This is a genomic window from Rhizobium sp. PAMB 3174 (assembly GCF_052908375.1).
Window position 1 is genome coordinate 2,016,106 of record NZ_CM128608.1, and the last position, 54,512, is coordinate 2,070,617.

Consider the following 54,512-nt stretch of genomic DNA (forward strand, 5'->3'; position numbering starts at 1 on the left):
CGGCATCGATCGCGCCGTAGCGGATGTTGGAGAAGAGACCGCGCGGCTTGAACTCATCGCCCGAAAACTTGAAGTCCGTCCCCGGCAGATCGACGACAACCCGCACAGGATTGTCGAGATAATGGACCTTGAAGTCCGGCTTCTGGTTAAAATCGATCACGATGCGCGTGCGGGCGTCGTCGCCGGCAATGCGCGCATCATAGGCCGTCAAGGCGCTCTCCTTGGCGGATGCCGCAAGCATCGGCAGCATCAGTGCCGCCAAGGCGAGCAGAAACCGCAACAGGCGGAAAAGCCGCATCAAGTATCCCCGTCCAGTCCAGTCGACCAAAATGCAGGCAGAATGCGGATCGACGATCCGGTGTCCCGCCCGAAAACACAATACATGCCATCGACAGCCAAATACACCGGGCTTCGAAGGCAGAATCAACATGTCCGGCTAACACGCTGATTCCATCCATATTATGGCAAGCTCGGCTTTTTCCTTGCTATCCCGCGCGAGAAAACATAAAAGGCGATTTAGGTTAGAAGTACCGACGGGACAGAATCACAGGCAGGCTGCCAGCCGTTGTTCAAACGAAGACTGGCGCCGGAAGCGGTGAGACGTCCGCCGTCACAGGTAGATCTATCCGACTGTGAACACTTTTGATTTTCCGGAATGATCCGGAACCATTCCCGGCGAATTATCGCCACCCGCTCCCGAGGGAGCACACTCATCGGATCTTGAGAAAGGTCCATAGAACCGCAAAACTCGTTTTGGCATAGTTGATGGAATTGCAGCGGACAGTACAGAGATTTTCAGAGCAGCGGAGGATTTGTCATCCCGTTGCCGCGACACTGCTGCCCGCCCATACACGCCTAGCGAGGCATCTAAATTCCGGCGCCCGAACCGCAACCGACACCCCCGGCATTCCGAACACGAATGTGGGGTGTTTTTTTGTGCGTCCGCGCCGAGGAGCACAACTTAAATGGCAGACAAAATGCTTATCGACGCGTCTCACGAAGAAGAGACGCGCGTTGTCGTTGTACGTGGGAACCGCATAGAGGAATTCGATTTTGAATCGCAGCACAAGAAGCAGCTGCGCGGCAATATCTACCTTGCAAAAGTCACACGTGTAGAACCTTCGCTGCAGGCGGCCTTCGTCGATTACGGCGGCAACCGTCACGGCTTCCTCGCCTTCTCGGAAATCCATCCCGACTATTACCAGATCCCGCTGGCTGATCGTCAGGCGCTGCTGCGCGACGACGAAGCCGACGACGATCACGATGATGACGCCGGCCACGACAACGACACGGCGGAAACGCCCGCCGCAGTCGCCGCCGAAGCGGCAGCCTCCGAGGCGACGTCATCGGACGTAGCCGAGGCGGACGCATCGGAAGCTCCGGCGGAAGCCGAAGCTGCGGTCGCGACCGAGGAAGAGCCCAAGAAGGCCAAGAAGCCGCGCCGCAGCCGTGCGAAGCCGAAGAAGGCGAAAGCCGACGAGGACGCCGCAGTTGAAGCCTCGGGCGAAGCAGCCTCCACCGGCGATGACGTCGACGGCGAAGGCAATGGCGACGAAATGGCCGCCATGGTCGACACCGACACGATCTCGGAAGAGGTCGACACCGACGGTGACGACGATGATGATGACGACGATCATCCGCACGAGAAGGAAGAGATCGAAAGCATCGGCGCCGAAGACGCGATGGAAGAGCTGCCGGAACGCCGCAGCAGCCGCCGTCCGCGCAAGCAGTACCGCATCCAGGAAGTCATCAAGCGCCGGCAGATCCTGCTGGTGCAGGTGGCCAAGGAAGAACGCGGCAACAAGGGCGCGGCGCTGACCACCTATCTGTCGCTTGCCGGCCGTTACTCCGTTCTCATGCCGAACACCGGCCGTGGCGGCGGGATTTCCCGCAAGATCACCAATCCGGCCGACCGCAAGCGGCTGAAGGAAATCACCCGCGGCCTCGAAGTGCCGAAGGGCATGGGCGTTATTCTCCGCACCGCCGGCGCCAACCGCACCAAGGCCGAGGTCAAGCGCGATTTCGAATACCTGATGCGCCTGTGGGAAAACGTCCGCACGCTGACGCTGAACTCGACCGCCCCCTGCCTCGTCTATGAGGAAGGCTCGCTGATCAAGCGCTCGATCCGCGACCTCTACAACAAGGACATCAACGAGATCATCGTTGCCGGCGAGGAAGGCTACAAGGAAGCCAAGAGCTTCATGCGCATGCTGATGCCGAGCCACGCCAAGGTGGTTCAGCCCTACCGCGACCTGCATCCGATCTTCTCGCGCTCGGGCATCGAAGCCCAGCTCGACCGCATGCTGCAGCCGCAGGTCACACTGAAGTCCGGCGGCTACATCATCATCAACCAGACCGAAGCGCTGGTGGCGATCGACGTCAACTCCGGCCGGTCGACCCGCGAGCATTCGATCGAGGACACCGCGCTGCAGACGAACCTCGAGGCGGCGGAAGAAGTCGCCCGCCAGCTTCGCCTGCGCGACCTTGCCGGCCTGATCGTCGTCGACTTCATCGACATGGAAGAGAAGCGCAACAACCGGTCCGTCGAAAAGCGCCTGAAGGATTGCCTGAAGAACGACCGCGCCCGCATCCAGGTCGGCCGCATCTCGCATTTCGGGCTTCTCGAAATGTCGCGCCAGCGCATCCGCGCCTCCGTTCTGGAATCGACGACGCAGGTCTGCTCGCATTGCGGCGGCACCGGCCACGTCCGGTCGCAGTCCTCCATCGCGCTGCACGTGCTGCGCGGCATCGAGGAATACCTGCTGAAGAACACGACGCACAATATCACCGTGCACACCACGCCGGACATTGCGCTCTACCTTCTCAACCACAAGCGCCAGTCTATCATCGAGTATGAAGCACGCTTCGGCGTCGCGATCGCGATCGATGCGGACGACAGCGTCGGTGGCAACCACTTCAACGTCGAGCGCGGCGAGCCGGTCGAAAACCCGGTCAAGATCGAAAGCCTGATGGCCTTCAAGGTCGAGCCCGAGGAAGACGACGACATTCCGTTCATCGAGGACGAGGATGAAGCCGAAGACGACGTGAAGGCCGAGGCCGAGACCTCCGAAGCCCGCTCCGACGATCAGGGCAATGGCCGCAAGCGCAAGCGTCGCCGCCGGCGTCGTGGCCGCGGCAACCGCGAAGGCGGAGAAGCCAGCCAGGACGGCGATTCGTCGGATAACGGCGATGATGACGGCGACAGCGACGGAGACGACGACGACAGCAACGACACGCAGGCGTCCGCAGGCTCCGAGGCAAACGCTGACGAAGCCGGCGAAGACAAGGGCAACCGCAAGCGTCGCCGGCGCGGCAAGCGCGGCGGTCGCCGCAACCGTGACGGTCTCGACACGAACGAGCAGGCGGCAGCCGACGTCGAAGGCCATGACGGCGCAGACGACGACAGCGACGAAGCGGTCGAAAGCACGGAAGAGGCAATCGCCGACCTGAGCGCCGAGCCGGAAGTGCCGGCAATCGAGCCGGTCGCCGAAGCGCCTGAGGCCGAAGCTGAGCCCGCTCCGGAAGCGCCGGTGGTGGAAGAGGCAGCGGTAGCGACCGAAACGCAGCCTGTCGAAGAGACGGCCTCCGAGGAGGAAACCGCGTCCGACGAGGGCGAGGAGAAGCCGGTGCGCGCCAACCGCGGATCGAACCTCGCCGCTTCCGAGCCGGTGGTCACCTCCGCCAAGCCAAGCCAGGACAACGAGCAGCCCGCGCCGACCAAGAAGGGCGGCTGGTGGCAGCGCCGCGGCTTCCTGTAAGCCGATCCGGCCAGAGAATTGAAAAAGCCCGCTGGCGACAGCGGGCTTTTTTGTTGGCTCAAGGCAGGTTGAGAGATTGATTCAAGCGGCTGATAAAATGAGTCAGGCGCGCGCGCCAAGCCGTTGTAATCGAATCACCTTCAGGCGATCCAGCGCGCCAGCCTGTCTGTCGCCTCAACCATCTCCTCGTAGGAACCGGCATAGGAGAACCGCATGGTGCGGTTGCCTTCGAGCGGATCGAAGTCGAGCCCCGGTGTGGCCGCCACGTCGATATCGGCGAGCATCTTGCGGGCAAAGGCCATGCTGTCATTGGTGAAGCGGCTGACATCGACATAGGCATAGAACGCGCCGTCCATCGGGGACGCGAGGTCGAAGCCGAGCGCCGGCAGACGTTCCAGCAGGAAGGCGCGGTTCTTCGCGTAGGCTTCCTTGTAGACGTCGAGCTCGGCGGTTGCCGTCAGCGCCGCGGTGGCGGCAATCTGGGAAATCTCGGGGGCCGAGATGTAAAGGCTTTGCGCGACGCATTCCGTTGGGCGCACGAGTGCCTCGGGCAGCACCATCCAGCCGATCCGCCAGCCGGTCATGCAATAGTATTTCGAGAAGGAGTTGATGATCACAGCGTCGCCGGTCAGTTCCAGCGCACTCACCTCTTCGCCGGCAAAGGTCAGTCCGTGATAAATCTCGTCGGAAATGAAGGCGATGTCGTTGGCCGCGCAATAATCGATGACGGCCTTCAGGGCCTCGCGTCCCGTAACCGTGCCGGTCGGATTGGCGGGGCTCGCAAGCAGGACGCCCTTGAGCTTCACCCCTGCCCGGTTCTGCGCCTCCTCCAGGCTTTCCGGCGTCAGCGTGAAACCAGCCTGCGGTCCCGCGGCTACCTCCAGCACGTTGAGGCCGAGCGCGCCGAGAATGTTGCGGTAGGCCGGATAGCCGGGCCTCGCGATCGCCACATGATCGCCGGCGTCGAACAGCGTCAGGAATGCCAGGTTGAAGGCAGCGGACGAGCCGGTGGTCACTGCAATGCGCTCTGGCGCGATGTCGAGCCCGTGACGGGTCTTGTACATGGCCGCGATCGCCGTCTTCAGCTCCGCCGTACCCAGCGCATCGGTATAGCCCAGACGACCGTGGTCGAGCGCGGCGCGCCCGGCCGCCAGCGCCGCCTGCGGCGCGGGATGAACCGGCTGGCCGACCGCCATGGAAATGACCGAACGGCCGGCCTTGCGGCGACGCGTCGCCTCGGCAAGGACATCCATGGCATGGAAGGGTTCGACGGACGAGCGCTTTGAAATGGACGGCACTGGCTTCCTCTTTCGGCTTGCTTTTTGGCCACGGCATCCGCCGCAGAACCGACATGTGCCGCATCCGGCGCGCCATCACAATCCCGCGAGGACACCTATTCGCCCAGATTTTGATATTGGCTCCCCGTGTACCTGCCGGCTAATTTGCGCTACGCCATTCGAAAAATGCGCGGAGCCGTCGTCTCCCCGCGTCTGCCAAGAGGATTACATGACGTTGATCAGGAAAACACTTGCCGCTCTCTCGATGACCGCCTTGATCGTGGCGCAGACGCCCGCCCGGGCCGAGATGTCAGATGAGCAGAAGCAGGAATTCGGCGCCTTCATCAAGCAGTACCTGATCGAAAATCCGGAGATCCTGCTCGATGTCCAGAAGGCCCTGCAGGACAAGCAGGAACAGGCACAGGTGGCTGCCGCCCAGCAGGCCATCGAGAAGGACAAGAACGAGATCTTCGCCTCGAAGTCCGACCTCGTGCTCGGCAATCCGACCGGCGATGTGACGGTCGTCGAGTTCTTCGACTACAATTGCGGCTACTGCCGCCGTGCGCTGCCGGACATGACCGACATCCTGAAGGAAGACAAGAACGTCCGCTTCGTGCTGAAGGAACTGCCGATCCTCGGCCCCGATTCGACCGCTGCCCACAAGGTCGCGGACGCCTTCCGCCAGATCGCGCCGGAAAAATACGGCGAATTCCATCTGAAGCTGCTCGGCGGCAAGGGCCGGGCAACGGCCGAGACCGCCACGGCGCTCGCCGTCTCCCTCGGCGTCAGCAAGGAACAGATCGAGAAGACGATCAAGGACTTCCCGAACGACAAGCTGGTCGACCAGAACATCGAACTGGCGCAGAATCTCGGCGTCTCGGGAACGCCCTCCTACGTGATCGGCGACGAGGCGATCTATGGCGCCGTCGGCAAGGATACGCTCGAAGAGAAGATCGCCAACGTCAGGGCCTGCGGCAAGGCCACCTGCTGATCCCTCCCCCTCATGCCTTCAAACCGCCTTTCTTCTTTGGATGAAGGGCGGGAGTTTACCATTGGGCCGTCTTTGGGCTTTTCCTAACCCTCAGGCCGGTCTATAGGTGGCCGTTACATAAGGGGCCCAGGCAATTGCGTGCGATCGCGCCAGCCCCATGGTTTTACCAAGGGAGCGGCTCCATGCTCCCGTCTCACTGCTGAATAAGAAAAGAACACAGGGCAAACCCATGGCTGAAAAGAAATCCGGCATCGATAAAGAGCTGATCCGCGATCTTGCCGATATCCTCAACAACACCGATCTCACCGAAATCGAAGTCGAGCAGGACGACCTGCGCATCCGCGTGTCGCGCACCGTGACCGCCGCACCGGCGATGCAGATGCCGTACTACGCTGCACCTCCGGCAGCTGCTCCGGCCCCTGCCGCTCCGGCCGTCGCCGCTGCACCGGCAGCGCCGGTCCGCAACCCGGCGAACACCGTCAGCGCACCGATGGTCGGCACGGTCTACATGTCGCCGGCACCGGGCGCGCGTCCGTTCATCGAAGTCGGCGCGACGGTCAAGGAAGGCCAGACGCTGCTGATCATCGAAGCGATGAAGACCATGAACCAGATTCCCGCACCGCGCTCCGGCAAGGTCACGGAAATCCTGGTCGACGACGCCACCCCGGTAGAATACGGCGAAGCTCTCGTCGTCATCGAATAGGTTCCGGCATCATGATTTCCAAGATCCTCATAGCGAACCGCGGAGAGATCGCGCTCCGTGTGCTTCGTGCATGCAAGGAGCTCGGCATCGCGACGGTCGCCGTTCATTCGACCGCGGACGCCGATGCCATGCATGTGCGCCTCGCAGACGAAAGCGTGTGCATCGGCCCGCCGCCGTCACGCGACAGCTACCTCAACATTCACCAGATCGTCGCCGCCTGTGAAATCACCGGCGCCGATGCGGTGCATCCCGGCTACGGCTTCCTGTCGGAGAACGCCAAGTTCGCCGACATCCTCGACGCCCACGGCATCACCTTCATCGGCCCGACGGCGGACCATATCCGTATCATGGGCGACAAGATCACCGCCAAGCAGACGGCGCAGGAGCTCGGCATCCCCGTGGTTCCCGGCTCCGACGGCGAAGTGAAGCCGGAAAACGCCATGGCGGTTGCCCGCCAGATCGGCTTCCCGGTTCTCATCAAGGCCACTGCCGGCGGCGGCGGCCGTGGCATGAAGGTCGCCAAGACCGAAGCCGAACTCGACGAGGCCGTTTCCACCGCCCGTTCCGAAGCGCTTGCCGCCTTCGGCAATGACGCGGTCTACATGGAAAAGTACCTCGGCAAGCCGCGGCACATCGAAATCCAGGTCGTCGGCGACGGCGAAGGCAACGCCATCCATCTCGGCGAGCGCGACTGCTCGCTGCAGCGCCGCCACCAGAAGGTCTGGGAAGAAGCCAACTCGCCTGCGCTCAACTACGAGCAGCGGATGAAGATCGGCCAGGTCTGCGCCGATGCCATGAAGAAGCTCAAGTACCGCGGCGCCGGCACGATCGAGTTCCTCTACGAGAACGGCGAGTTCTACTTCATCGAGATGAACACCCGCCTGCAGGTGGAGCATCCGATCACCGAAGCGATCACCGGCATCGACCTCGTGCACGAGCAGATCCGCGTCGCCTCCGGCGGCGGCCTGTCGGTTACGCAGGACGAGGTGCATTTCTCCGGTCATGCGATCGAGTGCCGCATCAATGCCGAAGACCCGCGCACCTTCGTCCCCTCGCCGGGCACGATCACGCATTTCCACGCTCCCGGCGGGCTTGGCGTGCGTGTCGATTCGGGCGCCTATCAGGGCTACAAGATCCCGCCCTACTATGACAGCCTGATCGGCAAGCTGATCGTCCACGGCCGGACCCGCGTCGAATGCATGATGCGCCTGCGCCGCGTGCTCGACGAGTTCGTCATCGACGGCATCAAGACGACGCTGCCGCTGTTCCAGGACCTGATCGGCAACCAGGACATCGCCAATGGCGACTACGACATCCATTGGCTTGAAGAGTATCTGGCGAATAGCGCCGACAGCTAAAGAGCGGCCATGACAAAGCGCAGCAGGAAAACCCGCATCACACCGGAAATCCTGCTGCGCGCTTATTCGATCGGCCTGTTTCCGATGGCGGAATCGGCGGACGATCCGGAAATCTTCTGGGTCGAGCCAGACATGCGGGGCGTCATTCCCCTCGACAAATTCCATGTTTCGAAAAGCCTGAGGAAGACGATGGCGAAGGCTCCCTTCGACATCCGCTTCGACACGGATTTTGACGGTGTGATCTCCGGCTGTGCGGAGGCCACGCAAGACCGGCCGAGCACATGGATCAATGCCACCATCCGCGACCTCTACGCCGCGCTGTTCTCCTTCGGCCACGTGCATACGGTCGAGGCCTGGCGGAACGGCCAGCTGGTCGGCGGTCTCTACGGCGTCTCGCTCGGTTCGGCCTTCTTCGGCGAAAGCATGTTTTCGCGCGCCACCGATGCCTCGAAGATCTGCCTCGTGCACTTGGTCGAAAGGCTGAGGGAACGCGGTTTCACCCTGCTCGATACCCAGTTCACCACCGAGCACCTGAAGCATTTCGGCGCGATCGACGTGCCGAAGGGCGATTACGGCGAACTGCTGGCGAAGGCCATGCTGTCGGAAAACCTGCCGTTCACTTGAAAAGAATGATCAGAACTTGAGTTCGATGCCGTCGGCCGGCTGGCCCTGCTGGGCAGGATCGACCTGCTGCGGCTCCGGCGCCTGGCCATCCGGGTTCGGGGTCTCGATCGTGCCGAGGGTCTTGACGCTGTCGGCGGTCGGATCGGGCGGCGCGACCTCGTTCTTCGGCGGCACGAAGCCGTCCGGCGGCGGAACGTCCGAGGTCTGCTTGCAATCCTTCAGCCAGACGTCATAGATCGCATGCTCGACGGCGTTGAGGCCCGGGCTATCGGCGAACATCCAGCCGGTGAAGATGCGGCGGATCTTGCGATTGAGGGTGATTTCGTCGACCTCGACGAAGGAATCGACCTTCTGGGCTTCCTCGTCGTCGCGCGAGTAGCAGACCTTCGGGGTCACCTGCAGCGCGCCGAACTGGACGGTCTCGTTGACATAGACGTCGAAGGTGGTGATGCGGCCGGTAATCTTGTCGAGACCAGAGAAGACGGCAACCGCGTTCGACAGCCGATTGGCGGCGGCCTGATGCGGCAGGGCCAGCGGCAAGGCAGCAGCAACGGCCACAAGGCCGGCTTTTGCGAGGCTGCGGGCGGCTGCGATCCGCTTCACTTGGTTCATTGCAGGCATTCTCCGGCGCGGCGTCTTGGAAGTGCGTAGGCTGTCACGCCCCTCGATCCGCACCTATTCGACAATTGTGGCCAAAAGGAGCAATTCGCGATCCGAGGCTTGGCCGCGGCATGAGGCGCCGCGGCATGCCCGGTTATCAGGAACCCGGCGTCCAGGCGTCGTAGTCGCCCGTCACGCGCGGACGCTCGCCGACGTGGGCCAGGGAGCCCGGCGGACGATAGGCCGCAGGCGTGCCGGTGGGGTTGGCCCGGTGCGTCTTCTGCCACTCGCGCGGCTTGTAGTCTTCCTTCGACGGCGGCGTGTCGGTGCGGTGATGCATCCAGCCGTGCCAGCCGGGAGGAATCGCGGAAGCCTCGGCGTAACCGTTATAGATGACCCAGCGGCGCTGCAGGCCGTAGGTGGACAGCCCGCCCTCGTAATAGACATTGCCGAACTCGTCTTCGCCGACGCGCTTGCCCTTGCGCCACGTGTAGAAACGCGTGCCGAGCGTCTGGCCGTTCCACCATGTGAAGAGCTGCAGGAGAAACTTCATGCTTATGGTCCCTTGAGAGCCGCCCGCATGGCCGCGCATGCAGGATAAAGAAATTCATGCTCCCGCTTATGCAATCATACGCCGTCGATGTCCAGTGGCGGGACGCCGCATCCCGTCATTTCAGCTTCATCTTGAAGCCGATGTGGCTGGCGACGAAGCCGAGCCGCTGATAGAAGCGATGCGCGTCCTTACGGTTGCCATTCGACGAGAGATCGATGAGCCGCACGCCCTCCATCTCGGCCTCTGCGATCGCGAACCGCATCATGGCGGCGCCGATTCCCCTGCCCCGGCAATCGGCACGCGTCTGGACGGCGCGCAGCGTCATCGTCGCGCCGCCGCGCGCGGTCATCGTCCTGCTCGTCACCGTCTGGAAGGTGCCGACGACGGCCCCCTCCGCCTCGGCGACATAGAGCCGCTGATGGGAAGAAGCGTCGATGTCCTCGAAGGCGCGCCGGTAGTCAGACATCGACGTATCGTCCAGCGTGTCGCCATGTCCGCCGATCTCGTCGGAGGCCAGCATCGCGACAATTGCCGGCACATCCTCCGGCCGCGCCCGGCGGATGACGATTTCCTCCGCCACCTGCAAACCGCCGCTTGCCGATTTATGCCGAGTCACGGCATCATCCGTCTCATTCATCCGAATATCCTGCTGCTCCGGGAGCCATAGCCATTCGCAAGTTGTACGCGGTTTTTCTGATGACGCTAGCGGCGATGGCGCCTGCCCTCGCCGAAGAGCAAGGACCTGTCGGCATCGCCTTCGTCGAGGCGCCCGAACAGGGTGGCGGCGTTTGTACGGGCAGAGATGCCGCAACGGCCTTTTCCTGCGCCCGGGAACAATGCGTGTCGGAGAGCGGCGCGGCGGCGGAAGACTGTCTTTCCCGCACCTGGTGCTTCCCGGCCGGCTGGAGCGTCGATGTCTTCGTCCAGCATCAGGAGGGACCGCACTGGCACGAGGTGCAATGCGGCCTCGACAGCCGCGAGACGGCCATGGCGGTCGCGGCCGACCTTTGCGACAAGAGCCGCCGCCCGTACCTGATCGAATGCGCGGCCACGCAGCTCTATGATCCGGACGGCAACAAGGTCGATGTCTCCCCTTGAGCCTGCCCGGCATTTTGTCGCAGCCGCTGGTCGCCGGGACAATCGCCCCAATTTTGTCGTGATACGGGAAATTGAGTGCGGCCTGACACTCGCCCCTTTCTCTCTGCCTTAAGAAAAACGCACCCAAGATGAAGCACAGCGGACCATCGACCGCCAACGACACAGAAGAAGACGCTCCGCACACCTCCCGGCTGCAGCGATTCTTTGAACGATTCCGTGATCAGATACTTCTGGTTTCCATCGTCGCGATCACCGCGGCGACTGCTTTTGCAATCTATACAATGACGGAAGAAGTCCGGCTGGAGGATGTGCAGACGGCGCTTGCCGACACCCCGCTGCATTCGATCGGCCTTGCCCTCATCTTCACGGCGCTGAGCTTCGCCGCCCTGATCGGCTACGACCTGAACGCGATCGACTATGTGAAGAAGGACGGCAAACCGTCGACGCTTGCCGTCGCCGTCACCTCGTTCATGGCCTATTCGGTCGGCAACACCGCCGGCTTCGGAGCGCTCAGCGCCGGCGCGATCCGGCTGAGGGCGTATACGCGGCTCGGCCTGACGCCGGAGGAAATCGGCCGCGTCATCGCCTTCGTGACCTTCTCCTTCGGGCTTGGGCTCCTGAGCGTCGCCTCGATTGCGGCACTGATCACCGCGCCCCGGATCGCCTCGCTCGTCGGGCTGCACGTCTGGCATGTCCGGCTGATCGCCACCATCGTCGTCGTGGTGATGGGGGCCTTCGTCTATGCCGGCCGCAATGGCCGCAAGATCCGTGTCGCCGGCTTCGTCGTCCGCCTGCCGGACAGCAAGACGTCGTCGCGGCAGTTCCTCGTCAGCGCCCTCGACATGGCCGCCTCCGCCAGCATCCTCTATGTACTGCTGCCGCATTCCTCGATCGGCTGGCCGGCCTTCTTCGCCGTCTTCTCCGTGGCCGTTGGCCTCGGCGTCCTCAGCCACGTGCCGGCCGGCCTCGGCATCTTCGAGACGATCATCGTCTCGGCACTCAGCGGCGAGATCGATGTCGACCGCATTCTCGGCAGCCTCATCCTCTACCGGCTGATCTACAACCTGTTGCCGCTGGTGATCGCGGCACTGGCGATGATCGTCATCGAAGCGCGGCGATTTTCGCACTATCCGGTGGCCAAGGCGATCCGGCAGATCGAATCACGGCTGGCGCCAACACTCTTGTCGACGCTGGCACTGGTGGCCGGCGCCATCCTGATCTTCTCCAGCGTCACGCCGATCGGCGACAGCAAGATCGAGGTCCTGGAAGCCTTCGTGCCGCTGGCCGTCGTCGAAGGCGCGCATTTCATCTCGAGCATTCTCGGCCTCGTGCTGTTCCTCGCCTCTCGCGGGCTGGCGCATAGGCTCGATGCCGCCTGGTGGGTCGCGATCATCACCGCGGCGGCCGCTCTGTTCTTCTCGATCATCCGGACGATCTCGCCAGTCGAGACGACGCTCCTGATCGTGCTGATCGCCGGGCTGGCGCTGACGCCGAAACGTTTTCGCCGCCCCGCGTCGCTAATCCGGCAGGCCTGGAGCCCGAGCTGGATCGCCGCCATGCTGGTGGTCATCGCCTCGGCCGTGACGCTGATGCTCTTCGTCTATCGCGACGTCGACTACAGCAACGACCTGTGGTGGCAGTTCGAGATCACCGACCAGGCTCCGCGGGCGCTGCGTGCAGCCCTCGGCCTCGCGATTGCCGGCACGGCGGTGGCCGTGTTCAGCCTGTTGCGGCCGGCGCGGCTCAAAAGCTCGCCCATCCGCGGCGTCGAACTACAGCAGGCGATTTCCATCGTCGAGAGCCAGAACATGGCCGACGCCAACATGGTGCGCATGGGCGACAAGCAGGTGCTGTTCTCCGATAGCGGCAACGCCTTCATCATGTATGCCGTGCAGGGCCGTTCCTGGGTCGCGCTGTTCGATCCGATCGGGCCGGATGCCGAGCGCGGAGAATTGCTGTGGCGATTCGTCGAACGGGCACATGCCGCCGGCGGACGCGCGGTACTCTACCAGATCTCGCCCGTCGTGCTTCCCTTCTGTGCCGACATGGGGCTTCGCGCCTTCAAGCTCGGCGAAGCCGCCCACGTCTCGCTGCCCGGCTTCGAGCTCAAGGGCTCAAAGATGGCCAACCTTCGGCAGGCAATCAACAAGGGTGCGCGCGAGGGCCTCGAATTCGAAGTCCTGGCGCCCGAGCAGGTGCCGGGTGTCCTGGCCGAACTCAAGAGCGTTTCAGACGCCTGGCTGGACGAACACCAGACCCGGGAAAAGACATTTTCCCTGGGTTCTTTCCAGCCCGACTACATCGCGTCCCAGCCTGTGGCGGTGTTGCGTATCGACGGCCGCATGGTTGCATTCGCCACCCTTCTTGTGACAGACAGCAAGGTGGAAGGTTCGGTGGATTTGATGCGATTTTCGCCGGACGCGCCGAACGGAGCCATGGACTTCCTGTTCGTCCGCATCATCGAATACATGCGTGACGAAGGCTACCAGAGCTTCAATCTGGGTATGGCGCCGCTGTCTGGAATGTCGCGCCGCGAGACCGCTCCCGTCTGGGACCGGGTCGGCGGGGTGATATTCGAGCACGCCGAGCGTTTCTACAACTTCAAAGGCCTCAAGGCCTACAAATCGAAATTCGCGCCGAAGTGGGAACCGCGCTACATCGCTATATCGGGCGGCACCTCGCCAATGATCGCGATGATGGATGTCACGGTCCTGATCGGCGGCGGTCTTAGAGGAGTCGTCGGGAAATGACGAAGAAAGCACTATTGCTGTCGCTGGCGCTGGCAACGGCCTTGCCGCTCGCAGCGCAGGCCGACTGGGCCACGGTCCCGCCGGCGACCTACGACACCGGCATGATCCCGTCACCGCACATCGCCCGGCCGGACGGCGACATATCCGCCATGGTCTTCCTGATCTCCGGTCAGGACGGGTGGAGTGCAGCGGACGACAAGCGGTCGCAGGCCCTGGTCGCTGACGGTGCGGCGGTCGTCGGCATCGACTACAAGGCCTACATGGCTTCGCTCGCCAAGGACGACGGCGACTGCATCTACATGATCTCCGACATCGAATCGCTCTCGCAGCAGGTGCAGCGGGCGATCGGCAACACGAACTATCACCTGCCTATCCTGGCCGGAGAAGGGGCCGGCGGCGCACTGGTTCTGGCGATGATCGCCCAGAGCCCGTTTGCGACGATCGGCGAAGCGATCACCGTCGATCCGACGGACAAGGTGCCGTTGACGAAGCAACTCTGCACACCGGCCGACAAGTCGTCTGTCGGCGGCGGTATCGTGTACGGCCTGACAGACGGCCCCCTGCCCGCGCCGGTGACCGTGATGGAGACGGATAAGCTGACGAAGGCCGGCAAGGCGCATGTCGACGCGCTGGTCGCCTCCCATCCGGACATCGATGTCGAAAGCGGAGACAATTCGGACGGCCAGCTGCTGACCGGCACGGTGACCGACCATATCGACGCGCAGTCCGGCAACGCCAACCCGCTCGGCCTGCCGCTGACCGAGCTGCCAACAACGCCGACGCATGACACGCTCGCCATCGTCTATTCCGGCGACGGCGGCTGGCGCGACATCGACATGCAGCTCGGCACCTATCTCCAGGCCCACGGCATCCCGACCGTCGGCGTCGATTCGCTCAAGTATTTCTGGTCGGAGCGGTCCGCGCAGGAGACGGCATCGGACCTTGCCCGCATCATCGAGACCTACCGCAAGACGTGGAAGGTCAAGAACGTCTTGCTGGTCGGCTATTCCTTCGGCGCCGACATCCTGCCGGCCGCCTATGATCTGCTCAGCCCCGCCCAGAAGGCGGAGGTCAAGCAGGTCTCGCTGCTCGCCCTGTCGCATGAGATCGACTACGTGATCTCGGTCACCGGCTGGCTCGGCGCCAAGGGCGCCGGCGCCGGCGGCAAGTCGGTCGATGCCGTCGAGAAGATCGATCCGAAGCTGATACAATGCATGTACGGCACCGACGACGATGACGACGATGCCTGCCCGGACCTGAAGCCCAAAGGGTATGAAACGATCGCCTTTGACGGCGGCCATCACTTCGACGGCAATTACGAGGATGTCGGCAAGACGATCCTCGACGGACTGACGAAGCGGCTGGGGCAATAGCGGCCCAGCCACCTCGGGCCGGTTTCAGAAGCCTGTGATGATGCTGATGCCGGTGCCTTCGAAGCGGTCCATGTTGACGAGCGCTTCGGGGGCTTCGGCAAGTGTCAGCGTCTTGCCGATCAGCTTTTCCGGCTGCAGCTTGCCGGCCTCGATCATCGCGAACATCGCGCCGTAGCGATGGGCCTGCATGCCATGGCTGCCCTTCAGCTCCAGTTCCCAGCCGATCACCCGGTCCATCGGCACCGGCGGGCGCGACTGGTCGGCGAGAAGAAGGCCGACCTGCACATGCCGGCCGCGGCGGCGCAGGCAGAGGATCGAGTTGGACAGCGTCGTCGGGTGTCCCAGCGCATCGACGGATACATGCGCCCCGCCATCGGTGATCTCGCGGATGGCGGCGGGCACGTTGTCGACGGCGCGGCCATTGACGACGGCGACGGCGCCGAGGCTTTTTGCCAGAGCCAGCTTGTCGTCGGCGAGATCGACGGCGACGACATTGGCGCCCATGGCGGCCGCGATCATGATTGCCGACAGGCCGACGCCGCCGCAGCCGTGCACCGCCACCCATTCGCCCGGCATGACGCGCGCCTGATCGACGATCGCGCGGAACGAGGTGACAAAGCGGCAGCCGAGGCCGGCGGCGGTGGCAAACGCCATGCTGTCGGGCAAGCGGACCAGGTTAGTGTCGGCATAGTCGATCGCGACATATTCGGCGAACGAACCCCAGGCGGTGAAGCCCGGCTGGAACTGGCTTTCGCAGACCTGGTGATTGCCGGTCGCGCATTCGTGGCAATGGCCGCAGCCGCCGACGAATGGCACGGTGACGCGGTCGCCTTCGCGGAAACGGCTGACCTGTGCACCGCGGGCGACCACGGTTCCGGAGAGTTCGTGGCCCGGGACATGCGGAAGCACGATGTCGGGGTCGTGACCCATCCAGCCATGCCAGTCGGAGCGGCAAAGGCCGGTCGCCTCGACCTTGACGACGACGGCGTGGTCGCCGGGCGTCGGATCGGGCAGGTCCGCAAGGCGCGGCGGTTCACAGAAACGTTCGTAGAAAACGGCCTTCATGCAGGGTCTCCGTCAGGCATGGGTCAGAAGTCGAGTTGCTTTTCCATCAGGATGGCAGGGATCGCCGCCCCCGGCGGGCCGACATTGTCGATCCGGCCGATCGGCTCGAAGCCGAGTGTCTCGTAGAAGGCGATCGCCCGGTCGTTTTCGGCCGTCACCTCCAGCTGCATGGCGGAGGCATCGGGAAAGCAGGTCTCGATCTCGGCGAAAAGGTCCGTGCCGATGCCCTGCCGCTGCCAGATCGGATGGACGTAAAGCTGGTGCAGGTTGGCGACGTTGGGACGGTTCTTCGCCATCGCCGCAAACGCCATGCCGGCGATCTGCCGGCCATCGTCGGCCACGAGAAATTCCGACTTCGGACGGCGGAGCCGTTGCTCCAGTGCCTGTGGCGACAACCATGTCTCGATCATCGCCTCGATCTTCTGCGGACCGTGAAACGGCGTATAGGTTTCGCGCCAGGTTTTCACCAGAAGCACACGGATCGCTTCGAGATCGGCTTCATTGGCGGAGCGAATGTAGAACATGCCTGCTCCCGGTTGGTTCATCAGCCTGTCAGCCGCTTTTCCATGATCAGGGCCGGAATGCCGGAACTGCATCCGCCGCAATTGTCGACCTTGCCCGCCTCTTCAAATCCATGCGCGCGATAAAAGGCGATGGCGGTCCCATTTTCGGGCTCCACTTCCAGCCGCATTGTGTCGGCATCAGGAAAGCAGGTTTCGAGCTCGGCGAAGAGATCGCGGCCGATGCCCTGCCGCTGGCAGTCCGGATGGACATAGAGCTGATGCAGAAGCACCGTCTTTGCGAGCGTGTCGGACATGGACGCGAACGCCATGCCGCCAATCCGGCGACCGTCGTCGGCGACCAGATATTCCGAATGCGGCTTCTTCAAACGGACCTTCAACGACGGCAAGGAATGCCATTCGGCGATCAGGGCCTCGACCTTCTCCGCCCCGTAGAACGGCGTGTAGGTCGCCCGCCAGGTGTCCGCCAGCAGCGCCTGGACCTTCACAAGGTCAGCTTCGCTGGCGGAGCGGACGAAGAACATTATTCCTCGATCCCGAGCTTGGCCTTCACCAGTGCCTGGACGGCCTGCGGGTTGGCCTTGCCGCCGGTCGACTTCATGACCTGGCCGACGAACCAGCCGGCGAGCGACGGCTTGGCCTTGGCCTTTTCGACCTGATCCGGGTTGGCGGCAATGATCTCGTCAACGGCCTTCTCGATGGCGCCGGTGTCGGTGACCTGCTTCATGCCGCGGGCCTCGACGATCTCCTTCGGGTCGCCGCCTTCGTTCCAGACGATCTCGAACAGATCCTTGGCGATCTTGCCGGAGATGACGCCTTCCTTGATGAGGTCGAGGATCGCGCCGAGCTGAGCGGGCGAAACCGGAGTCTCTTCAATGTCTTTGCCGGCTTTGTTCAAGGCGCCCAGCAGGTCGTTGATGACCCAGTTGGCGGCAATCTTGGCGTCGCGGCCTTCGGCGACGGCCTCGAAATAGGCAGCAACCGCCTTCTCCGAAACGAGGACGGAGGCGTCGTAGACGGTCAAACCCAGATCCTTGACGAAACGCTCCTTCTTGTCGTCCGGGAGTTCCGGCAGATCCTTCAGGAGTTCGCCGACAAAGGCGTTGTCGAATTCGAGCGGCAGCAGGTCCGGATCGGGGAAATAACGGTAGTCGTGCGCATCTTCCTTGGAGCGCATCGAGCGGGTCTCGCCCTTGCCCGGATCGAACAGGCGGGTTTCCTGATCGATCTCGCCGCCCGATTCCAGAATGTCGATCTGGCGGCGGGCTTCGTATTCGATCGCCATGCCGATGAAGCGGATCGAGTTCATGTTCTTGATCTCGCAGCGCGTGCCGAATTCGCCGCCGGGCTTGCGCACGGAGACGTTGACGTCGGCGCGCATGGAGCCTTCGTCCATGTTGCCGTCGCAGGTGCCGAGATAGCGCAGGATCGAACGCAGCTTCGTCATGTAGGCCTTGGCTTCATCGGCCGAGCGCATGTCCGGCTTGGAAACGATCTCCATCAGCGCCACGCCGGAACGGTTCAGGTCGACATAGGACATGGTCGGATGCTGGTCGTGCATCGACTTGCCGGCGTCCTGTTCGAGGTGCAGGCGCTCGATGCCGATCTCGACATCCTCGAAATTGCCCTGGCGGTCGGGGCCGAGCGAGATGACGATCTTGCCCTCGCCGACGATCGGGTCCTTGTACTGCGAAATCTGGTAGCCCTGCGGAAGGTCCGGATAGAAATAGTTCTTCCGGTCAAAGACCGAACGGTGGTTGATCTTCGCCTTCAGGCCGAGGCCGGTGCGAACGGCCTGGCGAACGCATTCCTCGTTGATGACCGGCAGCATGCCCGGCATGGCGGCATCGACGAGCGAGACGTTGGCGTTCGGTGCCTTGCCGAATTCCGTGGAGGCGCCGGAAAAGAGCTTGGAATTCGACAGGACCTGGGCATGAACCTCCATACCGATGACGATTTCCCAGTCACCAGTGGCGCCGGGGATGAAGCGTTTGGGATCGGGCGTGCGGACGTCGACTAGGGTCATGGCGTGCTCTTTGGAATTCTCGTCAAAATGCGGCTGTTTATGATGCCGTCAGGTAGAGCAAATATGGCGATGGTGCAAGGCTTGTTGCGCTTCCCGGACCGCCGGGGCATAGAGGCGCCAAGCTTCGAAACGGGAAAAATGCCAAGCGAATGTCGATAGCCCCGGTCGTAGCCGCAGTCACCGCCCTGCTCCTCTTCAACGTTGCGGTGTTCCTCACATGGTTGTGGGACAAATACGCCGCTGCGCGCGGACACCAACGGGTTCGCGAGAGCACCCTGCTCTGTCTAGCCCTTCTTGGCGGTAGCCCGGGTGCGCTCATCGCCCAGCGCCGGTTGCGCCACAAGACGCGCAAGGAACCCTTTCGCAGCCGCCTGACGGCCATCGCGCGGATGCAGCTGGTGATCCTTTTCCTCGCTTTCGCCTTTGCCTTCATCCGTCTTTTCGTGCCGGATGCCGCGGAGCGGTTCCTCGCCGTCGTTTCCAATGTAGCAGGCCGAGGACAATGACTATGCCCAACAGCGCGAACGGGCTTGGCAAAAGCCTACGGATTGGCATAAAAGCGGTCGCATGTCGGGGTCGGCGACGACCACGTGAATTGATGACGGGCGGCGGACCGCTCCGGCGCAACCTGGACCGCATTGCCAATACCGGCGCCGTCCGCACGATAGAAATCTCAGCGAATGACACGCGAAGCCGTCTTGAACCCCAGTTTTTCCATTGTCGTTCCGATGAAGAACGAAGCCGAAAACGTGGGCCTGCTCGTCTCCGAGATTGCCGCGGCCTGCGCCGGGCAGACATTCGAGGCGATCTTCGTCGATGACGGCTCGACCGACGACACCGTCGGCGTGCTGAAGGCATCGCAGACGCAGTATCCGTGGGTGCGGATCGTGCGGCATGCACAGTCCGGCGGCCAGTCGGCGGCCGTGCATTCGGGCGTCCAGCTTGCCCGCGCGCCGATCATCTGCACCATGGATGGCGACGGGCAGAACCCGCCGTCCGAAATCCCGAAGCTGGTGGCGCCGCTGCTGGCGGCCGGCGCTCCCGCAACGCTCGGCCTTGTCGCCGGACAGCGGCAGAAGCGTCAGGACACGCTTTCCAAGAAGCTCGCCTCGAAGGCGGCCAATGCGATCCGCTCCGGGATCCTGAAGGATGCGACGCGCGATACCGGCTGCGGCCTGAAGGCGTTCCGGCGTGATGCATTTCTGCAACTGCCGTTCTTCAATCATATGCACCGCTATCTTCCCGCCCTATTTTCGGCACATGGCTACACGGTCGCGCATGTTGACGTTTCCCATCGACCGCGCCATGCAGGACAATCGAATTACAACAACCTACAGCGTGCGCTGGTCGGCATACACGATCTGATCGGGGTAACCTGGCTGATCAAACGCCGGAAGACGGTTTCGCCGACCGAGACGGAGGGCGTCGCGTGAGTGACCTTTTGGCCTATTTCAAGATCGACAGCGTGACGGATCTCGTCTGGCTGATCTTCGGCATGTTCGCGCAGCTGATGTTCTCCCTGCGCTTCATCATCCAGTGGCTGAGCTCGGAGAAGCAGCGCAAGTCGGTGATCCCGGTCGCCTTCTGGTGGTTCTCGCTCGCGGGCGGCATCGCGCTGTTCGCCTATGGCGTCCATCGTCGTGAGCCGGTCATCATGATGGGCCAGCTGTTCGGCATCGTCGTCTACATGCGCAATCTCGTGCTCATCTTCAACGAGCGCAAGTCCGAACAGAACAGACCGTCGATCCCCGCAGAATGACCTTCATCCGCCGCCCCCACGCCGCCCTGGCCTTCATCGGTCTGGTGACGCTCTACCGCGTCATCATGCTCGCCTTCGACCATACGGACCTCTATGTCGACGAGGCGCAGTACTGGCTGTGGGCGCAGAACCTCGACTGGGGCTACTATTCCAAGCCGCCGATGATCGCCTGGGTGATCAATGCGACCACCGCGCTCGGCACGTCCGATTCGACCTTCTGGGTGCGCGTCGGCTCGCCGCTTTTCCACATGGCGACGGCGATAACCCTGATGGCGGCAGCCCGCCGGCTGGCGAAAAGCGATATGGTCGCCGCCTGGGTCGGCGTCACCTACATCACCATTCCGGGCGTCACGCTCTCGGCGATTTTCCTGTCGACCGACACGTTCCTCCTGTTCTTCTACGCGCTGGCGCTGTTTGCCTACAGCCGGCTCATCGGAAAGCGGTCCATCCGGCATGCGCTCCTGCTCGGGCTGGCGATCGGCCTCGGGGTCCTGTCGAAATACGCGATGCTCTATTTCGCCGCCACGGCGCTGATCGCTGCGCTCGTCCTGCCGCAGGCGCGCATCGCGATCCGGGATGCCGCAATCGCCGCCTTCGTCGCCGTCGTGGTCGTATCGCCCAATCTCTGGTGGAACCACACCCACGGCGACGTCACCTTCCGCCACACCTCGCAGAATGCCGACTGGAACGGCCTGCACTTCAAGTTCGGCACCGCGGCGGAATTCCTCGGCAGCCAGTTCGGCGTCGTCGGGCCGGTGATCTTCGCAGCCCTCCTCTGGGCGCTCTACCGGCGTATCCGGCGACAGGACAGCAGGCTGGAGACGCATCTCTTCATCCTTTCCTGGCCGATCATTGGCGTGATCATCTTCCAGGCGCTGATGTCGGACGCCAATGCCAACTGGGCCGCCACCGCCTACATCGCCGGCATCGTGCTTGCCGTCGTCCTTCTCCTCGAGAAAAGCGAGAAGGCGCTGCAGGTATCGCTGTGGATCAACACGGCCGCCGCCATCCTGCTGCCGATCGCCGCCGTCTTCGTCGTCCAGATCGTCGATCTCTCGCATTCGCGGCTGATGCAGCGTTATGTCGGGCGCGACGAGGTCAGCCGCGAGATCGCAAAGGTCGCCGACCAGCAGCAGGTCACCGCCATCGTCGGCGAGGACCGCAACATCATGGCGGACCTCTTCTACACGCTGCGCGACAGCAGCATGCCGATCAAGGCGCGTCCGACCGGCCGATTCCCGGACAATTACTACCAGCAGGAATTCACGCTCGACCCGACACGCGATCCGGGTCCCGTGCTGCTGGTGACGCGTAACAAGCAGAGCTGTGCTGCGGACGAGCCGAAACTCGTCGAGACGCTGACGCCGAAGGAAGGCTTCATGGCCGGGCGTTCGCTCTACCTCTACCGCATCGAGGCCGGTTGCCTGGCGGCCAAACCCTGACCATCACGGTTCAAAACCGCGGGCCGTAGGTCTCCGGTTCGGTGCTCGCCAGCGGCTTCGACAGGCTGACCGTATCGATGTCACGGTCGAGCTTCGGCGAGTAGGTCGTCGTCAGTGCGTGAATGCGGTAGCCGTGCTTCTCGAAAAATCCGATCGCGGGCTGATTGCGGGCATGGGTTTCCAGCCTCGCCTGATCCAGCCCCTGCCCGGCCATTTCCTCCTCAAGCGCTGCCAATAGCGCGGAGCCGAGCCCCTGCCGCTGAAAATCCGGGTCGATCCAGAAGTCGGTGATCTCCTCGTCCAGCCGCTCCCGCGACACCCAGCCGGCGGGTTCGCCGTTCTTGTCGATCACCGAGATGGTGATCCAGGCGGAATGGGTGAAATTGTGGAAGGCGGCGGCGGCATTCTGCAGCATCGACGCGGTCTCGCCGATCGGCGCCATCGCCTGCTCCCAGGCGCGGAGGCCGATCCCGGTCAGCCTGTCCGCCTCGTCCAGCCTGGCATTGCGAATATGGATCATGCCGCGCCTCTTCCGCCACCGACGCCCATATTGGACCAAATGCGGTCGCCGGATAGCCTCGGAATGCAGCCGGACGTTGTTTTTCAACAATTTCCTTGCGCTCGCCGTTCCATGCTACAGTTTCATTCAGAGACGGCATTGCCGCACTGAAGCGGCCCGGAGGACGTTTTGGATTTCTACGCCACGCTGCAGAAGTGGTACGATTGGGCGGACATCTTCGTCCTCAGCCGCTGGGGCGCATACCAGTTCGCCATCATCGTCGGCGGCTACATCTTCGGCCTGGTTCTCGGGCGCTACACCGAACCGATCTTCGAGGCCAAGGCGCGGCAGATAAAGGGCAATCCCGATCTCCTCAGGGTCATCGTCGCATTCATGCGGCGGCTCAAATGGATGTTCATGACGCTGTGGTTGTGGATCGCCTACGCGATCCTCGTCTACGAGACGTGGCCGAGCCGGTCGTGGATGGTAAGGGTGATGTTGCTTCTGACCGCCACATGGTGGGTCGTCTCCGTCCTGACCCGGATCATCCGCAACCGGTCACTCGCCCGCTTCGTTGCCGTCGTGGTGTGGATCTATATCGCCATCATCGTCCTCGGCTTCGAAACCTCCGTCGGCCATACGCTGGACCAGGCGGCGCTGACGATGGGCGGCATGCGCATATCCCTGCTGTCGATCACCAAGGGCGTCATGATCACCGCGTCGCTGCTGTGGCTGGCGGTCCTGGTCGGCAATGTCGCCTCCAACCGTATCGACCGGTTCGAGGACATTTCACCTGCGTTCCGGGTGCTGCTCGGCAAGCTTATCAAGATCGCGCTCATCCTGTTTGCCGGGGCCTTCGCGCTTTCGGCGACGGGCATCGACCTGACCGCCTTCACGGTCTTTTCCGGCGCGGTCGGCGTCGGCGTCGGCTTCGGCCTGCAGAAGGTGGTGTCGAACTTCCTCTCCGGCATGATCATCCTGATGGACAAGTCGATCAAGCCCGGCGATACCATCTCGCTCGGCGAGACCTTCGGCTGGATCCGCGAGTTGCGGGCGCGCTTCGTTTCCGTCATCACCCGCGACGGGCGGGAATACCTGATCCCGAACGAGGACTTCATCACGCAGCAGGTGGTCAACTGGTCGTTCTCGAGCGCCTATGTGCGCATCGACGTCGATTTCGGCGTCTCCTTCGACAGCGACCCGCACGAGGTCGTCAGGATCGCCATCGAGACGGCCAAGTCGATCCCCCGCGTCTCAGACTACAAGGCGCCCGTCTGCTGGATGACGGCCTTCGGCGCCTCCTCGCTCGATTTCAAGCTACGCTTCTGGATCACCGATCCGAACAACGGGCTCACCAATGTTCGCGGTCAGGTGCTGCTGGCGCTCTGGGACGCCTTCAAGGAGGCCGGGATCAGTATCCCTTACCCGCACCGCGAGATCATCATGCGGGGACCGGTCGAAGTGCGGCAGGCGGATGAGCCTGCGAAGCGGCGCAAACCCGGACGTCAGGAGAAAAATCCCGACGCGACCTGACGCAGCCTTCTGTGGTCCTACCGCCTGCCATCGATGTCAGCGGTTGAATTGCCAGGAACGCGATACACCGCCGCCGTTGGGTCCCGTCCGGGTCATCGCGCAGGTTCCGTCCGGCCCACTGCAGGTGCGATGAAGGCTGGTCGAACCTCCGTAGGGACCGGTCGTCGATCCGTTTGTCGTGCAGGTGCCGCCAGCGCAGCTTGTCGTACGGGAGCCAGACGCTGCAGCTGCCGGTGGAGTTGGCGGCGGCGGATAGGCGCCGCCGTTACGGTACCAGGGATAGTTCCCGTAGTGGGTATCCCAATAGGCCTGACCAAAGGTGACGACGCCGATGCCGACCCCTATCGCGACTGAGGGCGTGACGACGACGGGCGCTCCATTGTAATCGACCTGGATGTATTTCGCCGACACCCAGCCTCGATTGCCGGCGTAACCGACATCGCACCATGAGTAATTGGCCAGACAGCCAAAAGTCACGATCGGCGCACCAACTGGCATGACCTTGATAACCGGATATGCGGTCGATGGCCCGGCCCTGAGGTTGACGGTGGCAAGCGTATGGCTCTGCGTCGCCGCCGAAGCCGCGGCGGCGGAAAAGCCAAGGCATAACGCCGAGGCAACGGCTAATGTTCTGATCCCTGCAAACATGGCGGACAATCTCTCCTGAAAAACGGTGGCCGGCGCGCGTCTATCGGCCGCGGCGCTCTGACACTGTTTTTAGAGAGGGAAAGTCTCGGAACGATCACCGTCATGTAACAGTTTGTATTTCCGGCCGATGCAATTTTGATCCGGCGCGCCCCGACCACACGTCATGGATTGCCAGGAAGCGCCTCGCTGGATATCATCCTGCAGTTCCTTAGGAGTGTTCATGTCCAACTCGTCAGAGACCCGGTAAGGGCCGGCCCCGCGAAGGAAACACGCTCGGCCCGGCCCTCCCTCGAAACCCCGCCTTCGTCAGCGAACGGCGGAACGAGTTATTGCGCGCCCGTTTCAGCGCATACCGGACTTTTGGACACCATGGACATTTCCCGCGCAGAACAGCGCATCCTGCACCTCATGGCGCAGGGCGGACGCATTGAAATCACCCGTAACGACGACACCGGCAAGATCGAGGACATCAGCTGCTTCAACCGTGAAGGCTGGCGTTTCCCGGACATCACGATGCGGCTCTTCAGGAAACTGAAGGCCAAACGCGCCATCGCATCTTCCGGCGGCAAGCCCTACCGCATCACCACGCGGGGGCTGGAGCTGGTGAGGTCTCAATTGGATAACAGGTAAATGCAAGACCGGCGGCTCAATCGCCGCCGGCTTTGATTTTGTGCGCCAGTGATAGTATCATGCCTTCCATGACGAAGATGGTGGACATTCCGACTCCGCGCGAACTGACCGAACCGGTGACGGAACGGACAGACGATGGCTATCGTGAGTGGAAGGAGCGCAAAATCCGCTCAGCCCTTGACCAGTCAAAAGACCGTTCGAGCATGACCCCGGCTGAAAGAGTATGGGAGCGGTTCGGGTTTGAACGTTAACTTCACTCCCGAAGCCATTCACGATCTCGAATCCATACACAATCATATTGCCAGTCATGATAGACCAGCCGCGGATCGCGTTCTGTCACGCATTCGTCAGACCATTGAAATTTTTGAAATGTTTCCGCTTCTTGGCAGACAAGGCAGCGTTCCGGAAACGCGCGAATTCGCCATTTCCGGACTGCCCTACACGATCGTCTATCGAATTGCCTCAACAACTGAGATAGACATTCTGACGATCGTCCATCAGAGAAAGCTCTACCCGCCCTCGACGGACGTTTGAGCTTCCGGTTCGACGACTCCTACCACCACTTCGCCGGCGTGAACTTGCCGGCGGCCTGTTCGATGACGTGGGCGGTCTTGAAGAGAGTTTCCTCGTCGAAGGGCTTGCCGATCAGCTGCAGGCCGAGCGGCAGGCCGCGACCGTCGAGGCCGGCGGGAACGGCGATGCCCGGCAGGCCGGCCATGTTGACCGTCACCGTGAAGATGTCATTGAGATACATCTTCACCGGATCGGCGGCGAGATCCTGGTCGGCGATGCCGAAGGCCGACGACGGGGTTGCCGGCGTCAGGATGGCGTCGATTCCCTTGGCAAACGCATCCTCGAAGTCGCGCTTGATCAGCGTGCGGACCTTCTGCGCCTGCAGGTAGTAGGCGTCGTAATAGCCGGCGGAGAGAACATAGGTGCCGATCATAATACGGCGCTTGACCTCGGTGCCGAAACCGGCAGCACGGGTCTTCTCGTACATGTCGACGATGTCCTTGCCCTCGACGCGCAGGCCGTACTTGACGCCGTCGTAACGGGCCAGGTTGGACGAGGCTTCGGCCGGGGCGACGATGTAGTAGGCCGGCAGCGCGTATTTGGTGTGCGGCAGCTCGATGTTGACGATCTCGGCGCCGGCATCCTTGAGCCAGGCGATACCCTGCTGCCAGAGCTTCTCGATTTCCGCCGGCATGCCCTCGACGCGGTACTCCTTCGGAATGCCGATCTTCATGCCCTTGACCGAGCCGCCGAGCGCCGCTTCGTAATCCGGCACGGGAAGATCGACCGAGGTGGTGTCCTTGGCGTCGACGCTGGCCATCGACTTCAGCATGATCGCGGCATCGCGCACGTCGCGGGCGATCGGGCCGGCCTGGTCGAGCGACGACGCGAAAGCGACGATGCCCCAGCGCGAGCAGCGGCCATAGGTCGGCTTGATGCCGACGGTGCCGGTGAAGGCCGCCGGCTGGCGGATCGAGCCGCCGGTGTCGGTTGCAGTAGCGCCGGCGCAGAGATGCGCGGCAACGGCTGCGGCAGAGCCACCCGACGAACCGCCCGGAACGAGCTGCTGGTTGGAGCCTTCCGCCCGCCACGGGTTGATGACCGGGCCGTAATAGGAGCTCTCGTTCGACGAGCCCATGGCGAACTCGTCCATGTTCAGCTTGCCGAGCATGACCGCGCCGTCGTTCCAGAGGTTCTGGGTGACGGTCGATTCGTATTTCGGCTGGAAACCGTCCAGGATGTGCGAGCAGGCCTGGGTGTGCACGCCTTCGGTGCCGAACAGGTCCTTGATGCCGAGCGGGATGCCTTCCAGCGCGCCGGCCTTGCCTTCCGCGATGCGGGCATCGGACGCCTTGGCCATGTCGCGCGCCTTTTCGGGCGTCACGGTTATGTAGGCGTTGAGCTTGTCGTTGGCGGCGGCGATCGCGTCCAGATAGGCCTCGGTGAGCTGCAGGGAGGTGATCTCCTTGGCCTTCAGCTTGTCGCGGGCTTCGGCAATGGTCAGGCTCGTCAGGTCGGTCATATCGGTCACTTGCAAAACGTTTGATTTTCGAGAGCGGCTGGGTCGGAAGCGCTATTTCGCTTATTCGACGACCTTCGGCACGAGGAAGAAATTCTTGTCGGTCACCGGCGCGTTGGCGACGACGTCGTCGGCCTTGTTGCCGTCGGTGATCTCGTCGATCCGCTTCTTCATGGCCATCGGCGTGACCGACGTCATCGGCTCGACATCCTTGACGTCGACCTCGGAGAGCTGCTCGACGAAGCCGAGGATATTATTGAGCTCGCCCATCATCTTCTCGGCTTCATCCTCGGTCACGGCAATGCGGGCCAGATGTGCGACGCGTTTGACGGTGGCAAGATCAACGGACATCGAAATTCTCCAGTACGGACGGACTTTGCCGCAGAATATGCGGAAATTTGTCCGTTGCTATAGAGGCGCGCTTGCCGCGATGCAACGGGTTTCGGATGATTTTGCCCAATCCGCCGGACGTCCGGGACATCCGATATAGAGAGCTACGACAGGACGTGCCCGGCGGAGGCAAGCAGCGCCCCTGCCCGCCCGCGGTCTGCCGTCCTGATCAGCAGGTAGTCGGTATCGAAGGTAGAGACGAGGAAGATGCTGACGCCCTCCTCCGACAGCGGCCGGATGACTGAGAGCGCGATGCCGGTCTCGCTGAATTCGAACGGGCCTTGAAACTTGTAGACCGTCCAGCCTGCTTCGGAACGGACGTCATCTGGAACACGGGCGGCGAGGCAGACGACCGAGAGTTCGTCCTCCGTGCGGCCGATCGAGACGAATCCCTCGCCGTCGGCCCAGGTCGGGATTGCGCTATCGCGTGGCAGCCGGGCGACGGCGTAATCGCCCGGCAATTCCTTCAATGTCACGCTGACCAAGGTCAGAATTCCAGGACTTCGCCGGGCTTCGGCGCGGACACCTTGGTCTTCGAGCCTTCCAGCCCAGTCACGAATTTCTCAGGGGTCTGGTCGACGATCGGGAACGAGCCGTAGTGGCAGGGAATCGCGGTCTTGAAGTTGAAGAAGCGCTGGCACGCGAGTGCCGCGACCGCACCGCCCATGGTGAAGCGGTCGCCGATCGGTACGATCCCGATATCGGGCTGGTGCAGCTCGTTGATGAGGCCCATGTCGGAGAAGATGTCGGTATCGCCCATGTGATAGACGGTGGGACCGTCCTCAAAATGCAGCATCAGGCCGTTGGCATTGCCGAGCGAATGGGACACGCCGTCCTCGGTCAGCATGGCGGAGGAATGCAGCGCATTGGTGAAGGTAGCCGAAAAACCGCCGAAGGAGATCGTGCCGCCGGTGTTGCCGGGCTCGAGCTTTTCCACGCCCTTGGACCCCAGCCATGAGGCGAGATCGGCGTTGGCAAGAACGGTGGCGCCGGTTTCCTTGGCAAGTGCCACGGTATCACCGACATGGTCGCCATGGCCGTGGGTGAGAAGGATCTGCGTGACGCCCTTGGTCATGTCCTTCAGGTCCAGGCCCTTGAAACCCGGATTGCCGTTCAGGAAGGGGTCGACCAGAACCGTCGCCTTCGCCGTCTCAATTCGGAATGCCGCGTGTCCGAGCCATGTGATCTTCATGATTGTCTCCCGATAGATCCGTGTTGATGGCCAAGATATGGAACAGCGGGCGCATCCCGCAAGGGGCAGGCACGATCTTGCGCGTCGCATCCGGGGATCTGCATTCCATCAAGCAAGGCATGCGTCTGGAAAGATCAGCCGCAAGACAATCTTCAAGCTTTATTTAGATCAATCTTGCTAGTGTCGATCACTTCTCAGGTCCCTGAATGGAACATGATCGTCCAAGCCATGAACATCGACTCTCTGCTTTCCCGCTTCAAGATTCAGACCAAGGTTCTCGCCTTTATCTTTCCCTTCGTCATCAGCATCTCTGCCGTCGGCGTACTTGGACTATACGCGACAAGTCTTCTGCAGAGCAGCTTGACGATCTCGAACGGGGTGATGACCTCGCTGTCCGGCTTCCGCGACGTCTCGGCATCGATGAACCGCTTCCTCGAAGAAACGACCGAGATCAATCTTTCCGACGTCAAGACGAGGCTTGGGGAGCAGAAGCAGATCCTTGAGAACACGCTTGACGGTCTCGGCGACAAGACGGACGGCAAGGACGACCTGAAGACTGCGATCGACACGGCGACGGATGTCGAGAACGGCATGGCCAGCCTCTGGCAGCTGCAGCAGGCCGACCAGGCCAGCCGCAAGGCAATCAATGACGCCGTTTCGGCCATCATTTCCGCACAGCTGATCATCGATGAAGCCGGCTCGCAGAACGACCGCGGCATCCTGACCAAGGAAGGGACCGCGAAGACGGCGCTTTACGACGCCAGCCGGGTCGCCAACGTCAACGCCGAGATCGCGGCCATCTATGCCGGCTACAAGGCTGCGGGCACCGCAGAGGAGAAGCTCAAGTTCCTTTCTGAGGCGCTGGCGAAGTCGCAAAAGACCATTCGCAAGCTCAACTCCGCCCTGCCCTCCGACAAGAAGCCGCTGGCCGGCGAGATCAAGGATGCGTTCGACACGCTGAAACCGATCGCCGATGCAGGCGTCATCGAGGATACGACGCTGCCGGCACTCAGCGCCGCGATGGAAAAGGTTCATGCCGCCGAGCAGGCGATTGCCGCGTTCAACGCACCGAACCTGCTTTCCGCAATCCAGTCGCTCGCCGATCTCGAAGCCGTCAAGGTCAAGGCTGACGGCATTCGCGGCGATTCGGGACGCGTCTCCAAGTCCATCTATGCCGTGCAGATCGAGCTGGCGCAGTTTCTCGCCAAGCCGGACAAGGAAACCCGCGACAGCCTGATCCAGCAGTTCCAGATCATCACCAAGGACATGGAAGCCCTGCAGGGCGCGGCCAAGGGCGAGAAATTCTTCGACGACCTCACTGCCAAGCTGGTCCCGGCCATCGACAAGATGACCACGGAAAGCGCGGCACTGGTCGATATCAACGTCAAGCGCATGGCCGCCTTCGAAAGCGCCGCCGCCGGCGTCGACAAGATCTGGGTGAAGCTCACCGACTTTGCCAAGACGCAGAAGGAAAATGCCGGCGTCGAGCGGGAACGCGCGAACCAGATCTCGATCACCGCCACGCTGGTCGGCATCGTCATCGCCGTTCTGGCCGGCATCGGCCTTGTCGCCACCTTCAAGGGGCCCATCGGCCGCATCACTTCGGCCATGCGCCGGCTGGCGGAAGGCGCGCTCGATACCCGCATCGATGGCGATGCGCGCGCCGACGAGATCGGCGACATGGCCCGCGCGCTCGGCGTGTTCAAGGAAAACGCACTCGAGAAGGAACGCATGGAACAGGCGAGCAGCCAGCAGAGGGCCGCAGCCGAACAGGAGCGCGCCCGCAACGAGGCGGAAAAGCGCGCCAGCGAGGAACAGGTCGCCTTCGCTGTCAACGCGCTGGCCTCCGGCCTCGAACGTCTTTCCAAAGGCGACCTGACGCAGGAAATCAACACACCGTTTGCCGGCTCTCTGGACCGGTTGCGGTCCGACTTCAACGGCTCGCTGGTGCGTCTCCGCGAAACGCTGACGCATATCCAGTCGAACGCCTACTCCATCCAGTCGAACGGCGCTGTGATGCGCTCCTCGGCCGATGACCTGTCGCGCCGCACCGAGGCGCAGGCCGCCTCGCTGGAGCAGACGGCTGCCGCAGTCGACGAGATCACGGTCACCGTCCGCGGTTCCGCCGAGCGCGCCCGTGACGCCAACACCATTGTTGCCAGCACGCGCAAGATGACCGACGAGTCGGTCGTCGTGGTCGCCAATGCGATCGATGCCATGGCGCGCATCGAGGACGCATCCGGCAAGATCGAACAGATCATCGAGGTGATCGACGACATCGCCTTCCAGACCAACCTGCTGGCGCTGAACGCCGGGATCGAGGCCGCGCGGGCGGGCGAAGCCGGCAAGGGCTTTGCCGTCGTGGCGCAGGAAGTCCGCGAACTGGCGCAGCGCTCCGGTGGTGCCGCCAAGGAGATCAAGGCGCTGATCGAACAGGCCGCAAGCGAAGTGTCCTCTGGCGTCACCCATGTCCAGAAAACCGGGCAAGTGCTCGGCGCAATCAGCGGGCAGATCACCGAGATTTCCAACCACGTCAACGGCATCGCCACGGCCGCCCAGGACCAGGCTTCCGCCCTCCACGAGGTCAATGGCACGGTCAACCAGATGGACCAGATGACGCAGGCGAACGCCGCCATGGTGGAGGAAAGCAACGCCCTGTCGCAGCAGTTGGCTGAAGAGGCGGACATGCTCATGCAGCTCGTCAACCAGTTCCGGCTGGTGGCCGGCAGCGCCTATGACAGCCGCGCAGCCTGACGAATTGCGAAAGCCGAACAAGTGCTGTAAGCGACAGCATCTGCAGAGGAGGCCTTGCGGCCTCCTCTTGTTTTTCAAGGCAAGCCGCGTTTCGCGAGGGGACCATCATGGCCGACAATGACGACTACATCTACGACGAAGTGACCGGCGAATGGCGCCCGGCCTCCGAAATGGCAGCCGAGGCTGCGGCCGCGAACACGGCGCGCGACGCCAGCGGCAACGTGCTTGCCGACGGCGACAGCGTCGTCCTGATCAAGGACCTGAAGGTCAAGGGCGCTGGCCAGACCCTGAAGCAGGGTACGGTGATCAAGTCGATCCGCCTGACCGACAATCCGGAAGAAATCGATTGCCGCCACGATGCCATCAAAGGCCTCGTGCTGCGCACGGAATTCGTCCGCAAGCGCTAGGCTTGAGGCGGGAGAAACACGGATGGCGACACTGACGATCGAGGAGCTGGCCGCAGCGCTTCAGCCCGGCCAGCCGGTGGCGGGGCTCGACCTCGGCACGAAGACGATCGGGATTGCGGTCTCCGACCTCGGTCGCCGTCTCGCCAATCCGCGCCCGGTCATCAAGCGCGTCAAGTTCACCAAGGATGCCGAGGTGCTGCTGGCGCTTGCGGCAAAGGAAAAGGTCGCCGCCTTCATCATTGGCCTGCCGGTCAACATGGATGGCTCGGAAGGCCCACGCGTCCAGGCGACCCGCGCCTTCGTGCGGACGATGAGCGAGAAGACCGAAATCCCCTTCGTCTACTGGGATGAACGGCTGTCGACGGTGGCCGCCGAGCGGGCGCTTCTGGAAATGGACGTCTCACGCGCCAAGCGCGCCGAGCGGATCGATTCCGCCGCCGCCAGCTTCATTCTGCAGGGTGCGCTCGATAGGCTGGCATTTCTGCAGCGGAACTGATCGCACATTCCTCCGCCGTCGGCGTCTGATCGCCCCTCTCCCCGCGCCACCAATCCCGCACCCGGCGAAGGCCGGCAAAGATCTGGCGGTAGCGTCGCAGCGCCAGCAGGCCGAAGACGATCGCCGAATCGAACAGGATGACGTCGAGAACGAGGCCGGGAATGATCTCCGGGCTGATACCGAGAATATTGCCGTAGATCCGGAACACGAGATCATGGGCCTCGCGCGTCAGCATGAAATAGCCGAAGCTGATGTCGTAATAGGACAGCCAGTACCAGCTGCCGAGAAAGGCGATGGGACCACCCCAGAAGATCAGGACCCATTTCATGAGGCTGTCCTTCCACGGTTAACCATGCCGAGATCGATGAAGGCCAGCTGGCGCAGCGCGACCATGGCCGACAGGACCGCCGCCGGTACCGCGATATCGCGCGCGACGAGCGCGAAGAAGGCCGTTCCCGCCGTCATAACTGCCAGTTTTTCAAGCTTTTTCCGCATCCGTTCCGACTGGTCCTTTCAACGTCCACCGAGAGTGAACCGTTAAAGACCGGCGCGCAACGTAAACCATTTGTTAAGGTTAACGGCCTGTGGAAAATTTTAAATGTCTCAGCCGTAGACGCCGCGCACGACCCTTTTCAGCGCCGTCTCCACCTTCTCCCAGTCCTTCTTCGACTTCAAAGGCTGGCCGGCGAACTGGCCGCTGGTGACGGCGGAGAGCACGAGATGCTGGATGGCGGCGATGACGACGGCGTTGACCGCGTTGACGTCCACCCCCTTCGGCGCGGACAACGAGCCGCGCATGCGGTTCAGCCAATCGGCCAGCGCCTTGTTGCGGGCATCGCTCAGGCGGCGCACGGTCTCGGAGCTTTCGGCCACTTCCCAGACAACGATGCGGCACATCAGCGGATCGGCGCGCAGCGCCTCGAGGAAGAGCAGCGCCAGTCGCTCCATCAGGTCGCCATAGGTCAGGAGGAACATGCCGCCGGTATCGTCCGGGATATTGTCGCCGACCCAGGAACTGAGGTCCGCCCCGATCGCCTCGATCAGGCCGTCAAGGCCGCCGAAATAGCGGTAGATCAGCTGCTTGTCGCAGCCGGCCCGGCGCGCGACCGCGTTGATTCCGAAACCCTGGAAGCCGGCTTCGGCGAGCAGGCCCTTGGCGGCGGCGAGGATGACCTTCTCGGTCCCTGCCCTACCGCGCGGCCGCCTCGCCAGATCATCATTTGCTGTCGCCTGCTCCAGCGCGGCCAAATTCGCCATCAAAGCCCCTGCCCTGTTTATGAACGTCACTTACCGGTGATTAGGTGGCCGGCAGGATCATGACAATTGTGACAGCGGTGGATTCACAGGATTGTGGCACCCTTCGGCCAGTTGCCAAGGCGCCGTCTTCGCGGCAAGTTGCGCAAAAAGCGTTTCCCTTCCGAAAGCGAGCCCCGATGTCTGCCGAAACAGTCTCTCCGCCCGCCGATGCCGCGGCCCGCCGCGCCGCGCGACCTGTTGTCTGCTATCCCAACGACACGCTGCCGAAGCCGGACATGGCGCTCCTGCGCACGCTGCGGGAGACCATGGAAAAGGTGGACGAGGTGATCGTGCCGCCGCGCGACGGCAAGACGTTTTCGGCGCCGAAAGGCCACTTCATCCGCATGGTCAGCATCGAGGGGCCGCAGGTCGGCGACCTCAATCTCTGGAATGCCAATGACCTTTCCGAGCGCTTCTTCTCCGGCAAGACGCGGCAATTACACGCAACCCACGTGACGACCGGCAACCGGCTATGGAGCAACATGCCGTATCTGAGGCCGATGGCGACGATCAGCCACGACACGCTGGGCTGGTACGGTTTCGACGAGGACGGCGGCGGCGTGCATGACGTCATCGGCACGCGCTGCGACCCCTATACCAACCGGCTGCTTTCGGGCGGCGACTATCACCATTGCTGCCATTCGAACCTCTGCGGCGCACTGGCGGAGGAAAAGGGCATCAGCCTGAAGGATGCCGAACCGCATGTGCATGACGTGCTGAACGTCTTCATGTGCACCGGCTTCACGAAGGACACGCACCAGTATTTCATGAAGGCGAGCCCGGTGCGGCCCGGCGACTATCTGGAGCTTTTTGCCGAAATCGATCTTCTCGGCGCGCTCTCGGCCTGCCCGGGCGGCGACTGCAGTTCCGAACATTCCAGCGACACGGCCGCCTGCTATCCGTTGAAGGTGGAGATCTACCGGCCGGACATGGCGATGCTCAAGGACTGGGCGTTCCCGGAGCCGAGCGCTTATAAGGGGCGGCCGTAAGGGTCAGCGATATGGCAGCGGGAGAAGGTGCTCATCGATCCATTCGGCGAGCACTGCTTCTTCCATACCGCCGCTCGCGACGTCCTGAATGACCCGCACGGCGTCGCGCTGGGAGCAGTCCAGCAAATAGCCGAGCAACCTCAACTGAATGTTGAGTGCGAGAAAGGCAGCCCGCTTGTTGCCATCGTTGAAACCGTGCCCTCTTGCGATGCCGTGACAGACCGCAGCTGCGAGACGTCCGGGAGAAGCCTCCGGCTCGTAGGCGACGATATTGAGGGGACGTTCCAGAGCGCCTTTGATGAGGCTCTCATCCTTGATACCCGGCAAGCCGCCATGCACCTTGATTGTTTTCGCCTGAAGCTCGATCAGCGCCTCAAGCGACACCGTCCTCATTATTTGGCGAGCTGGGTCAATGCCCAATCGAAGCGGGCAAAGACATCCTTGCCAGCTTCCATGGAGACGGCGTAGGTGTCATCGGGAAGAGAAGAGTCCGTGGCCACTCCGCCCGATGAATTTGGCTGTCGATTTTCGATATAAGGCGATGCCGGCGTGGACGTGGTCTTTGCGGAAAACATTGACCCCTTATTCGCCGAGACGAACTGACCAGTACGCGCATTGCGGACAACCTTCGGATTGCCCTCTACCGTTATCGACTTCGCTGTTTTGAGCTTCTTTGCCATGTCCTCAATATAGCATGATGCGATGTGGGTTCCAATCAGGCCCGCTTGTTGCCCAAGCATCAACTTATCCGGCTCACGTCGCCGTCTTCAGGTTTACGCGCGCCATCAGTTCCGCCGCGGTTTCCTTGCGTTCGCTGTAGCGGTCGGTGAGATGGCCGGAGGCGTCGCGGGTCAGGAGGGTGAACTTGACCAGTTCCTCACAGACATCGACGACGCGGTCGTAATAGGCGGACGGCTTCATGCGGCCGTCTTCGCCGAACTCCTGCCAGGCCTTGGCGACGGAGGACTGGTTGGGGATGGTGATCATCCGCATCCAGCGGCCGAGAACGCGCAACTGGTTGACGGCGTTGAAGGATTGCGAGCCGCCGGAGACCTGCATGACGGCAAGCGTCTTGCCCTGCGTCGGGCGGACCGCGCCGAGCGACAGCGGAATCCAGTCGATCTGCGCCTTCATGATGCCGGTCATGGCGCCATGGCGCTCGGGGCTCACCCACACCTGCCCTTCCGACCAGGCGGAAAGATCGCGCAGCTCCTTGACCTTGGGATGGGTTGCGGGCTCGCCGTCCGGCAATGGCAGGCCCGCGGGATCGAAGATCCGTACCTCGCAGCCGAAATATTCCAGCAGGCGCCCCGCCTCCTGTGCCAGCAAGCGGCTGTAGGAGACCGGCCTGAGCGAGCCGTAAAGGATGAGGATTCGCGGCTTGTGCGTGGAAAAGGCCGGGCGAAGGGCGGCAAGATCGGGCTTGCGGAGATGGTCCGGATCAGCGGCCGGCAGATCGAATTCAGTGTCAGACAATGCGCTTGCCCTCGCTGTCGAGCACCTGTTCGCCGTCCTCCTTCGTGAAGGCCCCCTTGTGCGTCTCCGGCAGGATGTCGAGGACGACTTCCGAAGGGCGCGCAAGCCGGGTTCCCATGGGCGTGACGACAAAGGGACGGTTGATGAGGATTGGATGGGCGAGCATCGCGTCGAGAAGCGCATCGTCGCCAAGCTCCGGATTGTCGAGCCCCAACTCGTGGTAGGGGGTCCCCTTCTCGCGGATCGCCTCGCGCACCGTCAGGCCGGCATCGGTGATCATCTTCACCAGCGTTTCGCGCGACGGCGGCGTCTTCAGATATTCGACGACGGTCGGCTCGATGCCGGCATTGCGGATCATCGCCAGCGTGTTGCGCGAGGTCCCGCAGGCGGGGTTATGGTAGATCGTCACGTCCATCAGCATGTCCTCTCTTTTGTTGTTCCGGCCGGCGCGCAGGCGAGCACCTGGGCGACGGGGCCGCAAATCTCCGGTTGGCCGGCGCAGCAATTCTCCATCAGGAAGACGACAAGGCCCGAGAGCGCCGCATAATCTGCCGCATAGATGATCGAGCGCGACTCACGTCGCGCGACGATGAGCCCGGCATGCTCCAGCTCCTTCAGGTGAAACGACACGTTGGAGGGCGAGACCGCGACCTTTTCGGCAATCGCCCCCGCTGCCAAGCCTTCCGCTCCGGCAGCCACCAGCATTCGCACGATCCTGAGGCGGGTCTCTTGGGAGAGCGCCGAAAAGGCCAGCAGCGCGTTTTGCTCCGACATCATTTCAATAATCCTTGAAACATTGAAATGACTCATACTGCGAGTGCCGTGACGACGCAAGTCCGAATGGCAGGCATGCGCCGAGCCGGCTTGCCCTTCCCCTCGCCGACTGCCAAAACATGTCAATACGTCGCCACACAAGGACCAGCGCCCCATGAACCATCACGCCCATGATCCCAGCCAGCTCGAAATGGTCGTCCTGATGACGCCGGACATGGCGAACTTTTCCGGCAAGGTGCATGGCGGCGCGCTTCTGAACCTTCTCGATCGCGTGGCCTATTCCTGCGCCTCGCGCTTCTCGAAGCAATATGCCGTCACGCTTTCCGTCGACCAGGTGGTCTTCCGCCAGCCGATCCATGTCGGCGAACTGGTCACCTTCCGCGCCTCGGTCAATCATGCCGGCCGGACATCGATGGAGATCGGCATCCGGGTCGAAGCGGAAAACATCCGTACGGGAACGCGCCGGCATACGAACTCCTGCTACTTCACCATGGTCGCGGTCGACGAGCATGGCCGGCCGACGAGCGTTCCGGAACTCTGTCTCGATACGGATGCGAAGAAGCGGCGCAACATCGCTGCCGAAGCACGGCGCGAACTGCGGCGCGAATTCGAAACGCGGCTGCATGAGGTCAAGGAAGCGGCCGACGTCTGATCCGAGCGTCGCAGAGGGCCAGATCTTGCATTGCACAAGAGGGCGGCGGTCGATACTACTGCGCCACCCCGCCCCGGAGCCCTCCCCATGCTGCTGATCTTCGAAAGCGTCCTGCCGATCTTTCTGCTTGTGCTGTTCGGCATTGCGCTGAGACGCGCACCATTCATCGACCAGAATCTCTGGACCGGACTGGAGCAGCTGGGCTTCTACGTGCTCTTTCCGTCGCTGCTGTTCATCACGCTGGCGCGAACGAATTTCGCTGAAATTCCGGCGGGCGTGATTGCCGTCGTCACGCTGTCGGCCGTATTGATCACCTGCGCGTTGACCTGGCTCAGCTGGCCGCTGTTCAAGCGGATCGGCGTTCCCGCTTCCTCGTTCACCACCATCTTCCAGACGTCGACACGCTGGAACGGTTTCGTGGCGCTTGCCATCGCCGACAAGCTGGCCGGACAGGTCGGCCTGGCGATCATCGCCCTGGTGATGGCGGTCATCATCGTGCCGATCAACATCATCAACGTGGTGATGCTGGAGTGGTTCTCCGGCCGGCCGCGCAATCACATGACCTTGATGATCCGCATCATGACCAATCCGCTGATCGTCTCCTCGCTCGCCGGCGTGTTCGTCAGCCTCAGCGGACTTTCGATCTACGAGCCGCTGATGACGGCGATCGATCTCGTCTCGCGCTCGGCGCTCAGCCTCAGCCTCATCATGGTCGGTGCCGGACTCGTCATTGCCGATGCGCTGAAGCCAAGCCGACTGGTGATCATTCCGGTGATCGTGAAGCTCTTCGCCTTCCCGGCGCTGATGGTCGGGATCGGCATGCTGGCCGGCGTTTCAGGCATGGAACTGTCCATGCTGGCGCTGGCCGCCAGTGTTCCGACGGCAATGAACGGCTATGTGCTGGCCAAGAAGATGGGCGGCGACGCGCAACTCTACTCCGCCGTCGCAACGGTGCAGACGGCGGTCTCCTTCATTTCCATTCCGCTGATTCTGCTGATCGTCGGCGTCTGAGCCGCCGTCAGCTCGCAGCCGGATAGAGAATGTCGACGAAATAGCGGGCGTCGAAGCGGGCGTCGAGCATGCCGTATGTCGTGCGCCAGCCCCCGGCGAGACGCGTTTCCAGGAAGGCATCGGCAATCTTGCCGGCACCGATCCGGTAGAGTTCGGCGGCAGCGCCCGCCAGAGCAAGCTGTTCGACCAGCATGCGGGCGGCGCCCTCGTCGCGCTGGCAGAGCGCGATGGCGGCGCGCAGCACCTGCACCGTTTTCGGGCCGGACGGACCGAGGTCGCGCGACAGGGTGGCAAAGACCTGCTCGAACAGGCCCTCGCCCTTTTCCAGCACGCGCAGAACGTCGAGCGCCATCACGTTGCCGGAACCTTCCCAGATCGCATTGACCGGGGCCTCGCGGTAGTGGCGGGCGATGTTGCGTTCCTCGATGTAGCCGGAGCCGCCGATGCATTCCATCGCCTCGTAAATGAGCGACGGCGCGATCTTGCAGACCCAGTACTTGGCGACCGGCGTCATGACGCGGGCATAGGCGGACTCTTCCGGATTGTCGCGGGCACGGTCGAAGGCGTCGGCGACGCGGAAGGAGAGCGCAGTGGCGGCCGCGACGTCGAGCGCCATGTCGGCCAGCACGCGCGTCATCAGCGGCTGTGCGACCAGTTCCTTGCCGAACACCTTGCGGCCGCGGCAATGATGGACGGCTTCGGCCAGCGACGCCCGCATGATGGCGGCCGATGCCAGCGCGCAGTCGAGCCGGGTCAGCGTCACCATGTCGAGAATCGTGCGGATGCCGCCGTCCGGCGTGCCGAGCAGGTAGCCGAACGTATCGGTGAACTCGACCTCGGAAGACGCATTCGAGCGGTTGCCGATCTTGTCCTTCAGGCGCTGGAACTGCAGGCCGTTGGTCGAGCCGTCTTCCAGGAGGCGCGGCACAAGGAAGCAGCCCAGCCCCTGCCCGGTCTGGGCGAGCATGATGAAAGCGTCGCTCATCGGCGCGGACATGAACCACTTGTGGCCGGAGAGCCGGTAGATGCCCTCGCTCACCTTTTCGGCGCGGCTGGTGTTGGCACGGACATCCGTGCCGCCCTGCTTTTCCGTCATGCCCATGCCGATGGTGACGGCGGACTTCTGCTTGGCCGGCTTGTTGGCGGAATCATACTTGCGCGAGAGGATCTTCGGTCCCCATTCGCGCTGAACCTGCGGATTGGACATCATCGCGGCAACCGACGCGCTGGTCATGGTCAGCGGGCAGAGATGGCCGCATTCGAGCTGCGCCGTCAGATAGAAGCGGATGGCGCGCACCTTGTGGGCCATGCCCTTGGCGTCGGGATCGGCGGACGAATCCCAGATCGAGGAATGCAGGCCGGCAGACATGGACCGGCGCATCAGCGCGTGCCAGGCCGGGTGGAACTCGACGACGTCCAGCCGCTCGCCGCGCGGACCGTGGGTCCTGAGCTGCGGCGTCCCCTGGTTCGCCATGCGGGCCAGCTCCTGGGCCTCCGGCGAGGTGACGTAACGGCCGAGCGCCTCGAAGTCCTCGCGAAGCGACCGGTGCATGGACGACGTCAGGTCAAGAAGCAGCGGATCCGACCGGTAGGCGTTGATGCCGGACCAGGGTTTGGGCTGGTTCAGTTCCTGGAGTTTTTCTTCGGTCCGGTTCATTGGCTTCTTTTCGCTGTTCGTTTTGTCCGGCTTCTATCCGGATTCGTTTCAAATTGCATGGGGATCATCGATATTGATCCGAAAGGCTGCTTGCGGCGGGACCCCGCAGTCATTATAGACCGCCTGACCAAGCAAGGAGGACGTTTTATGGTCTTCTTCCCCCATCGCCATCTCCTCGGCATAAAGGGCCTTTCCCCGCTCGATATCGAACTGCTTCTCGACAAGGCCGACGAGGCCGTCCAGATCAGCCGGCAGCGGGAAAAAAAGACCTCTACCCTCCGCGGCCTGACGCAGATCAATCTCTTCTTCGAGGCGTCCACCCGCACTCAAGCCTCTTTCGAACTGGCAGGCAAGCGCCTTGGCGCAGACGTCATGAACATGTCGGTTGGAAACTCGTCGGTGAAGAAAGGCGAGACGCTGATCGACACGGCGATGACGCTGAACGCCATGCACCCGGACGTGCTGGTGCTCCGCCACTCCTCGGCCGGTGCCGCCGCGCTTCTGGCGCAGAAGGTCTCCTGCTCTGTGGTCAATGCCGGCGACGGCCAGCACGAGCATCCGACCCAGGCGCTGCTCGACGCGCTGACGATCCGGCGCGCCAAGGGCAAGCTCTCGCGCATCATCGTGGCGATCTGCGGCGACGTGCTGCATTCGCGCGTCGCCCGGTCCAACATCATCCTGCTCAACCTGATGGGCGCCCGGGTACGTGTCGTCGCCCCGGCCACGCTGCTGCCGGCCGGCATGGCCGACATGGGCGTCGAGGTCTTCCACGACATGAAGGAAGGCCTGAAGGACGCAGACGTCGTCATGATGCTGCGCCTGCAGCGCGAGCGCATGGCGGGCTCCTTCGTGCCCTCGGTGCGCGAATACTTCCACTTCTACGGCCTCGATGCCGAAAAGCTGAAAGCGGCCAAAGACGACGCGCTCGTCATGCATCCGGGTCCGATGAACCGCGGCGTCGAAATCGCCTCCGAGATCGCCGACGGTCCGCAGAGCGTCATCGAAAGCCAGGTGGAAATGGGGGTCGCTGTCCGCATGGCCGTCATGGAAACCCTTCTTCTGTCTCAAAACCAGGGGCCGCGTGCATGACTTCCGCCCTCGTCCTCAAGAATGTCCGCATCATCGATCCCTCCCGCAGTCTCGACGAGACCGGGACCATCATCGTCAAGGACGGCAGGATCGTTGCCGCCGGCGCCGATGCCCAGAACCAGGGCACGCCCGACGGCGCGGAAGTGCGCGACTGCGGCGGCCTGATCGCCGCCCCCGGCCTCGTCGACGCCCGCGTCTATGTCGGCCAGCCCGGTGCCGAACACCGCGAGACGATCGCGTCCGCCTCGAAGGCGGCGGCGGCCGGCGGTGTCACCAGCTTCATCATGATGCCAGACACCGAGCCGGTGATCGACGACATCGCGCTGGTCGAATTCATCAAGAAGACCGCCCGCGACGAGGCGATCGTCAATATCTATCCGGCAGCGGCGCTGACCAAGCGTCTGGACGGCCAGGAGATGACCGAGATCGGCATGCTCAAGGAAGCAGGTGCCGTCGCCTTCACCAATGGCCGGCGGGCGATGCCGGACGCGCAGGTGCTGCGCCGCGCCATGACCTATGCGCGCGAGCACGGCGCGGTCATCGCACTCGAGACCCGCGACACCTATCTCGGCGCCAACGGCGTCATGAACGAAGGCCTGCTGGCAAGCTGGCTCGGACTTTCCGGCATCCCGAAGGAAGCGGAGATCATTCCGCTCGAGCGGGACCTGCGTCTGGCAACGCTAACGCGCTCCGCCTATCACGCGGCGAAGATCTCGGTGCCGGAATCGGCAGACGCGATCCGGGTCGCCCGTTCGCGCGGCGCCAACGTCTCCTGCGGCATCTCGATCAACCACCTGTCGCTCAACGAGAACGACATCGGCGAGTACCGCACCTTCTTCAAGCTGTCGCCGCCGCTGCGCACCGAGGACGACCGGATGGCGATGGTCGCCGCACTGGCCGACGGCACGATCGACCTCATCTGCTCCTCGCACGATCCGCAGGACGTCGACACCAAGCGCCTGCCGTTTGCCGATGCCGCCGATGGCGCCGTCGGTCTGGAGACCATGCTGTCGGCAGCGCTGCGCCTGCACCATTCCGGCCAGGTCGGCCTCTCGCGGCTGATCTCGGCCATGTCGACGCGTCCAGCGGAAATCTTCGGGCTCGAGGCCGGCACCTTGAAGCCCGGCGCGAATGCCGACATCATCCTGATCGACGTCGACGAACCGTGGCTGGTTTCCAAGGACCAGCTGCAGTCGCGCTCGAAGAACACGCCGTTCGAGGACGCGCGCTTCAGCGGCCGCGCCGTCGCCACCTATGTGAAGGGCCGCAAGGTCTTCGAAGTCTAGGCCCATTTAAGGAGGAGCCCGCCTTGGATACTGCATCGATGTCCCCCGGACTTCTGGCGCTCGCCGCGGCGCTGGTCGGCGGCTACCTGCTCGGCTCGATCCCCTTCGGCCTGATCCTGACGAAGATGGCCGGTCTCGGCGACGTGCGCAGCATCGGCTCCGGCAATATCGGCGCCACCAACGTGCTGCGCACCGGCAACAAGAAGCTCGCCGCCCTGACCCTGCTGCTCGACGCCTTCAAGGGCACGGCGGCGGTGCTGATGGCATCCGAGCTTTTCGGCCTGCACGGCGCGCTGGTGGCCGGCGTTGGCGCCTTCCTCGGCCACCTCTTCCCGGTCTGGCTCGGCTTCAAGGGCGGCAAGGGTGTCGCGACCTATATCGGCATCCTGCTCGGCCTGGCGCCGGTCATGGTGCTGGTGTTTGCCGTCGTCTGGATCTCGATCGCCTATCTCAGCCGCTACTCGTCCCTGTCCGCTCTGGTTGCAACGCTTGTCATTCCGGTTGCATTGTGGATTACTGGACACCCGGAAATATCGCTCGTCATGGCCGTGCTGACGCTGATCAGCTGGTGGAAGCACAAGGCGAACATCGAACGGCTCATTTCCGGCACCGAGGGGAAAATCGGACAGAAGGGCTAGGTCCATGGAAGAGGTGAGTGCAAGACGCAAGGGCATCGCACTCACCGACAGACAAAGGATCTGCTGGCTCAGGCTGATCCGTTCCGACAATGTCGGCCCGGCCACCTTCCGCGATCTCATCAATCATTTCGGCACCGCCGAGGCGGCGCTTGCCGCCCTGCCGGAACTTTCATCCCGGGGCGGCTCGACGAGGCCGATGCGCGTCGCGACCGTCGGCGAGGCCGAACGGGAACTCGACGCGCTTTACCGCTTCGGCGGGCGGTTCGTCGGCATCGGCGAACCGGAATATCCGCCGTCCCTCAGGCACATCGACGGCGCGCCGCCGCTTCTCGCCGTCAAGGGCGACGCCACCACCCTCACCCGCCCGGCCGTCGGCATCGTCGGCTCGCGCAATGCCTCGATCAGCGGCGCGAAGTTCGCCGCCATGATCGCCGGCGAATGCGGACGCGCCGGATATGCGATCGTCTCGGGGCTTGCCCGCGGCATCGACACAGCGGCCCACCGCGCCAGCCTTTCGACCGGGACCGTCGCGGCCATGGCCGGCGGCCTCGACCAGACCTATCCGCCGGAAAACCAGAGCCTGCTTGATGCCATATGTGACGGCGGCGGTGTGGCGATCACCGAAATGCCCTTCGGCTGGGAACCGCGGGCGCGCGATTTTCCAAGGCGCAACCGTTTGATCGCCGGCGTGGCACTCGGCCTGACCGTCATCGAGGCCGCCAGCCGCTCCGGTTCGCTGATCACCGCCCGGCTCGCCGCCGAATTCGGGCGGCTGGTATTTGCCGTTCCCGGCTCGCCACTCGATCCACGCTGCGAAGGCACCAACGGCCTTTTAAAGAACGGCGCCATCGTCACCACCTCGGCCGAGGATATCCTGGAGGCGCTGGCGCCGATGTCGGACATCGACCTGTTCTCGCCGCCGACCGTCAGCGAACCCTATGGCGACGATGACGACCGGCCGATCGCGCCGCCACCCGACGACAGCGACCGCTCCCGCCTCGTCAATGCGCTGAGCCCGACGCCCGTGGAGATCGACGACGTCATCCGCCATACCGGGCTGCCGGCATCGGCGGTCTACCTCATCTTGCTGGAACTGGATCTGGCGGGGCGCCTGCAGCGGCATGCCGGCGGCATGGTCTCGCTGATCGACGCAGGTTGAATACGGGCTTGCCGGTCAGCCACCACCGAGGACAATCGAACGCGGCCGGCGGCCGGACAGGACGTCGCCCGCCTCTTCATAGGCCATCTCGATCAGATAGCAGAGCATGTCGGCGCCCTGCTCGTCGGCGACACGGCGCAATTCACCGAGCATCTGGCGAATGTAGACGATCCCGTCCGCCTCGTGATCGACCGGCTTCGCACTTCCTGGGAGCTTTGCGGTCTTGCGCGTTTGCTGCATGGCAAGAGAGCCTTCTCGGGTCCGTGTCTTTCTGCTTGCATCACCATAAATTGTTTATCTAAAATTGCAAGCAGAACGTATTCCTCCATAGGTTGTATTTCCGTGTATTCGGCGGAATTTGAAGGTTTGCTCTTGACCGAAACGAAATCCCTGTCCATTTCGAGAGGCCGAAATGCGGGAAAATACGCGAAATTCAGCCTGCCAAGCCGGCGGGCATCCTTCAAATGCCGAGGGGCATCCTTCAAAAGAAGGTGTGGGACTGCGTGTGGAGACGATCCGGCACGATTGACATGTCGCATCCGAATGCGGTCGTTTTCACCAGACATGCCGGAACGAGAACGGATACCAGAGTAGTATGATGAATGTTGTAGTGGTGGAGTCGCCTGCCAAGGCCAAAACGATCAACAAGTATCTCGGGCCGGGCTACAAGGTGCTCGCCTCGTTCGGACATGTGCGCGACCTTCCCGCCAAGGACGGCTCGGTGCTGCCCGACCAGGACTTCGAGATGCTGTGGGAGGTCGACAAGGATTCCGCAAAGCGCGTCAAGGACATCGCCGATGCGATGAAGTCCTCCGACGGCCTGTTTCTGGCGACCGACCCGGATCGCGAAGGTGAAGCGATTTCCTGGCATGTGCTGGACCTGCTCAACAAGCGCAAGGTGATCGGCAAGAAGCCGGTCAAGCGCGTCGTCTTCAACGCGATCACCAAGAAGGCGGTGCTCGACGCGATGGAGAACCCGCGCGACATCGACGTCGCACTGGTCGACGCCTATCTCGCCCGCCGCGCTCTCGACTATCTCGTCGGCTTCAACCTGTCGCCGGTGCTCTGGCGCAAGCTGCCCGGCGCCCGCTCGGCCGGCCGCGTGCAGTCTGTGGCGCTGCGCCTCGTCTGCGACCGCGAATCGGAGATCGAGCGCTTCGTCGCCGAGGAATACTGGAACATCTCGGCCGACCTGAAGACGCCGCGCGGCGACGAGTTCCAGGCCCGTCTCGTCTCGGCCGACGGCAAGCGGCTCAACCGCAACTCCGTCACCAACGGCGAGCAGGCCGGATCGCTGAAGGCGCTCCTCGAAGGCGCCAGCTTCTCCGCCGACACGGTCGAGGCGAAGCCGGTCCGGCGCAATCCGTCGCCGCCGTTTACCACCTCGACGCTGCAGCAGGCCGCCTCCTCCAAGCTCGGCTTTTCCGCCTCGCGCACCATGCAGGTGGCGCAGAAGCTTTACGAAGGCATCGACATCGGCGGCGAGACCGTCGGTCTGATCACCTATATGCGTACCGACGGCGTGCAGATGGCGCCGGAAGCCATCGACGCCTCCCGCCGCGCGATCGCCGACCAGTTCGGCGAACGCTACCTGCCGGAAAAGGCGCGCTTCTATTCGACCAAGGCGAAGAACGCCCAGGAAGCGCACGAAGCCATCCGTCCGACCGACTTCAACCGCTCGCCCGACAAGGTCCGCCGCCACCTCGACGGCGACCAGCTGAAGCTCTACGACCTGATCTGGAAGCGCGGCATCGCCAGCCAGATGGCGTCCGCCGAAATCGAGCGCACGACTGTAGAAATCTCCGCCAAGGGTGCCGACGGCCGCGTCGCCGGCCTGCGCGCCACCGGCTCGGTCATCCGCTTCGACGGCTTCATCGCCGCCTATACCGACCAGAAGGAAGACGGCGAGCAGTCGGACGACGGTGACGAGGATGGCCGCCTGCCGGAGATCAATGCCGGCGAAAAGCTCGCCAAGGAAAAGATCAATTCCAGCCAGCATTTCACCGAGCCGCCGCCGCGCTATTCGGAAGCCTCGCTGATCAAGAAAATGGAAGAGCTCGGCATCGGCCGTCCGTCGACCTACGCCGCGACGCTCGCCACGCTGCGCGACCGCGACTATGTGACGATCGACAAGCGCAAGCTGATCCCGCAGGCCAAGGGCCGGCTGGTGACGGCGTTCCTGGAGAATTTCTTCAAGCGCTATGTCGAGTACGATTTCACCGCCGATCTCGAGGAAAAGCTCGACCAGGTGTCCGCCGGCGACCTCAACTGGAAGGACGTGCTGCGCAATTTCTGGAACGATTTCTTCGCCCAGATCGAAGACACCAAGGAACTGCGCGTCACCGACGTTCTCGACGCGCTCAACGAAGCACTGGCGCCGCTGGTCTTCCCGAAGAGGGAGGACGGCAGCGATCCGCGCGTCTGCCAGGTCTGCGGCACCGGCCAGCTGTCACTGAAGCTCGGCAAGTACGGCGCCTTCGTCGGCTGCTCGAACTATCCGGACTGCAACTACACCCGTCAGCTTTCGACCGAAGGCGGTTCGGATGCGGAAGCGGCCGGCAACGAACCGAAGGCGCTCGGCAAGGATCCACTGACCGACGAAGAAATCACGCTGCGCTCCGGCCGCTTCGGCCCTTACGTCCAGAGAGGCGACGGCAAGGAAGCCAAGCGCTCGTCGCTGCCCAAGGGCTGGAAGGTCGAGGATATCGACCATGAAAAGGCGCTGGCGCTTCTCAACCTGCCGCGCGATATCGGCAAGCATCCCGAATCCGGCAAGATGATTTCCGCCGGCCTCGGCCGCTACGGACCGTTCGTGCTGCATGACGGCACCTATGCAAACCTCGAAAGCATCGAGGACGTATTCACCATCGGCCTCAACCGCGCCGTCACCGTCATTGCCGAAAAGCAGGCCAATGCCGGACAGCGCGGCGGTCGGACGGCTGCGGCGGCTCTGAAAGCGCTCGGCGACCATCCGGACGGCGGCGCGATCACGGTGCGTGACGGACGCTACGGACCCTATGTCAACTGGGGCAAGGTCAATGCGACGCTGCCGAAGGGCAAGGATCCGCAGTCGGTGACCGTCGAGGAAGCCCTGGTGCTGATCGCCGAAAAGGCTGGCAAGGGCGGCGGCGGCAAGAAGGCCCCGGCCAAGAAGCCGGCAGCCGCAAAGAAGACGACCGCTGCGGCGAAGAAGAAGCCGGCAGCCAAGAAACCGGCCGCAAAGGCCAAGAAGAGCTGATCCCGTGAGCAAGAAACCCCGCGCCGACATGCCGAAATCGAACAAGCCGGGGCGCGATCGGACTGCGGCGGCGAGCGGCAAGGAAGAGACGATCATTCACGGCGCGGTGCCGCCGCGTGATGTGCTGCTGCGCTTCATCGCCGATTATCCGGACCGGGCCTCGAAGCGGGAAATCGCCAAGGCGTTCGGGCTGAAGGGCGAGGCCCGCGTCGAGCTCAAGGACCTGTTGCGGGACCTTGAGGACGAAGGCCTCTTGGAGAAGAAGCGGAAGTCGCTGATGCGGCCGGGCGCCCTGCCCCCGGTCACCGTGCTTGACATCACCACCCGCGACAAGGACGGCGAACTGATCGGCCGTCCGGCGGAGTGGCCTGAGGATGCCGGCGTCGCGCCGGCCGTCTTGATCAAGCAATCCTCCAACGGCCGCAACAAGGCGCCGGCCGCCGGCCTCAACGACCGAATCCTCGCCAAGATCTTCCCGGCCAAGGATCGCGGCGGCCCGGCCTATACGGCGCGCGTCATCAAGGTCATCGACAAGCGCAAGACGGCAGCCCTCGGCGTGTTTCGCGAAACGCCCGGCGGCGGCGGACGCGTCGACCCCGTCGATCGGCGCGACAACGAGTTGATCATCGACCCGGATTCGGTCGAGAACGCCAAGGACGGCGACCTCGTCGAGGTGGACGTCGTGCGCTCCGCCCGCTACGGCCTGCCGCGCGGCAAGATCATGTCCGTGCTCGGCTCTGTCGCGTCCGAAAAGGCGATCTCGATGATCGCGATCCATGCCCACGGCATCCCCTATATCTTCCCGCAGGCGGCTCTGTCTGAGGCCGACAGTGCCAGGCCGGCAACGATGGAGAAGCGCGAGGACTGGCGCGACGTGCCGCTGATCACCATCGATCCGGCGGACGCCAAGGACCATGACGATGCCGTCTATGCCGAAGACGACCCCTCGCCGGACAATCCGGGCGGCGTGATCGTCACGGTCGCGATCGCCGACGTCTCCTGGTATGTCCGCCCCGGTTCGGCGCTCGACCGCGAAGCCTTGAAGCGTGGCAATTCGGTCTACTTCCCCGACCGCGTCGTGCCGATGCTGCCGGAGCGCATTTCCAACGATCTCTGCTCGCTGCGCGAAGGCGAGGACCGGCCGGCGCTTGCCGTACGCATGACCTTTTCCAAGGACGGCCGCAAGGTCAGCCATACTTTCCATCGGATCATGATGAAGAGCGCCGCCAAGCTTGCCTACCAACAGGCACAGGCGGCCATAGACGGCAATCAGGACGACAAGGCCGGACCGCTGCTCGAACCGATCCTGAAGCCGCTGTGGCACGCCTACGAGGTCATGAAGCGCGGACGCGACCGCCGCCAGCCGCTCGACCTTGACCTGCCGGAGCGCAAGATCCTCCTGAAGGAGGACGGCACGGTCGACCGCGTCTTCGTGCCGCCCCGCCTCGACGCCCACAAGTTGATCGAGGAAATGATGATCCAGGCCAACGTCGCGGCGGCGGAAACGCTGGAGAAGAAGCGCCAGGCGCTGATCTACCGCGTCCACGACGCGCCGTCGCTCGCCAAGCAGGAGACGCTGCGCGAATTCCTCGGCACGCTCGGCATCTCGCTTGCCAAGGGCGGGCACATGCGGGCGAACTCGTTCAACGGCATCCTGGCGCAGGCCACCGGCAAGGCGTTCGAGACGATGGTCAGCGAAATGGTGCTGCGCTCGCAGAGCCAGGCGATCTACAGTCCCGAGAACATCGGCCATTTCGGCCTCAACCTGATGAAATACGCGCACTTCACCTCGCCGATCCGCCGCTATGCGGACCTGATCGTGCACCGGGCGCTGGTCGGTTCCCTCGGCTTCGGCCAGGGCGGGATCACCCCGGAAGAGGAAGGACAGCTCGATGACATCGCTGCCGAAATCTCGACCTTCGAGCGCCGCGCCATGGCGGCCGAGCGCGATACAGTCGACAGGCTGATCGCACACCACCTTTCCGGCCGTGTCGGAGAAGAATTCAAGGGACGGGTGCGTGGGGTGACGAAGGCCGGACTTTTTGTCGCGCTTCCGGAGTTTGGAGCCGACGGTTTCGTCCCCATATCTACGCTGGGGATGGATTACTTCATCTACGACGAGGCGCATCAGGCGCTGACCGGCGAGAAGAGCGGGCTTGGATACAGGCTCGGCGACGAGGTCGAGGTGAAGTTGGTCCACGCACAGCCGCTCGCGGGCTCGCTGCAATTCCAAATGCTCAGCGAAGGGCGCAAGATGCCGACGGCGACTCGTTCCTTCCACAAGACAACCCGTCGCCGGTCCGGCGGCCCCGGCAAACGGCCGGGCACCCGCCCGCCACGCGGCAGACGATAGGAGTGACGACAATGACCACGGACAGCGGAGCACAGTCGATGGAATTCGGTGGCGTGGACAAGGCGGAGCGGCCGCTCGGGCAATCGATCATGCGCGGTTTGCTGAACCGCTGCCCGGCCTGCGGCAGCGGCCGGCTGTTTAAAGCCTTTCTCAAGCCCGTCGACAACTGCGCGGCCTGCGGCGAGGACATCTCCCACCAGCGTGCCGACGACCTGCCGCCCTATCTCGTCATCCTCGTACTCGGCCACGTCATGGTTGGCGGTTTCATGATGACCGACCTCGTCTTCCAGGTCTCCATGTGGGTGCATCTCGCCATCTGGGTGCCGCTGACGATCATCATCGCGCTGCTCATCATCCAGCCCATCAAGGGCGGCGTCATCGGCCTGCAATGGGCGCTCAGGATGCACGGTTTCGGCGGCGAGGCCGACGAGCCGCGGGACATCTGACGAACCTCCCGGAATGTTCGGCAATACTATAACAGCTTGACTTTCGCGCCATTTCTTGGCTGTACATCCCTGACATCGCGGGATGGAAGACCAGACGGGTCGATTGTATCGGACCATCTGCATCTTTAGGGGGGACATGACCTATGCTGCCGGACCATCGAACGCTTGCCGACCCCGTGCATCGGCGCCTTGCCGCCGGCGACAAACAGGCTGGATGAGGACACCCCGATGACCGAGCAGACCGCGGGGACAGGGTTCCCCGACAAGATACGCTGGCCATCGCTCATTGCCGCAGTTGCGTCGATCACCTCGGTCGGCATCGCCATCGGCCTCGGCCTGCCGCTGCTGAGCATCATCCTGGAAAAGCGCGGCATCCCCTCGACCCTGATCGGGCTCAACACGGCCATGGCCGGCCTCGCCTCCATGGCGGCCGCCCCGATCACCACGAAGCTCGCCCACGACTTCGGTGTCGCCCGCATCATGCTGTTTGCCGTCGCGGTCGCCACGATCTCCGGGTTCGGCTTTTATTACGTGGAGAATTTCTGGCTGTGGTTTCCGCTACGGTTCTTCTTCCACGGCGCGATCACAACGCTCTTCATCCTCTCCGAGTTCTGGATCAACGCCGCCTCGCCGCCAACGAAGCGCGGGCTGGTGCTCGGCATATATGCGACGCTGCTGGCACTCGGCTTCGCGATCGGCCCCCTGCTCTACTCGCTGCTCGGCAGCGAAGGCATCCTGCCCTTCCTGGTGGCGGGCGGCGCCATCCTGCTGTCGGCGGTGCCGATCTTCATCGCCCGCGCCGAAAGCCCGCGACTCGACGAAAAGCCGGAAATGCATTTCTTCCGCTACATCTTCCTCGTGCCGACGGCGACGGCGGCCGTCTTCGTGTTCGGCGCGGTGGAGGCCGGCGGATTGTCGCTCTTCCCGATCTACGCGACGCGTGCCGGCTTCAGCGAGGCACAAGGGGCACTGCTGCTGACGATCATGGGAATCGGCAACGTGGTCTTCCAGATCCCGATCGGGCTGCTGTCCGACAAGATTCGCGACAAGCGCAGCTTGCTCTCACTGCTGGCGCTGATCGGCCTCATCGGCGCCATGGCACTGCCGCTGCTGACCCACAACTGGATTGTGATGGCCGCAGTGCTGCTGTTCTGGGGCGGCAGCGTGTCCGGCCTCTACATGGTGGGACTCAGTCACATGGGCGCGCGACTGCGCGGATCGGACCTGGCGGCGGCGAATGCGGCCTTCATCTTCTGCTACGCGGTCGGCACCGTGGCCGGCCCACAGGTTATCGGCGCATCGATGGATATCGGCGGAAACAGCGGTTTTGCCTGGGCAATCGCGGGATTCTTCGCACTATACGTGGTGCTATCCCTGCTCCGTTTGCTTTTTAGACCAAAACGGACTTGACTTTTCGGCGTCGATTTGTAGTTTCGCGCCAGAATTCGCCGTGGACCCGTACCGGCTGTCCACGGCTTCATTTTTATATAAGGCAGGACTACCATGGCGAAAGCTACCACCATCAAGATCAAGTTGCTGTCGACCGCTGACACGGGCTTTTTCTACGTCACCAAGAAGAACAGCCGTACGTTTACGGACAAGATGACGAAGACCAAGTACGATCCGATCGCCAAGAAGCACGTCGAGTTCAAGGAAACCAAGATCAAGTAATCTGCTTGATCGGTTTTCACCGGGAAAGCGCCACCCGAGAGGCTGGCGCTTTTTTTGTTGCCCGAAGGCAAGCCCGGCACCGGTTGCTCAATACTGCAGGTCCGCAATTGAAAAGACCGCCACCCTTGCGGGCAGCGGTCTTGAATAAGAGGGTCAGCTGGCAATGCGCGGCACGAGGAACCGCTTGTGCATCACCAGCTGACCAGCCCCACGACCCAGGAGATGCGGCGGACCTGAGCATCATGGGGTAACCATCAGCCCTTTGGGGCCCGTGTATATGAGCAACACAATACTAAAATTATTTGATAGATCAATACTCTGAGTATTTTTCAAGTTTCGCGCAAGGCATACGCCAAGCAATCGAAGAATCACTAGTGCATAACCTGTGCACGGCAATTTCCGAGTTTGAAATACGTTTCGGAAGACAAAAACTGATCTTCGATTGAATTGAAACAATAAATCCGAAGTTCATGGGCGCGAACGCACATTAAAATCTTCTAAAATTGGAAAATATTCACACTCAGCGCCTCAAGTGGTGAAAATAGACTGAGAAATAGGCATTGAAATCCTGACTTTCCCAGCTTTTTTAGAACTATACTAAGATAGCGCATGCCCTATGCGGCCCGGAAAAATATGCAGATATCCACAGTCTGTGACTGTTTTTTCGGCATCTGCCTTCAGGAATTGCCTGGAACGGCCTTTAGAATCGCCCCGGGCCGATCGTCCAATACGGAATCGCTGCCGAATCCGGACCTGACAGATGGCGGGAAGATCACCCTCTATTATACTTCGATTGAATGGCTACCGGCCGTCAGGCGGCTTCGACCACACGGTTGCGGCCGCTGTTCTTCGCCGTGTACAGCGCCTGGTCGGCGAGCTTGAGGAGCTCTTCCGGACCGGACAGGGCCGGCGTCGTGGTCGAGATGCCGACGGATGCCGTAACGCTGACCTCCTCATCGCGGCTCCTGATCGTGAAGGGCTTGCTCTCGACCGCAACGCGCAGCCGCTCTGCCACCAGGGCGGCGACCTCGCGCGGTGTATCCGGCATGACGATGACGAACTCCTCGCCACCGTAACGGCATGCGAGATCGGCGCCACGTACGGCCGAGCGGATGCGCGAGGCGAACTCCTTCAGCACTTCATCGCCGGCATCGTGGCCATAGGTGTCGTTGACCAGCTTGAAGCGGTCGATGTCGGTGATGCAGAGCGACATCGGGCGTCCGCGCACAAGCGCGCGGTTGAACAGCACCTTGAGGTGATTGTCGAGATAGCGGCGGTTGCTGAGGCCGGTGAGACCGTCCGTCACCGCCAGTTCGATACTCTGGGTGACGTTGGCGCGCAGGCGGTCGTTATAGCGCTTGCGGCGAATCTGGGTCAGGCTGCGGGCAACCAGTTCATTGGGATCGACCGGACGGACGATGTAGTCGTTGACGCCGAGTTCCAGCGCCCGGATGATCATCTGCTCGTCGCCCTGCTCCGTGATGATCAGAAGCGGGATCATGCGGGTGCGTTCGAGCGAGCGAAGCTGCGAGCACAGGCGAAGCGGGTCATAGTCGTCGAAGTTGGAATTGACGATGATCAGGTCGAACGTGTTCTCTGCCGCCTCGAACAGTGCCGCCTGCGGATCGGACATGGAATGGACTTCGGCGATCGGCTGCAGATTGCGCACCAATCGTTCCTGCGAGCTGCCACGGCCGTCGACGACCATGATGCGACCCTTGTCCTCCAGCTGACCGTCGCCGGCCCGCAGCACGTCCGCGATGCCGACATGCTGGGCGGTCTCGGCGCGTGCGCGCAGCTCGTCGGTCAGCGTTTTCAGGCGCACGAGGCTTTTGACGCGGGAGATCAGCTGCAGGTCGTTGACGGGCTTGGTCAGGAAGTCGTCGGCCCCGGCCTTCAGGCCGCGCACGCGATCTTCCGGCTGATCCAGCGCCGTGACCATGACGACGGGAATATGCGCAGTCCTGGGATTCGCCTTCAGCCGTTCGCAGACCTCGAAGCCGTTGATGCCGGGCATCATGACGTCCAGAAGGATCACGTCGACATGGGTCCGGTCGCAGATCTCGAGCGCCGTCATCCCGTCTTCGGCAGTCAGAACCTCGAAATATTCCGCGACCAGCCGCGCTTCGAGCAGCTTCACGTTCGCCGGAATATCGTCAACCACCAGAATTCGTGCCGTCATCTTCGCTTTCCAACCCCTATTGTCACGTGACCGTCAAGCGTCACCGAGATAGGTCTTGATCGTTTCGAGAAATCTCGGAACGGAAATTGGTTTTGAGATATATGCTTCACAGCCAC

At 62.9% G+C, this 54,512-nt stretch carries 57 protein-coding genes (2 of these 57 only partly in view); 30 read left to right on the plus strand and 27 right to left on the minus strand.

Annotation, left to right across the window (positions count from 1 at the left end; all coding sequences use genetic code 11):
• On the minus strand, nt 1–298 hold the 5' portion of the coding sequence (locus ACU5AY_RS09620; RefSeq protein WP_446828872.1) for an N-acetylmuramoyl-L-alanine amidase. 911 nt of this gene lie to the left of the window's left edge; 298 of the gene's 1,209 nt are visible here — the first part of the coding sequence; its start codon is at nt 296–298; its stop codon lies off the left edge, out of view.
• Nucleotides 299–965: 667 nt separating this feature from the next.
• Between ACU5AY_RS09620 and ACU5AY_RS09625 the strand changes: the two genes are divergently transcribed.
• The gene (locus ACU5AY_RS09625; protein WP_446828873.1) at nt 966–3,758 is read left to right on the plus strand and encodes an Rne/Rng family ribonuclease; all 2,793 of its coding nucleotides are present in this window, start codon (nt 966–968) and stop codon (nt 3,756–3,758) included.
• Between the two features lie 140 nt (nt 3,759–3,898).
• Here the strand turns inward: ACU5AY_RS09625 and ACU5AY_RS09630 are convergent, their stop codons facing one another.
• Nucleotides 3,899–5,011 (minus strand): pyridoxal phosphate-dependent aminotransferase, encoded by a 1,113-nt coding sequence (locus ACU5AY_RS09630; protein ID WP_446828985.1) that lies wholly within the window; start codon nt 5,009–5,011, stop codon nt 3,899–3,901.
• A 253-nt stretch (nt 5,012–5,264) separates the two neighbouring features.
• Between ACU5AY_RS09630 and ACU5AY_RS09635 the strand changes: the two genes are divergently transcribed.
• The 4 genes from ACU5AY_RS09635 to aat all read left to right on the plus strand — a co-directional run bounded on the left by ACU5AY_RS09635 (nt 5,265) and on the right by aat (nt 8,711).
• The gene (locus tag ACU5AY_RS09635; RefSeq protein ID WP_446828874.1) at nt 5,265–6,026 is read left to right on the plus strand and encodes a DsbA family protein; all 762 of its coding nucleotides are present in this window, start codon (nt 5,265–5,267) and stop codon (nt 6,024–6,026) included.
• A gap of 229 nt (nt 6,027–6,255) precedes the next feature.
• Nucleotides 6,256–6,729 (plus strand): acetyl-CoA carboxylase biotin carboxyl carrier protein, encoded by a 474-nt coding sequence (gene accB, locus ACU5AY_RS09640; protein ID WP_446824518.1) that lies wholly within the window; start codon nt 6,256–6,258, stop codon nt 6,727–6,729.
• A gap of 11 nt (nt 6,730–6,740) precedes the next feature.
• Nucleotides 6,741–8,087: an acetyl-CoA carboxylase biotin carboxylase subunit gene (accC, locus tag ACU5AY_RS09645; protein WP_446824519.1), complete on the plus strand. Its 1,347-nt coding sequence runs from the start codon at nt 6,741–6,743 to the stop codon at nt 8,085–8,087.
• A gap of 9 nt (nt 8,088–8,096) precedes the next feature.
• Entirely contained in the window at nt 8,097–8,711 is a 615-nt protein-coding gene (gene aat / locus ACU5AY_RS09650; protein WP_446828875.1) for a leucyl/phenylalanyl-tRNA--protein transferase, read from the plus strand.
• Between the two features lie 9 nt (nt 8,712–8,720).
• Here the strand turns inward: aat and ACU5AY_RS09655 are convergent, their stop codons facing one another.
• The 3 genes from ACU5AY_RS09655 to ACU5AY_RS09665 form a co-directional block, all read right to left on the minus strand.
• Nucleotides 8,721–9,323, minus strand: a complete 603-nt coding sequence (locus ACU5AY_RS09655) for a DUF2155 domain-containing protein (protein WP_446828876.1) — start codon at nt 9,321–9,323, stop codon at nt 8,721–8,723.
• 145 nt (nt 9,324–9,468) lie between these two features.
• On the minus strand, nt 9,469–9,864 hold the full coding sequence (locus ACU5AY_RS09660) for an NADH:ubiquinone oxidoreductase subunit NDUFA12 (RefSeq protein ID WP_446824521.1): 396 nt from the start codon (nt 9,862–9,864) through the stop codon (nt 9,469–9,471).
• Nucleotides 9,865–9,979: 115 nt separating this feature from the next.
• On the minus strand, nt 9,980–10,501 hold the full coding sequence (locus ACU5AY_RS09665; RefSeq protein WP_446828877.1) for an N-acetyltransferase family protein: 522 nt from the start codon (nt 10,499–10,501) through the stop codon (nt 9,980–9,982).
• A gap of 59 nt (nt 10,502–10,560) precedes the next feature.
• Here ACU5AY_RS09665 and ACU5AY_RS09670 point away from each other — a divergent pair, with 59 nt between their 5' ends.
• From ACU5AY_RS09670 to ACU5AY_RS09680, 3 genes are all read left to right on the plus strand, one after another.
• Complete coding sequence (locus tag ACU5AY_RS09670) at nt 10,561–10,962, plus strand: hypothetical protein (RefSeq protein WP_446828878.1); 402 nt, start codon at nt 10,561–10,563, stop codon at nt 10,960–10,962.
• A 128-nt stretch (nt 10,963–11,090) separates the two neighbouring features.
• Entirely contained in the window at nt 11,091–13,712 is a 2,622-nt protein-coding gene (gene mprF, locus ACU5AY_RS09675; RefSeq protein WP_446828879.1) for a bifunctional lysylphosphatidylglycerol flippase/synthetase MprF, read from the plus strand.
• Nucleotides 13,709–15,085, plus strand: coding sequence for a virulence factor family protein (locus tag ACU5AY_RS09680; protein WP_446828880.1), 1,377 nt, complete (start codon nt 13,709–13,711; stop codon nt 15,083–15,085). The genes mprF and ACU5AY_RS09680 overlap by 4 nt, the downstream gene beginning before the upstream one ends.
• 24 nt (nt 15,086–15,109) lie before the next feature.
• Here the strand turns inward: ACU5AY_RS09680 and ACU5AY_RS09685 are convergent, their stop codons facing one another.
• Genes ACU5AY_RS09685 through gatB form a run of 4 tightly spaced genes read right to left on the minus strand, consistent with a single transcriptional unit; the run spans nt 15,110 to nt 18,697 of the window.
• Complete coding sequence (locus ACU5AY_RS09685) at nt 15,110–16,150, minus strand: zinc-dependent alcohol dehydrogenase family protein (protein WP_446828881.1); 1,041 nt, start codon at nt 16,148–16,150, stop codon at nt 15,110–15,112.
• 23 nt (nt 16,151–16,173) lie between these two features.
• On the minus strand, nt 16,174–16,674 hold the full coding sequence (locus tag ACU5AY_RS09690; RefSeq protein ID WP_446828882.1) for an N-acetyltransferase family protein: 501 nt from the start codon (nt 16,672–16,674) through the stop codon (nt 16,174–16,176).
• Nucleotides 16,675–16,694: 20 nt separating this feature from the next.
• Nucleotides 16,695–17,195 (minus strand): N-acetyltransferase family protein, encoded by a 501-nt coding sequence (locus ACU5AY_RS09695; RefSeq protein ID WP_446828883.1) that lies wholly within the window; start codon nt 17,193–17,195, stop codon nt 16,695–16,697.
• Nucleotides 17,195–18,697: an Asp-tRNA(Asn)/Glu-tRNA(Gln) amidotransferase subunit GatB gene (gene gatB, locus ACU5AY_RS09700; protein ID WP_446824529.1), complete on the minus strand. Its 1,503-nt coding sequence runs from the start codon at nt 18,695–18,697 to the stop codon at nt 17,195–17,197. The genes ACU5AY_RS09695 and gatB overlap by 1 nt, the downstream gene beginning before the upstream one ends.
• Nucleotides 18,698–18,846: 149 nt before the next feature.
• Here gatB and ACU5AY_RS09705 point away from each other — a divergent pair, with 149 nt between their 5' ends.
• The 4 genes from ACU5AY_RS09705 (at nt 18,847) to ACU5AY_RS09720 (ending at nt 21,898) form a co-directional block, all read left to right on the plus strand.
• Nucleotides 18,847–19,203, plus strand: coding sequence for a DUF1294 domain-containing protein (locus ACU5AY_RS09705; RefSeq protein WP_446828884.1), 357 nt, complete (start codon nt 18,847–18,849; stop codon nt 19,201–19,203).
• A gap of 174 nt (nt 19,204–19,377) precedes the next feature.
• Complete coding sequence (locus ACU5AY_RS09710; RefSeq protein ID WP_446828885.1) at nt 19,378–20,130, plus strand: glycosyltransferase family 2 protein; 753 nt, start codon at nt 19,378–19,380, stop codon at nt 20,128–20,130.
• A complete protein-coding gene (locus ACU5AY_RS09715; protein ID WP_446824532.1) occupies nt 20,127–20,456 on the plus strand; it encodes a lipid-A-disaccharide synthase N-terminal domain-containing protein in 330 nt (109 codons plus the stop codon). The genes ACU5AY_RS09710 and ACU5AY_RS09715 overlap by 4 nt, the downstream gene beginning before the upstream one ends.
• Nucleotides 20,453–21,898: an ArnT family glycosyltransferase gene (locus ACU5AY_RS09720; RefSeq protein ID WP_446828886.1), complete on the plus strand. Its 1,446-nt coding sequence runs from the start codon at nt 20,453–20,455 to the stop codon at nt 21,896–21,898. Before ACU5AY_RS09715 ends, ACU5AY_RS09720 begins: the two co-directional genes overlap by 4 nt.
• Nucleotides 21,899–21,908: 10 nt before the next feature.
• Here ACU5AY_RS09720 and ACU5AY_RS09725 read toward each other — a convergent pair whose 3' ends face one another.
• Nucleotides 21,909–22,418: an N-acetyltransferase family protein gene (locus tag ACU5AY_RS09725; RefSeq protein WP_446828887.1), complete on the minus strand. Its 510-nt coding sequence runs from the start codon at nt 22,416–22,418 to the stop codon at nt 21,909–21,911.
• Nucleotides 22,419–22,586: 168 nt separating this feature from the next.
• Between ACU5AY_RS09725 and ACU5AY_RS09730 the strand changes: the two genes are divergently transcribed.
• Nucleotides 22,587–23,930 (plus strand): mechanosensitive ion channel family protein, encoded by a 1,344-nt coding sequence (locus tag ACU5AY_RS09730; protein ID WP_446828888.1) that lies wholly within the window; start codon nt 22,587–22,589, stop codon nt 23,928–23,930.
• Between the two features lie 36 nt (nt 23,931–23,966).
• On the opposite strand, the gene ACU5AY_RS09735 is transcribed toward ACU5AY_RS09730, so the two are convergent.
• Nucleotides 23,967–24,578, minus strand: a complete 612-nt coding sequence (locus ACU5AY_RS09735) for an SH3 domain-containing protein (protein ID WP_446828889.1) — start codon at nt 24,576–24,578, stop codon at nt 23,967–23,969.
• A gap of 369 nt (nt 24,579–24,947) precedes the next feature.
• On the opposite strand from ACU5AY_RS09735, the gene ACU5AY_RS09740 reads away from it, so the two are divergent.
• Together ACU5AY_RS09740 and ACU5AY_RS09745 are read left to right on the plus strand one after the other, a co-directional pair.
• Nucleotides 24,948–25,208 carry a YjhX family toxin gene (locus ACU5AY_RS09740; RefSeq protein ID WP_446824537.1) on the plus strand — a complete coding sequence of 87 codons (261 nt, stop codon included), beginning with the start codon at nt 24,948–24,950 and terminating at the stop codon, nt 25,206–25,208.
• A gap of 240 nt (nt 25,209–25,448) precedes the next feature.
• Nucleotides 25,449–25,742 (plus strand): type II toxin-antitoxin system RelE/ParE family toxin, encoded by a 294-nt coding sequence (locus tag ACU5AY_RS09745; RefSeq protein ID WP_446828890.1) that lies wholly within the window; start codon nt 25,449–25,451, stop codon nt 25,740–25,742.
• Between the two features lie 19 nt (nt 25,743–25,761).
• Here ACU5AY_RS09745 and gatA read toward each other — a convergent pair whose 3' ends face one another.
• The 4 genes from gatA to ACU5AY_RS09765 all read right to left on the minus strand — a co-directional run bounded on the left by gatA (nt 25,762) and on the right by ACU5AY_RS09765 (nt 28,822).
• Entirely contained in the window at nt 25,762–27,243 is a 1,482-nt protein-coding gene (gene gatA, locus ACU5AY_RS09750) for an Asp-tRNA(Asn)/Glu-tRNA(Gln) amidotransferase subunit GatA (protein ID WP_446828891.1), read from the minus strand.
• Nucleotides 27,244–27,303: 60 nt separating this feature from the next.
• On the minus strand, nt 27,304–27,591 hold the full coding sequence (gene gatC, locus ACU5AY_RS09755; protein ID WP_446824541.1) for an Asp-tRNA(Asn)/Glu-tRNA(Gln) amidotransferase subunit GatC: 288 nt from the start codon (nt 27,589–27,591) through the stop codon (nt 27,304–27,306).
• A gap of 143 nt (nt 27,592–27,734) precedes the next feature.
• Nucleotides 27,735–28,106, minus strand: a complete 372-nt coding sequence (locus tag ACU5AY_RS09760) for an ACT domain-containing protein (protein ID WP_446828986.1) — start codon at nt 28,104–28,106, stop codon at nt 27,735–27,737.
• 11 nt (nt 28,107–28,117) lie between these two features.
• Nucleotides 28,118–28,822, minus strand: coding sequence for a metal-dependent hydrolase (locus ACU5AY_RS09765; RefSeq protein ID WP_446828892.1), 705 nt, complete (start codon nt 28,820–28,822; stop codon nt 28,118–28,120).
• 228 nt (nt 28,823–29,050) lie between these two features.
• Between ACU5AY_RS09765 and ACU5AY_RS09770 the strand changes: the two genes are divergently transcribed.
• The 3 genes from ACU5AY_RS09770 to ruvX all read left to right on the plus strand — a co-directional run bounded on the left by ACU5AY_RS09770 (nt 29,051) and on the right by ruvX (nt 32,479).
• Nucleotides 29,051–31,576: a methyl-accepting chemotaxis protein gene (locus tag ACU5AY_RS09770; protein WP_446828893.1), complete on the plus strand. Its 2,526-nt coding sequence runs from the start codon at nt 29,051–29,053 to the stop codon at nt 31,574–31,576.
• Nucleotides 31,577–31,680: 104 nt separating this feature from the next.
• A complete protein-coding gene (locus ACU5AY_RS09775; RefSeq protein ID WP_410010978.1) occupies nt 31,681–31,983 on the plus strand; it encodes an alkylphosphonate utilization protein in 303 nt (100 codons plus the stop codon).
• Between the two features lie 22 nt (nt 31,984–32,005).
• Nucleotides 32,006–32,479, plus strand: coding sequence for a Holliday junction resolvase RuvX (gene ruvX / locus ACU5AY_RS09780; protein WP_446824545.1), 474 nt, complete (start codon nt 32,006–32,008; stop codon nt 32,477–32,479).
• On the opposite strand, the gene ACU5AY_RS09785 is transcribed toward ruvX, so the two are convergent.
• From ACU5AY_RS09785 to ACU5AY_RS09795, 3 genes are all read right to left on the minus strand, one after another.
• Nucleotides 32,430–32,807: a DUF6105 family protein gene (locus ACU5AY_RS09785; protein WP_446828894.1), complete on the minus strand. Its 378-nt coding sequence runs from the start codon at nt 32,805–32,807 to the stop codon at nt 32,430–32,432. The genes ruvX and ACU5AY_RS09785 overlap by 50 nt on opposite strands.
• Nucleotides 32,804–32,974, minus strand: coding sequence for a hypothetical protein (locus tag ACU5AY_RS09790; protein WP_446828895.1), 171 nt, complete (start codon nt 32,972–32,974; stop codon nt 32,804–32,806). The genes ACU5AY_RS09785 and ACU5AY_RS09790 overlap by 4 nt, the downstream gene beginning before the upstream one ends.
• A gap of 108 nt (nt 32,975–33,082) precedes the next feature.
• A complete protein-coding gene (locus tag ACU5AY_RS09795) occupies nt 33,083–33,736 on the minus strand; it encodes a TetR/AcrR family transcriptional regulator (RefSeq protein WP_446824548.1) in 654 nt (217 codons plus the stop codon).
• A gap of 176 nt (nt 33,737–33,912) precedes the next feature.
• Here ACU5AY_RS09795 and ACU5AY_RS09800 point away from each other — a divergent pair, with 176 nt between their 5' ends.
• On the plus strand, nt 33,913–34,764 hold the full coding sequence (locus ACU5AY_RS09800) for an urea carboxylase-associated family protein (RefSeq protein WP_446828896.1): 852 nt from the start codon (nt 33,913–33,915) through the stop codon (nt 34,762–34,764).
• A 3-nt stretch (nt 34,765–34,767) separates the two neighbouring features.
• Here ACU5AY_RS09800 and ACU5AY_RS09805 read toward each other — a convergent pair whose 3' ends face one another.
• The 5 genes from ACU5AY_RS09805 to ACU5AY_RS09825 are packed head-to-tail and all read right to left on the minus strand — an operon-like array spanning nt 34,768 to nt 37,014.
• On the minus strand, nt 34,768–35,148 hold the full coding sequence (locus ACU5AY_RS09805; RefSeq protein ID WP_446828897.1) for a type II toxin-antitoxin system death-on-curing family toxin: 381 nt from the start codon (nt 35,146–35,148) through the stop codon (nt 34,768–34,770).
• Nucleotides 35,149–35,156: 8 nt separating this feature from the next.
• Complete coding sequence (locus ACU5AY_RS09810; RefSeq protein ID WP_446828898.1) at nt 35,157–35,504, minus strand: hypothetical protein; 348 nt, start codon at nt 35,502–35,504, stop codon at nt 35,157–35,159.
• Between the two features lie 13 nt (nt 35,505–35,517).
• On the minus strand, nt 35,518–36,240 hold the full coding sequence (arsH, locus tag ACU5AY_RS09815) for an arsenical resistance protein ArsH (protein WP_446828899.1): 723 nt from the start codon (nt 36,238–36,240) through the stop codon (nt 35,518–35,520).
• Entirely contained in the window at nt 36,233–36,655 is a 423-nt protein-coding gene (arsC, locus tag ACU5AY_RS09820) for an arsenate reductase (glutaredoxin) (RefSeq protein ID WP_446828900.1), read from the minus strand. Before arsC ends, arsH begins: the two co-directional genes overlap by 8 nt.
• Nucleotides 36,655–37,014, minus strand: a complete 360-nt coding sequence (locus ACU5AY_RS09825) for an ArsR/SmtB family transcription factor (protein WP_446828987.1) — start codon at nt 37,012–37,014, stop codon at nt 36,655–36,657. The genes arsC and ACU5AY_RS09825 overlap by 1 nt, the downstream gene beginning before the upstream one ends.
• 154 nt (nt 37,015–37,168) lie before the next feature.
• On the opposite strand from ACU5AY_RS09825, the gene ACU5AY_RS09830 reads away from it, so the two are divergent.
• Nucleotides 37,169–37,666 (plus strand): acyl-CoA thioesterase, encoded by a 498-nt coding sequence (locus ACU5AY_RS09830; protein WP_446824554.1) that lies wholly within the window; start codon nt 37,169–37,171, stop codon nt 37,664–37,666.
• 87 nt (nt 37,667–37,753) lie between these two features.
• Entirely contained in the window at nt 37,754–38,677 is a 924-nt protein-coding gene (locus ACU5AY_RS09835) for an AEC family transporter (protein ID WP_446828901.1), read from the plus strand.
• Between the two features lie 7 nt (nt 38,678–38,684).
• Here the strand turns inward: ACU5AY_RS09835 and ACU5AY_RS09840 are convergent, their stop codons facing one another.
• Nucleotides 38,685–40,334: an acyl-CoA dehydrogenase family protein gene (locus tag ACU5AY_RS09840; RefSeq protein ID WP_446828902.1), complete on the minus strand. Its 1,650-nt coding sequence runs from the start codon at nt 40,332–40,334 to the stop codon at nt 38,685–38,687.
• A gap of 147 nt (nt 40,335–40,481) precedes the next feature.
• Between ACU5AY_RS09840 and ACU5AY_RS09845 the strand changes: the two genes are divergently transcribed.
• From ACU5AY_RS09845 to dprA, 4 genes are read left to right on the plus strand one after another with little or no spacing between them, the layout of a single operon-like run.
• Nucleotides 40,482–41,423, plus strand: a complete 942-nt coding sequence (locus ACU5AY_RS09845) for an aspartate carbamoyltransferase catalytic subunit (protein ID WP_446824557.1) — start codon at nt 40,482–40,484, stop codon at nt 41,421–41,423.
• Nucleotides 41,420–42,709 carry a dihydroorotase gene (locus ACU5AY_RS09850; protein WP_446828903.1) on the plus strand — a complete coding sequence of 430 codons (1,290 nt, stop codon included), beginning with the start codon at nt 41,420–41,422 and terminating at the stop codon, nt 42,707–42,709. Before ACU5AY_RS09845 ends, ACU5AY_RS09850 begins: the two co-directional genes overlap by 4 nt.
• A gap of 38 nt (nt 42,710–42,747) precedes the next feature.
• On the plus strand, nt 42,748–43,347 hold the full coding sequence (plsY, locus tag ACU5AY_RS09855; RefSeq protein WP_446828988.1) for a glycerol-3-phosphate 1-O-acyltransferase PlsY: 600 nt from the start codon (nt 42,748–42,750) through the stop codon (nt 43,345–43,347).
• Between the two features lie 4 nt (nt 43,348–43,351).
• Entirely contained in the window at nt 43,352–44,506 is a 1,155-nt protein-coding gene (gene dprA / locus ACU5AY_RS09860) for a DNA-processing protein DprA (RefSeq protein WP_446828904.1), read from the plus strand.
• A 15-nt stretch (nt 44,507–44,521) separates the two neighbouring features.
• On the opposite strand, the gene ACU5AY_RS09865 is transcribed toward dprA, so the two are convergent.
• Entirely contained in the window at nt 44,522–44,746 is a 225-nt protein-coding gene (locus ACU5AY_RS09865; protein ID WP_446828905.1) for a hypothetical protein, read from the minus strand.
• Nucleotides 44,747–45,104: 358 nt separating this feature from the next.
• On the opposite strand from ACU5AY_RS09865, the gene topA reads away from it, so the two are divergent.
• From topA to rpmG, 5 genes are all read left to right on the plus strand, one after another.
• A complete protein-coding gene (topA, locus tag ACU5AY_RS09870; RefSeq protein WP_446828989.1) occupies nt 45,105–47,744 on the plus strand; it encodes a type I DNA topoisomerase in 2,640 nt (879 codons plus the stop codon).
• A gap of 28 nt (nt 47,745–47,772) precedes the next feature.
• On the plus strand, nt 47,773–50,097 hold the full coding sequence (gene rnr / locus ACU5AY_RS09875; protein WP_446828990.1) for a ribonuclease R: 2,325 nt from the start codon (nt 47,773–47,775) through the stop codon (nt 50,095–50,097).
• 11 nt (nt 50,098–50,108) lie between these two features.
• Nucleotides 50,109–50,543, plus strand: a complete 435-nt coding sequence (locus ACU5AY_RS09880) for a DUF983 domain-containing protein (protein WP_446824561.1) — start codon at nt 50,109–50,111, stop codon at nt 50,541–50,543.
• Nucleotides 50,544–50,771: 228 nt separating this feature from the next.
• Nucleotides 50,772–51,953, plus strand: coding sequence for an MFS transporter (locus ACU5AY_RS09885; protein WP_446824562.1), 1,182 nt, complete (start codon nt 50,772–50,774; stop codon nt 51,951–51,953).
• Nucleotides 51,954–52,046: 93 nt separating this feature from the next.
• A complete protein-coding gene (gene rpmG, locus ACU5AY_RS09890; protein WP_261930441.1) occupies nt 52,047–52,214 on the plus strand; it encodes a 50S ribosomal protein L33 in 168 nt (55 codons plus the stop codon).
• 811 nt (nt 52,215–53,025) lie between these two features.
• Here rpmG and ACU5AY_RS09895 read toward each other — a convergent pair.
• Both ACU5AY_RS09895 and ACU5AY_RS09900 read right to left on the minus strand, forming a co-directional pair.
• On the minus strand, nt 53,026–54,396 hold the full coding sequence (locus ACU5AY_RS09895) for a PleD family two-component system response regulator (RefSeq protein WP_446824563.1): 1,371 nt from the start codon (nt 54,394–54,396) through the stop codon (nt 53,026–53,028).
• Between the two features lie 33 nt (nt 54,397–54,429).
• On the minus strand, nt 54,430–54,512 hold the end of the coding sequence (locus tag ACU5AY_RS09900; protein ID WP_446824564.1) for a response regulator. 289 nt of this gene lie beyond the right edge of the window; only the last 83 of its 372 coding nucleotides appear in the window; its start codon lies beyond the right edge, outside the window; the stop codon is at nt 54,430–54,432.

Bases quoted from the DNA above. Each gene is read 5' to 3' on its own strand.
- ACU5AY_RS09785 (WP_446828894.1), bottom strand. From the start codon at position 32,807: ATGAAATGGGTCCTGATCTTCTGGGGTGGTCCCATCGCCTTTCTCGGC.
- accB (WP_446824518.1), top strand. From the start codon at position 6,256: ATGGCTGAAAAGAAATCCGGCATCGATAAAGAGCTGATCCGCGATCTT.
- ACU5AY_RS09660 (WP_446824521.1), bottom strand. From the start codon at position 9,864: ATGAAGTTTCTCCTGCAGCTCTTCACATGGTGGAACGGCCAGACGCTC.
- ACU5AY_RS09725 (WP_446828887.1), bottom strand. From the start codon at position 22,418: ATGATCCATATTCGCAATGCCAGGCTGGACGAGGCGGACAGGCTGACC.
- rnr (WP_446828990.1), top strand. From the start codon at position 47,773: ATGCCGAAATCGAACAAGCCGGGGCGCGATCGGACTGCGGCGGCGAGC.
- ACU5AY_RS09885 (WP_446824562.1), top strand. From the start codon at position 50,772: ATGACCGAGCAGACCGCGGGGACAGGGTTCCCCGACAAGATACGCTGG.
- ACU5AY_RS09695 (WP_446828883.1), bottom strand. From the start codon at position 17,195: ATGTTCTTCGTCCGCTCCGCCAGCGAAGCTGACCTTGTGAAGGTCCAG.
- ACU5AY_RS09720 (WP_446828886.1), top strand. From the start codon at position 20,453: ATGACCTTCATCCGCCGCCCCCACGCCGCCCTGGCCTTCATCGGTCTG.
- ACU5AY_RS09790 (WP_446828895.1), bottom strand. From the start codon at position 32,974: ATGCGGAAAAAGCTTGAAAAACTGGCAGTTATGACGGCGGGAACGGCC.
- ACU5AY_RS09765 (WP_446828892.1), bottom strand. From the start codon at position 28,822: ATGAAGATCACATGGCTCGGACACGCGGCATTCCGAATTGAGACGGCG.
- ACU5AY_RS09800 (WP_446828896.1), top strand. From the start codon at position 33,913: ATGTCTGCCGAAACAGTCTCTCCGCCCGCCGATGCCGCGGCCCGCCGC.
- ACU5AY_RS09845 (WP_446824557.1), top strand. From the start codon at position 40,482: ATGGTCTTCTTCCCCCATCGCCATCTCCTCGGCATAAAGGGCCTTTCC.
- ACU5AY_RS09690 (WP_446828882.1), bottom strand. From the start codon at position 16,674: ATGTTCTACATTCGCTCCGCCAATGAAGCCGATCTCGAAGCGATCCGT.
- ACU5AY_RS09710 (WP_446828885.1), top strand. From the start codon at position 19,378: ATGACACGCGAAGCCGTCTTGAACCCCAGTTTTTCCATTGTCGTTCCG.
- ACU5AY_RS09895 (WP_446824563.1), bottom strand. From the start codon at position 54,396: ATGACGGCACGAATTCTGGTGGTTGACGATATTCCGGCGAACGTGAAG.
- mprF (WP_446828879.1), top strand. From the start codon at position 11,091: ATGAAGCACAGCGGACCATCGACCGCCAACGACACAGAAGAAGACGCT.
- ACU5AY_RS09840 (WP_446828902.1), bottom strand. From the start codon at position 40,334: ATGAACCGGACCGAAGAAAAACTCCAGGAACTGAACCAGCCCAAACCC.
- gatC (WP_446824541.1), bottom strand. From the start codon at position 27,591: ATGTCCGTTGATCTTGCCACCGTCAAACGCGTCGCACATCTGGCCCGC.
- accC (WP_446824519.1), top strand. From the start codon at position 6,741: ATGATTTCCAAGATCCTCATAGCGAACCGCGGAGAGATCGCGCTCCGT.
- ruvX (WP_446824545.1), top strand. From the start codon at position 32,006: ATGGCGACACTGACGATCGAGGAGCTGGCCGCAGCGCTTCAGCCCGGC.
- ACU5AY_RS09735 (WP_446828889.1), bottom strand. From the start codon at position 24,578: ATGTTTGCAGGGATCAGAACATTAGCCGTTGCCTCGGCGTTATGCCTT.
- ACU5AY_RS09655 (WP_446828876.1), bottom strand. From the start codon at position 9,323: ATGAACCAAGTGAAGCGGATCGCAGCCGCCCGCAGCCTCGCAAAAGCC.
- ACU5AY_RS09635 (WP_446828874.1), top strand. From the start codon at position 5,265: ATGACGTTGATCAGGAAAACACTTGCCGCTCTCTCGATGACCGCCTTG.
- ACU5AY_RS09740 (WP_446824537.1), top strand. From the start codon at position 24,948: ATGGACATTTCCCGCGCAGAACAGCGCATCCTGCACCTCATGGCGCAG.
- gatA (WP_446828891.1), bottom strand. From the start codon at position 27,243: ATGACCGACCTGACGAGCCTGACCATTGCCGAAGCCCGCGACAAGCTG.
- ACU5AY_RS09670 (WP_446828878.1), top strand. From the start codon at position 10,561: ATGACGCTAGCGGCGATGGCGCCTGCCCTCGCCGAAGAGCAAGGACCT.
- ACU5AY_RS09685 (WP_446828881.1), bottom strand. From the start codon at position 16,150: ATGAAGGCCGTTTTCTACGAACGTTTCTGTGAACCGCCGCGCCTTGCG.
- ACU5AY_RS09625 (WP_446828873.1), top strand. From the start codon at position 966: ATGGCAGACAAAATGCTTATCGACGCGTCTCACGAAGAAGAGACGCGC.
- ACU5AY_RS09850 (WP_446828903.1), top strand. From the start codon at position 41,420: ATGACTTCCGCCCTCGTCCTCAAGAATGTCCGCATCATCGATCCCTCC.
- rpmG (WP_261930441.1), top strand. From the start codon at position 52,047: ATGGCGAAAGCTACCACCATCAAGATCAAGTTGCTGTCGACCGCTGAC.
- dprA (WP_446828904.1), top strand. From the start codon at position 43,352: ATGGAAGAGGTGAGTGCAAGACGCAAGGGCATCGCACTCACCGACAGA.
- gatB (WP_446824529.1), bottom strand. From the start codon at position 18,697: ATGACCCTAGTCGACGTCCGCACGCCCGATCCCAAACGCTTCATCCCC.
- arsC (WP_446828900.1), bottom strand. From the start codon at position 36,655: ATGGACGTGACGATCTACCATAACCCCGCCTGCGGGACCTCGCGCAAC.
- ACU5AY_RS09830 (WP_446824554.1), top strand. From the start codon at position 37,169: ATGAACCATCACGCCCATGATCCCAGCCAGCTCGAAATGGTCGTCCTG.
- ACU5AY_RS09680 (WP_446828880.1), top strand. From the start codon at position 13,709: ATGACGAAGAAAGCACTATTGCTGTCGCTGGCGCTGGCAACGGCCTTG.
- plsY (WP_446828988.1), top strand. From the start codon at position 42,748: ATGTCCCCCGGACTTCTGGCGCTCGCCGCGGCGCTGGTCGGCGGCTAC.
- topA (WP_446828989.1), top strand. From the start codon at position 45,105: ATGAATGTTGTAGTGGTGGAGTCGCCTGCCAAGGCCAAAACGATCAAC.
- ACU5AY_RS09630 (WP_446828985.1), bottom strand. From the start codon at position 5,011: ATGGATGTCCTTGCCGAGGCGACGCGTCGCCGCAAGGCCGGCCGTTCG.
- ACU5AY_RS09835 (WP_446828901.1), top strand. From the start codon at position 37,754: ATGCTGCTGATCTTCGAAAGCGTCCTGCCGATCTTTCTGCTTGTGCTG.
- ACU5AY_RS09810 (WP_446828898.1), bottom strand. From the start codon at position 35,504: ATGCTTGGGCAACAAGCGGGCCTGATTGGAACCCACATCGCATCATGC.
- ACU5AY_RS09665 (WP_446828877.1), bottom strand. From the start codon at position 10,501: ATGAATGAGACGGATGATGCCGTGACTCGGCATAAATCGGCAAGCGGC.
- ACU5AY_RS09880 (WP_446824561.1), top strand. From the start codon at position 50,109: ATGACCACGGACAGCGGAGCACAGTCGATGGAATTCGGTGGCGTGGAC.
- ACU5AY_RS09865 (WP_446828905.1), bottom strand. From the start codon at position 44,746: ATGCAGCAAACGCGCAAGACCGCAAAGCTCCCAGGAAGTGCGAAGCCG.
- aat (WP_446828875.1), top strand. From the start codon at position 8,097: ATGACAAAGCGCAGCAGGAAAACCCGCATCACACCGGAAATCCTGCTG.
- ACU5AY_RS09705 (WP_446828884.1), top strand. From the start codon at position 18,847: ATGTCGATAGCCCCGGTCGTAGCCGCAGTCACCGCCCTGCTCCTCTTC.
- ACU5AY_RS09825 (WP_446828987.1), bottom strand. From the start codon at position 37,014: ATGTCGGAGCAAAACGCGCTGCTGGCCTTTTCGGCGCTCTCCCAAGAG.
- ACU5AY_RS09795 (WP_446824548.1), bottom strand. From the start codon at position 33,736: ATGGCGAATTTGGCCGCGCTGGAGCAGGCGACAGCAAATGATGATCTG.
- ACU5AY_RS09770 (WP_446828893.1), top strand. From the start codon at position 29,051: ATGAACATCGACTCTCTGCTTTCCCGCTTCAAGATTCAGACCAAGGTT.